We start from the raw sequence: 57671 nt of genomic DNA, 5'->3' as shown, positions 1-57671 counted from the left end.
ACAGTAAAGCGGTCATCATGGACATCGTCAATCGTTACGACATCGACGGTTTGGTGTTTGACGACTACTTCTATCCCTATCCGAACGGACTTTACGCCTTTCCAGATACTTCCAGCTTCGCGCTGTATGGCGGAGGTCTGACTCTGTCGAACTGGCGGCGAAAGAACGTCAACGACTTCGTCTACGACATCTACACAAGCATCAAGGCCGCCAAACCTCAATGCCTGTTCGGGATCGGGCCGTTTGGAATTTGGCAACCGGGGAATCCGGCAGGGGTTACCGGGCTGAACTCCTATGCGGAGCTTTATGCAGACAGCAAACTTTGGCTAAACAACGGTTGGGTGGACTTTCTCGCGCCGCAGCTTTATTGGAAAATTTCATCGACGGGTCAGCCTTATGGCTCGTTGTTGAACTGGTGGGTGTCGCAAAATACGCAAGGGCGGCATGTTTGGGCATCGAACTACACCAGTCAGCTGATTGGCAACACATGGCCCGCGCAGGAGATCATCGACCAGATTTCCGTGACTCGGAACACGCCGGGAGCGACCGGAAACGTGCACTACAGCGCGAAAGTGATTCGTGACGATACACAGAGTCTGAAGACCCTCCTGGCGAACGGTTTATATTCAACGGACGCTTTGATCCCGGCTTCCGCTTGGCTCGACAACGCAGCACCGGCTCGTCCGATTCTGAGCTACAGTAAGTCCAGTTCTCAGCACCTCTTCACATGGAGTTTGCCGGGCGGTAGCGATGCGGCTAGGTGGTACTTGATCAGTACCCTTGTCGGCACTACTTGGAGTCATTCGGTAGTTCCAAGTTCGACACTGAGCACAGTAGTGAATATCAAGTCTGCGAGCGGCTCATTGCGAGCGATTGGAGTCGCCGCCGTCGACAAATCAGGTAACCAATCCGCCTACGCCACACGCGTGTTTGACCCTTCAGTTCTTACGACTCGGGTTCGCTAAGGTTTAACCAAATGGTGAAAGTGCTGCCTTGGTTGAGCGCACTTTGGAGTTCAATCTGCCCACCGTGTGTTTCGACCAAGTGCTTGACGATGCTTAAGCCTAGGCCCGTTCCGCCGGTTTCTTTCGAACGGCTTTTGTCCACTCGGTAGAAGCGCTCGAACACCCGGGGTTGATCTTCGCTTGGAATCCCGATTCCGGAATCCTGGATCGAGAGCTTTGCTAAGTTACTTTCCGTGTTCAGCTCAATCCGAATCGATCCTTCTTTCGTGTAATTGATTGCGTTGTCGACAAGGTTGAAAACGATTTGCGCGAGCTGGCTTGGATTACCGTTGACTTCGATGGCAGGCTGGATCGACTTGCTGATTGTGAGCCCCTTTGATTTCGCTTTGGGCTCTAATTGAGCGACTGTTGCTTCGACAATAGCGGTCAGATCACAAATCTCCGAAGTCAATTTGCCACGCTCGGCAAGGCTCAAGGTCAGCAGGTCTTCCACGATTCGAGTGAGCCGATCGACTTCGCGGATACTGGAGCCGAGGTAACGCTGGAACAGTTCTCGCTCTTCGGGCTCTGATTCAGCAAGAATCTCGTTCATCGCGCGTATGTTAGTGAGCGGCGTCCGCAATTCGTGTGAGACATTGGCGACAAAATCCGAGCGGACGCGTTCAAGCCGCTTGATTTGCGTCATGTCGATCAGCGAGAGAAAGATTTCCTGCGTATTCTCAGGGCGGTGCCAAGCTTTTACCAGGAAGATTCTGTCCTCGTCAGTTCGAATCCCAATCTCTTCCAAAATCGGCTCCTGTTGCCCGATCGCCCGCGAAATGAGTTCCGATATCTCGTGGGATAAGGTGACCTTCAAAATCGGTGAGCCAACCGGATTATCGAAGCGGAAAGTGTCTCTTGCGCGCTTGTTGGCAAACCGCACCGAGGCGTCCGGTTCACAAACGAACAACGCTGCGTCCTGCCCCATCACCAATTCTTCGAGCAGGTTCTTTTGGCTTTGCGCATCTCTAGCTTCAGCGGCGATTCGGACCCTCTCTCTCTCGAACCGAACCAAACCAACCCCGACCAGGACTAATCCAGCGATGCTCGGAATCAAGACCCAGCCGGCATGAGGCATGGCAACTCCCGCGATCGCACCAGAAACCGAAACCAGCGCGCCGATTCGAATCAAATTTTCTGATCTAAGTGCTGTGAACATGGACAAATGATCGAGGAGGTCGGCAGAGATGATTGAACCTTAGTAAACTTCAACAAAAGCGATTATGAAGAAGATCGAAGCCTATCTGCGGAGTAACGCGCTCGAGAGCGTCAAACAAGCACTGGAAGACGCGCAAGTGTATGCGCTCACCGTTGAGACGGTAAAAGGGTACGGCCGTCAGCAAGGTCAGACTGACCTGTATCGTGGAAGTACTTATGCTCAGAATCTGATCCCGAAGCTTAGAATCACAGTTGTGGTTCCGGACGAATTGGTGGATGCTGCGATCGAGGCCATTTGCCAATCGTCGCAAACCGGTGAAATCGGTGACGGGAAAATCTTCATCTCTGATGTTCAGGACGTGATTCGAATTCGTACAGGCGAGAGAGGCGAAGCCGCGATTCAATGAGTCGGTGGCAGAACTTCAAGATTTGGAGAGGGAAGTTGCCCCATTGGCGCGCGGATGACGTGCAGTATTACGCGACATTCCGTCACCGCCGACCCCTGAACGAGACGGAAGTCAACCTTCTCCTACGACAACTTTTGCGTCCGAACGGGCGGCGCTGGAACCTGATCATCTGCTGCGTGCTCCCGGAAGTCACGGAAATGATCTTCACCGTTGAGGCTTCAGCCAAAGGCGAGAACTACGAGCTGAGCGAGATCATCGAACGCGCTAAGACCAAAGCCGGAAAGGAGATCATCAAGAAATCTGGCGAGAGATTCCCGCCATTTTTCACCGAAAGCTACGACCGGATCCTACGAGACGAAGCCGAGGTCGAAGAGTTTTGGACTCGAATATTTGACTCTCCTGTAAACGCAGAGATCGTCGAGGATTCAGAAGAGTATGCGGGGATTTTTATCGCCGACGCGCCTTCCGAAGAGTAGCAAGGCCTATTGCTAGACCAAGCAACGTCATCGGTTCTGGCACTGCTGCAATAGGGTTCGAAGGCGCTGAAGCGTTCCAATTTGGCGCGCTAAAGCTCCAACCGTCAATATTGCCATCAAGCAGTTGTCGGCTCGACATTCCTGTACTCGCGAAGCTCCAATTGAGATTCGTCGTTGGGGAATTCCAATAGCTCCAATATCGCCCGGAGTTGACATCGTATGCGCCTGTACGTGATCCATAAGTTATGGTGTTGACTGCAAATCCAAAAGATCCAAAGTCGTCATAACTCGCAGTGAGAAGCGGGTCGATGTTCACAATTGCCCGCAAAGCATCTTCGCCCGTCGCAGTGCCATTCCAGCGATATCCCCAAGCGAAAGAGCTGGTCGTTTGGCCATCTGCAAAGTCAATGACGATCATCGCGCGGTTTGATCCTGATCCTGCCCAAACTTGAAGATCATCGAAGCTGATGGCATGGCTAGTCGCGGCAAGGACGACAAGGAGAGATAGTGAGAGAGTTTTCATTTAGTCAATTGAAATTTGGGTTTGGACGGGGGTGACTCCGCGAGATACACGCGCGATCGCGTCTACCTCGCCAGAGTTACCAGTGATGCGAATGTATTTGATGCTTCTAAACCCAGAGGGCCGCAGATCGAAAGCCGTGCCGCCACCGCTTCCGAGATATGCCGCGCAAAGCGAGTTCAGGCTCTGGCCGGAATAGGCCGAACGCGATAACGTTGGACGTATGGGTTTGGTGAAATCGGTCGGTGTCCCGTCCGATGGATTGAAGGCGAGCGTTGGCCAGAGGCTGTCGGCGCCGGTCGAATTCGTCACCGGATAGCTGTACCATTGCAGCCCATTCGGACTGACGCTGACTTGCATCGGCTCGAGAAAGTCCGGACCCGATAACACCAACAATTGATCGAAGTTGGAACTAGCGGTGACAGTCTGATTTGTCGCCAAGATGGAATTCCCAAACACGATAAAGTCATATCCGTACCAATTCCCGGGGGTGTCTTGAATCGCAGTGGTGAACGCCAAAGTCAGTTGCCCACCAGGCTTTATCGTCACCACAAGAGGCTCTGAGTTTGGCCCTACGTTCCAAGGTGCGTAGCCTGGGGAGGGGAAAACCTGCTGATTCGCTCCGCCGTTAACTGTATCCCGCACCCACCGGGTTGGTTGCCCCAGTGCTGCAGTCGGATCGCCATAAATCCCCACGCCTAGGTTCGAATAGCTAACAACAGTGCTCGCGTACCAATCGACTCCTTGCGCCGAAGATGGCGCGAGCATCAGAAGTGGCAAAAATCTAGTCCAGGTCATAGAGTTCGTCCCCTTCTGAAATGGATCCAACAACGGACTCATATTCGGCAGTTTTGAAACGCTTGGACCAGCTCGACGCATGACCGTCAACCCAGACGAGATTTGCGAACCCGTTATGACGAAAGTGAACTTTCCCAGCAACGAACAAGGAATCTGAAGGCGACCGGAGATAATTGTTTGCACGAACTGGTTGCCCAAATCCAGCATCTGCGAACAGGACCGTTTCGCTGGGTGAAGAGATTTGCGACCTGATCGCAGGATCGATCCCCGACCAAAAGTCGCCCCCAATATACGAGGCGTTCAGCGCGTATCCGGTGTACTGTCTCGACCACGATTCACCCATGAATGAAGGGCATTTAGCGATCAGGCCCGATTTTGTGTAGGGAAACAGCAGGCCAGGTTGGTTGCCATCCGAAAAGTCCCAGGCGATCTCCATCCCAGTCAGTGGCGAAGGGTAGTAGGAAGGAACGGATTGATCGTCGTAGTCATCCGCATACAGATGCCAGGAGATTCCAAGCTGACGAATCTGTGAGGTGCATTGAGTTTTGAGCGCCGCCGATTTGGCTTTCGCAAAGACAGGGAAGAGGAGCGCCGCGAGTACCAGAATGATGGCGATCACCATCAGTAGCTCGATCAAAGTAAATCCGCGCCCTGCTTGTTTCAAGTTTGCTCCAAATCGATAGGATTCAGGGGGAGCAAAAAGGGCAAAGGAAGTTCGCCAAAAAGGCGATCTCTTGATGCCAGTTCATGCTCGTGAACCGAAAATCCAGTCGTTCATTTGCTTTGAGAGCAGGCATTCGGACTCGCTGGGTTTTCCCAACATTACCGCTGCGGCACAGCGCCGGAATCTCACCGGACTTCCCCTGCCCCGCACCATTGCTGGGCGGTTCAAAGACCGAATCAGTATGCCATAGAAATCAGGGAGAGCATACAGATTCTTGAAAATTGGTTTATGCTATGGCAATGAAGTTTGGATTGTTGGCTTTTGCCGTCACGCTGGCCTGTCTTCCTGGAGCCGCTCATGCGCAGATTGACAAATTTATTGCGGCATCAGATTTCTCGTTCGGTATAGGCGACAATTTGCCCGCGCCAGACACCCAAGTGGACATGGCGATCACTTACCGAGCTTCATCTGGTTTCATCCCGCTCGTGTTCACCGGTAACGCCGGCAGCGACGAAGCGATTTACTCAAAGACCCCTGGTTCGCTCAGCTTTGTGCTGAACGTTCAAAATTTGAATCCAACATTGCCGCCGCTTCTGGTCACCGCGAATGGAACGAGCAGCGGTCAAGTGGCCACCTGGACGTTTGATCAAACTTTCAGCCAGACCGGCGGATATCCGATTCAGACTTCGGTCGATTACAACGGCACTCCGGTTGCCGTGAATCTCGTGGTCAACAACGTCCGCGTGCAGGGAAGCCTTCGTTCGAATTTTGAATACACGAACTCTATCGCGAGGCCATTGCTCCAAGGTCGGACTCGTAATCGTGGCGTTTACACCGGTGGCGATGCCGTCAATTTCGTCAATGTGATCATGGGCACAGTATCTGGCACGATTGGTCCATTTAACATCACTGCTCTTCGAGTGGAGCTCCGATCAATCCAGCACATCGCCAGAGTTCGCGCGATCGATGGAACTTTGAACCTAGAGTGCGATACGTTGCCCATCGCAGGTCAAAGCGTGAACATTAAGATCGTCCCTCTGAGTGGCGGAGCACCGATCGAATCAGGTTCAATGGTCATCCGTCCGAACGGTCAATTCAGTGTCCCAACGAGTCAGCCCGCAGGATCATTCCGGTTGCTTCTGCAAAAGACGACTTGGTTGCAACGCGCTCGAACTTTGGACGTGAGTACTGAAAACTCGGCCGGACCAGTGCAACTTGTGAATGGGGATGTGGATGGCGACCACGAGATCGGTTCTACGGACTTCGATATCGTAGTGGCGAACTTTGGGCAGAGTAGCACCAACGTAAACAATTTGGTCCCTGGCGATATCGACAGGGACCTTGAAGTGGGATCAAGCGACTTTGATTGTATTGTCGCAAACTACGGATTGTCCGATGAGCTCTAACGAGTGATTCGGACTCTCGGGAACGGGATGAAGATGAATTCGCTGCGACCAATCAGGTTGCGGCGATCCACAAGTCCCCAAGCGCGACCATCGAACGAACGGTTTCGATTGTCACCCATCATCAAGAATCTTCCGGCGGGGATTGCTGCAGGCGGCAACGACATCAAATAGCGTTGTCGCTCGGTGTCATCGGGCTCGACGTGATAGTCTTCGCAAGTCATCTCTGAGTTCACCAAACCGGTCATCGGATTGATCAGCAGTGGGATGAAGTTGCCCTTGTCGTTGACAAGCTTGAAGTCGTATTCGGCGTCACCGTTGACCGTATAGACCTCGTTTTGTTTCACGCCATTTCGGAAAAGCTTGCCATTTCGAATTTCGATTACTTGGCCAGGAGTGCCGATCAACCGCTTGATATAGTCGGTTTGGCCGGAGCCCGGGAGCAACCCTCGAGCTGGTGGGCGGAACACAACGATGTCGCCTGATTGTGGCTCAGAGACGCGGTAAATAAATTTGTTGGCGACGATAAAGTCACCGATGAGCAGCGTTTTCTCCATCGACTCCGATGGGATAAAAAACGTCTGGAGGACGAACGGGCGAATCAGCAAGAAGACGATGCCGCCGGCGTATACCAATGCATCCAAACCCTCATTGGCGAACTTGAATGCGCTAAAGAATCCAGTTCGTTTGAACGGTGGAGTCTTCATGATGATCGGGTACAGCAACGAGCGGAGCACGGTGCAGGCCACGATAAAGATCAAAACCTGACTCAGCGGAGTGCGAGCCAGGTTATCAACAAACTGCAAAGCCGAATTTGGCTTTGCAGTTTGCGCTAGGAAAAGGGAAGAATCGAAACCCATTAGCGGCGTTCGGCGATTCGAGCAGCCTTACCCACGCGATCTCGGAGGTAATAGAGCTTGGCGCGGCGAACTTTACCGTGCCGAATCACTTCGAACTTGTCTACGTTTGGCGAGTGGATTGGGAAGCTTCGCTCCACACCCACGCCGTTGCTCATCTTTCGAACAACGATGCTTTCCGAAATGCCGCCGTTGCGCATAGCAATGATCAGACCTTCGAAAACCTGAATTCGGAACTTGTCGCCTTCACGGACTTTTTGGTGGACGCGGACAGTGTCTCCAGGTCGAAACTCTGGCAACTCAGCCTTCATGTGTGGGGCCGCCACACTGTTCAAAATCGCTTGCTTGTTCATGTTCGGTTCTTGCCCTTTCAGATTCAAATCTTGCTCGCGAGGCGGGAATCGCCAGACGCGAACCCAGATTATAGCAGATCAATATCCTTTGGTTCTAGTGCCGCCAACGAGAAAAGATCAGGTCGGTTTTTCCTAGTAATTTCCAGCGCCCACTTTCGGCGCCATGTTTCGATTTTCTTATGATCACCGGACTTCAAGACTTCGGGAGGAGTCAACCCTCGCCACTCGGCCGGACGGGTGTATTGCGGATAGCTGAGCAGTCCTCCAGAGTGGCTATCTGTCTCCAAGCTTTCCTGATCGCCAAGTACTCCGGGCAAGAGCCTGACGATGCTGTCGGTCATCGTGATTGCGGCAGGTTCGCCACCGGTCAAGATGAAATCTCCCAGGCTCAGGACTTCACAGTTGTAATGCTCTGCCACGCGGGCGTCGATCCCTTCATAGTGGCCGCAAAGAAACACCAAGTGATCAGATTTCGAAAGTCTTCTGGCTACCTGCTGAGTGAACCGCTTGCCCCACGGCTCTAGCGCGATGATCGTTGTCTCCGGGGTTGGTGAGAGACTGTCAATCGCTAGCCCGACCACATCCGCCCGAATGACCATTCCCGGACCGCCACCATAAGGGCTGTCATCGACTGTGTGGTGATTATCTGTAGCGAAATCTCGTGGATTGCTCGTTCCGAATTCGACGATGCCTTGCTGTTGCGCCCGAGAGATCATGCTGTGGTCCAACGCACCAAGCACCATCTCCGGGAACAAAGTCACAAAGTCGATTCGCATTTGAACCCAGAGTTTAGAACAAAAGCGAAGGCCGGCAAAGTGCCGGCCCGCTTCTGGCTTTCTTTGGGAGTGGTGAAGTCTTAGCGATAGTCGGTGCCGAATTCCAGCAACTCGTATCCTCTACCGTCCTGGATCAACACAAAGTTGAGATAGGTGGTCTGACGTCGCCGCCATGCATCTTCAAATGTGTGCTGAATCACGACTCTGGCGTATTGTCGATCATATTCGACTCGGCTGAAACGGATTCCAGTTGTTCGCGTCGAGTAAACCAAGTCCGCCATCATGTCGATCATGTCGTTGCGGTGAATCTGATATCTTTCACCATTTGGTGAATCGATCAGAACCCAGTTGGTGTGCTCGAGGAGGTCGCCAAACCTGCGTATATCGCCTCTCAGGAACGTTCGTTCGAGGTCGTAGCATGCGTCCCATAGGCCGTAGTCCCAGTCTCTGGTGTCTGGCTTGTATCGCGAATCGTAGCGATAGGATCGCCAATCATCGACATCGATGCAATTCCCACCGAGCCGGACCCGGCTAATGTTGATGTATGGCGGGAGGTTGGTGTAGCTGTACCAAGGCGAGACGGCGCATCGGTCGCTATTCCAATTGAACGAATAATACGGATAGTAGAAGTTGTCATCGCACCAGCTATTGCCGTATTGGTAATAGCCGCTTCGATAGCGATCTCGAGTGTAGTTGTCGTCTTCGCGTCCCGCTTGGTGCCGGACCGAACCTTGGTACGAACCACCTCGACTATCCCGGTTACCGCTCGGCTGTCGGGATGGCGCCGAAGAAACGATAATCGGATTATCGGTTCGCGAAGTTCGCTGAACGTTGTTGTTTGAACGATAGTTCACGCGGCCGCTTCGGCTGGAATGAACCATCTGTGCTTGGTTCGACGAGTTAGAAGTTTGTCGCGAAGAATCGGACGAGGAAGAACTTGACGAACTTCTTCCTCCGCCGCTGGATTGTCCGCGGCCGCCACCGTTGCTTGAGCCGCTAGAGTGACCTCCGCCACTTCCAGAACCGCTGGAACTCCCTCCACTGGAACTGACCGAAGAGCCGCCTCCCGATCCACCGCCGTTGCCTCCACCTAAGAGACCATCATCTCCAAAACTCGATGCCGAAAGTCCGAGAACCATCGACAGAACCAACAATGTGTTTTTGGTCATTTTCATCTGACTCCTATACAAACTGTAACGAATGTTTGCGTTAACAGTTACGTTTCCCGACAGAAATTTCTAGAAAAGACCAAAATAGAAGGGTATGAGCAAACATCGAATCGCCGTTGTTCCTGGAGATGGCATTGGCCCTGAGATCACCGAAGCCACGATAAATATTCTTGAAGCTGCTGGATTCGACGCCGAATGGGTGTTTTTTGAGGCGGGACTTGGCGCAGTAGAAAAGGGTCTTGGACCGGTTCCAGAAGCCACGATCAACGGGATCCGTGAAATCGGTACCGCGCTGAAGGGCCCAACCACAACTCCAAAGGGTGGTGGTCACGCCAGCGCGAACGTGACGCTGCGCAAGAAGCTTGACCTGTTTGCCAACGTCCGGCCTTGCCGAATGCTCCCGGGCGTCGAGACTCCGTTTAGCAATCGAGACGTGGACATCATCATCGTCCGAGAAAACACCGAGGACCTTTATGCCGGCATCGAGTTCATGCCGCACCCAGACATCGCTCAGGCGATCAAGTTGATCACACGTCAAGGTAGCGAGCGATTGGTTCGATATGGCTTGCAAATGGCCGTTGAACAAGGTCGAAAGCGAGCCACAGCCGTCCACAAAGCGAACATTATGAAGCTCGCCGATGGCCTCTTTTTGGACGTTTTCTACAAGGTCGCGAAGGAATTCCCGCAGATCGAATGCGACGATATCATCGTAGACAACTGCTGCATGCAGTTGGTGACCCGTCCAGAGCAGTTCGATGTGATGATCACCGAAAACCTTTATGGGGACATCATTTCGGACCTATGCGCTGGATTGACCGGTGGGCTCGGCCTCGCTCCTGGGGCGAATATCGGCGTGGATTGCGCGGTGTTTGAAGCCGTTCATGGCTCGGCGCCGGATATCGCTGGAAAGGGCGTCGCGAATCCAACGGCACTCCTGTTGAGCGCGGTGATGATGCTGCGTCACCTCGGCGAGCACGATATCGCGAACAAGATTTCGACGAGCGTGATGCGAGTCTGCGCCGACGGAAAGTGCTTGACCATCGATCTCGGCGGAAAGGCAAGTACCAACGAGTACAAGTCCGAAGTGATTTCAAACGTCGCGAGCTAAATCGCGCAGAGTCACCATCTTTCGACCCGAGCTGACAGCCGCTTGGACTCGTGCAGTCCAGTCTCTCAGTCTCGGGTCGTTTTGCGTTAAATCATGCAAGGTGACTGCGTGGGCAATTTCGGCTCCAACGAGATTGCCATCGAATTGCGTGATCTCTTCGTCAAGTAGGGAGAACTCAGGCTTAATCCCATGCCTCGCAAAGAGTTCATCAGCCTTCGTTTGGCCACTGACCTTCCACCAATCCAGGTGATGCCCTTCGTTTAGGATCGCTTCAGCCGCGGCCGGAAATGCCCGCAAGGTCCGACTTGTGATGAAAAAATGAACCTTGAAACCGTGGTCGCGGCAAACCTGCAATAGCCTCAAAAGAACTGCCGGGTGGTCTGATCCCTCGTACGAAACGAAGTCCAAATCCACCCGTGCCAAGAAGTTCATCGGCGAAGAGAATTAGGCGTCTTGCAAGATTGCGATGCCGGGCAATGTCTTGCCTTCCAAGAACTCGAGCGATGCTCCACCGCCGGTGCTCACGTGTGTGACCTTGTCTGCGCATCCAAATTGTTCGATGGCGGCAGCGCTATCACCACCACCGACGATCGTGACTGCGCCAGACCGTGCGAGGGCTTCTGCGATAGCTTTAGTGCCGATCTCAAACGGCTTCATCTCGAATACACCCATTGGGCCGTTCCAGATCACTGTTCCAGCCTCAGAGATGATCTGTGAGAATTCCAAAACGGATTGAGGGCCGATATCCGCGCCGAGCATGTCCGAAGGGATTGCGTTCACGGCGACATCTTTCGGAGTAGCGGATTCGCTAAGCTCGGCCGTCACGAGGACATCGCTTGGTAGGGCAATTTTGTCGGAGTGGTTTGCCAAAAGGTCCTTGCAGAATTCGAAATTGGACTCATCAAAAAGTGATTTGCCGATTGCGTGGCCCTGAGCTTTAAGGAACGTGAAAGCCATGCCACCACCGATGATGAACTTGTCAACCTTGCCGAGCAGATTCTGGATCACCGGGATCTTGTCCTTCACCTTTGCTCCGCCCAAGATTGCGACAAACGGCCGCTTTGGATTGTCCAGCGCCTTGCCGAGGTATTCAATCTCTTTTTCGATCAGCTTGCCAGCTACACCTGGAATGATGTGAGCAACGCCTTCGGTGCTGGCGTGTGCTCGGTGAGCAGTACCGAACGCATCGTTGACATAGCAGTCTGCAAGGCTGGCGAGGGAAGCCGCGAAAGCCGGATCGTTCGCCTCCTCCTCTGGATGGAACCGTACATTTTCCAAAAGTAAAACGTCGCCATTGTTCATTCCGCCTACCATCGCCGCGACGGAATCGCCAACACAATCAGGCGCAAGCGGAACTGGCTTGCCAAGCAACTCGGTCAGCCGTGCAGCCACGGGTGCCAGGCTAAATTCTGGCGAGACTCCCTTTGGCCTTCCAAGGTGCGAGCACAAAATCACCTTCGCGCCTTTAGCGATGAGGATTTTGATCGTTGGAAGACTCTCGACAATCCGGCGATCATCCGAGATGCTCCCGGCTTCTAGAGGAACGTTAAAGTCGCATCGAACAAGGACTCTTTTGCCGCCTGCATCGAGAGAATCCACACCGAGTTTGTTGAATGACATGGCATGCAAAGTTTACCGGTTTCGGATGGTTGCGCTTTAAGTTGCTTTGAATCCGCACAGTTTGCCCAATTGTTGGATACAATGACGTTGGTGCATTCGTGTGCCACAGCAATATTCAAGGAATTGTTTCTCAATGCATAGTCGAAACATCAATCGCAGAGGATTTACCCTTATTGAATTGCTGGTGGTGATCGCCATCATTGCGATCCTCGCCGCGATTCTTTTCCCTGTGTTCGCTCAGGCGCGAAATGCCGCCAAGAAGACTCAGGATCTCAACAACATGAAGCAGCTCGTTTTGGGCTCGCTGATGTACGTTGGCGACAACGACGAGACCTATCACATGCTCCAGATGGGTCCGCGCGTGACTACGAACGTCAACCAAGCTATCGGCCCAGAAGACGTTTTGCAACCGTACGTCAAGAGTCAAGATGTTTGGCAAGCTCCAAACGACGGATTCAACCGCGAGATTTGCGGCACAACTGCAGCTATCGGTTCGAAGATCAGCTACTCGTTCACCTTCAAAGGAAACGACAATAACCCAGCCGAAACGAGCATGACCCACACGTTTGGTCTGCACGGTCTGACCAACGATACAGGCGTCTTGGTTTCGGAATCGGTTAACACAAGCACCGTCGGTGCTCCAGCAGACACCATCCACGTTTACGGACTCTGGATGACTAGCTCGTCCTGGAACCTTCGAAGCTGGTACCGATACTACAGTGCCAACCTTCGAAGCTGGCCCGTTTATCCAAGCTACATCACTTATGCGTGTGGTTCGGGCAATGGTCGAGGCGCAATCGGTGGTTACATGGGCCAATCGAACTGGGGTTTTGCTGACGGCCACGTCAAGAGCATGGCTCAGAACAGAATCATGGATCCACTCTGGGTGACCAATCCAAGTCTGGCCGTGACCAACAAGGCAAAGAACCTTGTTCACTACAGCGAAGACTTTAAGAACTAATGGACGATAAGAAGAAACTGGTTGTTTATGCCGTGCTGGCAGTAGTTGCCATCGCGGGCGCAATTTTCATGTTCGCGAAGTCAGGTGCTGCTGGCGAAGCTGGACAAGAAAAGGCCGTCGGATCACTTGAGGATAACACCAACAAGGAATCCGGATTGCCATTGAACCCACCTTCAAACGATCCAAACTTCAAAGATCCGAGCTTGCAATAAGCAAAGTGAATTGAAATAAATTGCCCACCTCAATCCGAGGTGGGCAATTTTTCTTTAGAGGGGACTGTTCGGAAGACAGTCCAGATCAAAATCGCTTCGATCGCCTTTCGCCAATCGAGCAGAGCCCGCCAGAGCAATCATTGCCGCGTTGTCTGTACAGAACTGGAAGTCAGGCACAAAGAGCGATGCGCCGATTGAATCGCAGGCGGATTTCATCTTGGTTCGAAGGGATTCGTTGGCGGAGACGCCACCAACCACCCAAATCGAGTGACATCCTACGGACTGTGCGGCTCGAATGGTCTTAGCAACCAATGCCTCGACAATTGCGTGCTGCACACTAGCGGCGGCATCGTTCTTGTTCAGCGATTCTCCCTCGCGTTCGACCAATCGAAGAACCGCCGTCTTCAGGCCGCTGAAGCTAAAATGGGCATCGTCGCCAGGAAGCGCGATCGGCAAGCTGTATCGCTTTGGATTTGCGCCCATCGCCGCGCGTTGGACCTCAATCCCCGAAGCAGAAGGCAAGCCAAGCAGCCGAGCGCTCTTGTCAAACGCTTCGCCTGCAGCATCGTCGAGCGTTTCGACGAGAATCTTGTATTCGCCGATTCCCGAAACAAAGACAACTTCGGTATGCCCGCCAGAAACGATCAATGCAATCGAGGGCAGCTTTGGTGGCACGTCTTGATTGGCGAAAACGCTCAACAAATGTCCTTCCAAGTGGTGAACCCCGATCAATGGAATTTTGTGCGCCCAAGCCAAAGCCTTGGAAGCGCTGACCCCCACCGAAAGTGCGCCGATCAATCCAGGACGATTGGTGACCGCAATCGCACCGATATCGCCAATCGACATGTTTGCCGTTTGCAGCGCTTCCGTAATGACGGGGATCATCGCCTCAACGTGGGCCCGGCTCGCGAGTTCGGGAATCACGCCACCATACTTACGGTGCAAATCGGCTTGGCTCGAAACAACATTAGAAAGAACTTTGCTGCCAACCGTCACGGCAGCGCTGGTCTCGTCGCAACTCGACTCGATCCCAAGTACCGGTGCGTCAAAAAACTGGATCAAATCTTGGCCTCGCTGAGGTCATACAGCCACATGATGTAGGCGTCCTCTTGATTGTCGGGATAGTAGTTCTTTCTGACCGCCGCGCGCGCAAATCCAAGCGAATCGTACAGCCGTATCGCGGGTTCGTTGCTCACTCTTACTTCGAGTGTCATACAATTCGCCTTGCGCTCCATCGATCCTTTGATCAGCTCGTGCATCAACTGCTTGCCGATCCCCTTGCGCCGATGATCTTGGCTCACCGTGATCGTTGTGACGTGGGCTTCGTCTTGAATCAGCCACACACCGCCATAACCGATGACATTCTGCCGCTCAAGCGCGACCAAAAAGTATGAATGTGGATTCTTGAGCTCGTTTGTGAAGGACTTCTCGGACCAAGGCGCCCCTTGCGAAGTCTTTTCGATCTCTAAAATCGCCGGAATGAGCTCAAATGAAAGCGGAACAAACTCCATCAACCGCCTAAATACGCTTCCTTCACCTTTGGACTCGCCAAAAGTTCTTGACCGGTGCCTGTGAGCACGATATTCCCAGTCTCAAGCACATAAGCGCGGTCAGCAATCGAAAGTGCCTTGTGCGCATTTTGCTCCACGACCAAAATGGTCACGCCTTCTTTCTTCAGATCGGTGATGATGTTAAAGATCTCCGCCACCAAGTTCGGAGCGAGGCCCATGCTCGGTTCATCCAACAGCAGCAACTTCGGGCGACTCATCAAAGCGCGGCCAATCGCGAGCATCTGTTGCTCACCTCCGCTCAAAGTGCCCGCGTTTTGCTTGAATCTTTCTCGAAGACGAGGGAATCGGTCCAGCACCTTTTCCATATCACTGGCGATTTCGTTGTCCGTCCGGATCGTGCTGCCGATTTGCAGGTTCTCATGCACGGACATATTGGTAAAAATCTTGCGCCCTTCCGGAGATTGGCTGATTCCCAGCTTGACAATCTCATTAGCGGGGAGTTCATGGATCGGTTGTCCCATGAATTCGATGCTGCCCGCCCGAGGTTTGATCAAACCGCTCAGACTTCGCATCAGCGTGGACTTACCAGCGCCGTTCGAGCCAATGATCGCCACGATCTCGCCCTGATTCACTTCGAGGCTCAGTTCGCGCAGCGCCTGAATCGCGCCATAAAAAACATTGATTCCTTTGACAACCAGCATATCGCGACTTGGATTATGAATGATTTACAGCCCGCGCTCCATATACACGATATCGTCTTCCGGATTATAGTTGTAAGCTTCGATCTCGTTGAACCCAAACCTCGTGTATAGCGCCAAGGCCGGAGTCAATCGCCGCAAAGTATCCAGCCGCACCGAGTGATGCCCCAACTCCTTTGCACGGTTCAACAGTTCTTGCATCAAACCCGTGCCAAAGCCCTGACTTCTAAACGCAGGCCGCAGATACATCCGCTTGATCTCGCACACTCCCGGCGATAACGGGCGGATGGCACCGCATCCAATCCAAGTTGCCCCGTCTTTCAGGAGCAAAATCGCGCCAAGCGGCGGGGAATATGCACCCGGCAGGCCAGCCATCTCCTCCTGGAACCCCTGAAAGCACAGATCAACCCCAAGTTCCAACTGATATTCCTCAACCAGCTCCCGGAATGCCAGAAGCCCAGCCGAATCCGATGGATCCCAAAACAAATCAGGCATAGCGAAGTGCCACCATGCGCCCATCCAGCCCGCAAGCATAGACCACGCCGTCCTTTGCAACGGGAGTCGAGAGCAGATGCCCCGTCCCCACGCGATATTGGTCCACCAACTTTCCCGATGCGGTGTGGATCATCGAGAGAGTGCCGTCCACCGAGCCGATAAACGCGTGGCTCCCATCCACAAACGGGGAAGAGTCGTAGATCGTGGCACCCGTTTCGACCATCCAAAGCTCCTTGCCAGCCAAATCCACGCAGCGGACTTGGCCTTTGTCGCCCAAACATCCGACAACGATGTGGCCTTCGCGGGTCACTGCCGGAGAAGAGTGGCCATATTTCTCACCCGGACTTTCAATTTCCCAATGTTTCCGGCCTGTCGAGCATTCGAACCGGAAAAGCCCGTTGCCATTCGCGGCAACGAACACAGAATCCTGATGCAGGCAAGGGCTCGAGATCGCAGGGCTGAACGCAAAGGTCTTTGGTTGACACAGTTCGCGCCAAACCACGGCGCCCGTCTCGACATCTAGCGCCACCATCGCGCTATCCCAGCACCCCGCATAGAATCGCTCGCCATCGGTACAAGCCACCGACTGGGCAAAGGCAGTATTGCTCTCGGGCATCGGCGTTTTCCAGATCGTTTCGCCGGTTTCTACGTTCAAACAGTAAAACGCTCCGGCACCCGCCAGGAAAAGCCGCGAACCCGCGAGAGTTGCCGAGCTGTAAACAGGGAACCCGAGCTTCTTGCGCCAGACTTGCACCCCGTTCCGGCGGCCAAACCCATACAAATGCCCGTCTGCGCTCCCCACAATCACCAATTTTTCGGTCACCAGCGGGGTCGAGTGGCAATATCCTTCGGTTTTAGAGTGCCAGAGCGTCCGCAGTGTCCGCCGATCGAGCTTCATCACGCTCCCATCCATTTGGCTGACAAACAAACCATCGTCTTCGGCGCGCAAATGCGACATCACGCCTCCCGGCAATGTCCGGTCTGCCAGCGGAACCAACGCAGAGTTGGTCCTCTGCTCGAACATTGGGAATTCGATCTCGGTGCCTAACTCCTTCAGCCGATATTGCAAGGTGTGCGTCCCAGAAATGAGGGAAGGCAGCTTCCAGTCTGCGGAAGGGGTCCAATTACCACGGTCAAGCCGTACATGAGTGAACGACTCTGTGTCAAAAGGCCCCACAAAATCCGGCAGCACGACCGCCGAACGCGGCTTCAGCGACTGCGAAACGATGGTCTTGGTTTGTGGATTTTCGGCGGATCGCCGCTTGACGATCATTGATTCATGCTCTAGATCGAAATCCAGCACCGAATACGAAAGTTGGTACAGCCCCTTGTTCATGAGCGAGGGGATTCCGTCGGTTTTCCATTCGATATCTTGATGCCCGTGGCCGTTCAGCCAGAGCACGACGTTTGAATTTCGGAACAACGCCCGGAGCGTCATCTCGTTGTCCACCATCAGCGAATCGCGCCCGACCCAATGATGCGTACACACGACCACCGGCGCAAGAGGCCCGATGCTGGCGAGCTTTTCGCTCAACCAATCCAGCTGAACCGCCTCATAATGCCCCCAATGGCTGAGCGGCACTGTGCTGTCCAGCAACACAAACCAAACTCCTTCGCGCTCGAACACGGAAAACGGCTGGTCCACAAACTCTTTATAGATTTGCGGGCCAAAAGGCGACCACCGCACATCATGATTGCCCGGGACGTGGTGGATTTTGAACGGCAACCCCTGCGTTATGGCGCGATAATTGGTGTATTCGCCGCGCCACCCGTAATCGGTGACGTCGCCGCCGTTGATTACGAGGTCCGGTTTTAGCTCGACGATCTCACCGAGCATTTTTGCGCACTCATTGACGTTGCGATTGAGCGCAACATGGGTGTCCGAAAAGAACACCACGCGCATTGTTTTGGATTTCGGCTGGGCAAAGATCTTTGTTGGAGCGAGAGTGAGCGCCGACGCTCCGACAATGAACTGGCGGCGGGTGAGTGCCATGCCCTAGTTTAGCCGGATGCTGGATGAGTGGGTCTCGGGTCGCATAACTGTTCGGTTCACGCCCTCGTTGGAAAATGATCATCTCCTGGCTAATGGGTACGCGCAGGTATTAATTTTCATGCTGTTTTGCATTTCGGCACAAAATTTGTTGCGTGACTGGCAGTTTCGTCTTATACTGAGAACTGAGGTTATGTAATGAATTCGTTCAAGTCACTCTCACTTTTGGCATCAGCCATGTTCTTCAGTTCGTTGGCGTCTGTTTCGTATGGGCAAGGGAGCCCTCCTGAAAATCCAGGTGAAACAGAATACGACGAGACCTACACCGACCCATTGCCAGTGCATTTGCGTCATGGTATTAACCTGGACGGCATTTACCAAGCCGACTGGGAATATAAAATGGGTAGGCCGTGTTACGACATGCGACGCCTTAGCAGCATGCTACTAGGTTTTGACTTCGAATACATCGCGCAACAAGGGTTCGATCATGTGCGGATTCCAATTTCTCCCATTGCATTTGGTGCAAAAGATCAAACTGGCCAAGTCGATCCAAATTATGAGTTTATCCGCGGTGCAACCGATACTGGCTTCTCAATATTATGGCCAGTTGGTTACAAAATCAAGGCACAGGACAGTTTTAATGCGCTAGCAACTGACATCATCGATGCGCAAGTTCAGGGACTGGATGTCATTATCGACTGCCATCCATGGGCCGTATCTGAGGTCCATTGGAACGATGCATGGGTGGGCGAATCGGGTACAACACCTTCACCTACTGGAACGTATTTGGAGAACTTTTGCACATCTAATTCCATTCCCAGTCTGATAACCTCGAACCATCCGTTACCAAAGTTTTGGGACTCGTTCTTAGCTGAACTTAAAACCCATCTCGAAATTTCGAGCAACCCTAAATATGTCGCTGGTCAAAATGTTTTCAAGGGGATTCATTTCGAGATTTTGAATGAACCAATGGTCAACTTTTGGGGGCAATTCAAAGATTCTCACTATGGACCAAAGTATTCAGTCGGCGTAACTTTTGCGCATGACAATCCTACCTACAAGACTTGGCTGTTCGATCAACTGGCGAATTGGAAGGCCATCCAAGCACAAACCATCAAGGCAATCTATTCAAGGGTCAACCCGGCAGATTCCAGGGTTATCGTTTCGACCTTGACTAACCTTGTTGATAGTTATGGCCTCCAACGCCGCGGTACGGCACAGTCTGATCCAACTTTCCAATTTTCACCTTTTGTCGCAGCGGACATGACAGGAATCGGAGGGCAAGTGGGTTGGAGCCGCAGGCTGATTTACGCATACCATCCTTATCTTCCTTTTAGATACACTCATGAACCTGGAAAGGAATACCTTAAGCGCAGGGACTATTATGATGATCTCGTTTTCCATTCGAGTTTCTTCTACCTAGATAACATCTGGGAGACGGGAGACCAGATTACGAGGATTAGAGCCTTGCCATACATGACAACTTGGCAGGCACAGTATGAAGGGACCGCAATGCTCGCAACCGAAGTCGGTGCCATCCATCCAACTGGTCTCGGGTTTGAATATGAGGACACCGAAATTACTGCACAATTACGGGGAATTCCTGAAGAAATGCGAGATAAATGGCTCTATGACATTCGTACAAGTCTAGAGAGCATGAATTCCGGATGGACGATCTTTGGCTACACCGGAACTTGGGGCATGACAAAGAGGGGTGTTCACCTGGAGAATTTCTGGCTACCCAACTATCCGACGCAACCCATCTATAGCCGGAGTGAGACGAGGAATGACCCGGAGCTGTTTTCAGAGCAAAATATCAGTGCACTTTTTGGTGATAGTCGCCCCGGAGGTCCAAATGATGAAGACTAAGATTGTGTCAGTTTTTTTTGCTCTGAGCCTTTTAAGTTCGCACTCTTCTGCACTCACATGGTCAATGCGGGAAGTGACAGCACCAGGCGAATCAGAACTCCGCTTTACTGGGATAAACAATGCAGGTCAGATTTCTGCCGACGGTAGAAATACCCAAAGCCTTTTCAGGATTAATACTAACGGACAGATTGTAACTGCAACACCTTCAGTTCACCAGCACACGAATTTCACGTCAGGTGGCATTAATGAAGCTGGCGATGTGGTTGTTTATGGAAATCCGATTCCTGGTTCTGGCCGTACTAAAGTTGGTTATTGGACTCCAGGCGTGGGAATGACCGACCTGATGGTGCAGGACAATGGACAGAACTATTGGTTCGAGTCATTTGCCATGAACAATGCCCATACCGCAGTAGGTTGGGCGGAGTGGTTTGGAAATGGCGGGTCTGGCGGAACTGGAAACGCCATCCGATATTCACCGACGAGTAGCTCACTCCTTGATCCGGGGTACTGGGACGGTTATAACCTTGCCAGGGACATTGATGAAGCTGGAACGATTGTAGGTTGTGTAAATTTCAATCCGATTCGGTGGAATCCCGATGGAAGCTATACGGGCCTTGCTTTGGCTGGTCACTTTGGCGTCGCCAGCAGCATCAATTCCAGCGGAATGATCAGCGGAGTCATCAGCAATTCCACCCGAAGATTCTTGGCAATCTGGAACGCTTCTGGACAGTTAATTCAGAAAATCGATATCGGAACTCGTGATCCAATTCCGTCTCCACTTGGTGAGACTAGCTTTATCAATGACAATGGTGAAGTAGTCGTGACCGGTTATGAAAATGGGGTCATTCGCCAGTACTTCTGGTCACAATCGACCGGAATGGTCGATTTTTCGAATTCCATTACAAATATTCAAAATGGACGAATCGCAATTACTGGGTTCAACAACAGAAGAGAGATCATTGCAACCGGTTACTTTGGAAACGTCTACAAGCAGAATCTACTCCTCACCCCAGTGCCGGAGCCATCTGAACTGATCGTTCTTGGAGTTGGGTTGGTGGGCGTCGCACTCCGGCGACGAAAGCGAACCCAATCGTAGGAAAATCGATCTTCCCGCCATTTGTTCAGCGCCAATGAACCTGTGGCGGGAGGATGTCTGGCACGCGCCTCGCCCGGTACCATGGAGCCATGAAGATGCGCGCGCTCGGGAAGTCGGGCCTTGAAGTTTCGGAAATCAGCCTCGGTTGCTGGACCATGGGGGGACTGAACTTTGTCAACGGCGTTCCAAACGGATGGGCGAATGTCGATGAAGCCGAGGTTCAGCAAGCCATCAAACTCGGCATTGACGCCGGAGTCAACCACTTTGACAACGCGGACGTTTATGGCAACGGACGCGCCGAGCGCATGCTCGCCCGATGTCTAGCGAACCTGGGAATCGACAACAAGTCGCTGATCATCGCCACCAAGATTGGGCACTTTGCCGGAACCGCTGAACACGCTTATGAGCCCGCACACATCCGACATCAGTGCGAGCAATCACTGATCAATCTGAAGCGTGAGTACATCGACCTGTATTACTTCCACCACGGGAACTTCGGCGAGAATGGGAAGTATCTCGAAGCCGCTGCCGAAACCATGCATCGCTTGATCGAAGAAGGGAAGGTCCGATTTGCGGGGCAGTCCGCGTATTCGGTCGAGGATTTCGCCCGAGCTGTGCCTGTGGTCAAACCGGTTGTCTTGCAAAGCTGGGGACACGCCTTGGCCGACGAGTTCATCAAAGAAGACTCGCCGCTGCAGAAGCTGATGACCGAACACGAGCTGAGCTTTGTCGCCTTTAGCCCATTGGCTCAGGGATTGTTGCTCGACAAGTTCGATCCTGAGAATCCTCCTGCGTTCGAAGATGGCGATTATCGCAAAAACAAGGAGACCTTTGGCACCGAGAACTTGCGAAAGCTCAAGCCGAAGCTCGCAACGTTAAAAGAGCGGTTTGGTTCGTCGATCGAAGACTTGGCCTCGATGGCGATCAACTATGTTTTGGCGATGCCGAATGTCTGCTGCGCCATCCCTGGATTCAGAAATGCCAACCAAGTTCGGTGCAATCTCGCCGCTGATGGTCGTACGCTCTCCTCGGAGGACGTGGCGTTCATTCGGCAGGTTCTGAACGGCTAAAGCTGGCTTTGAGATTCTGAAGACCTTCTGCTCGCAGCGACTGGATCGCCTGCATCCCTGCTGCGAGCTTTGCGGAAATGGCGTCTCGATCCCGGAGGACTTGATTGAGCGTGGACCGAATCGCCCCGAGATCGTCAAACGTGCACGACGGTACCGCGTTGCCGAGAATCTCCAGTAACCCATCGGTCTTGTGGCTGCCTGATGGCAAGGAGATAAACGGCGTGTGGACCGCCGCCGCGAAAATGTTCATGTGGTATCGACCGCTGATGAGGAGCTTTGCGCCTTCGATGACGGCTGCGACTTCGCTTGGGGTGGCTTCTGTCTGGATCCGGGTCACTCCTGGCTTCTCTCCGAAGCACTTTTGGTCGGCAGGGCCAGAAAGCAGCGTGACGACCGCAATTCCATTGGAAGATGCCCATTCTATGACGGCATCAAAGAACGCCTCGTAGTTCACATTGCGCAGAATCGCTGAGCCAGATAGACAGATGTATGGATCGCAGGGCGCATGCTCACTGGTCGAAGGCCGGACATCGAAAGCTGAATCTGGCAAGCACGACGCGTTGACTCCAATTTTGTTGAGATACTCCTTGGATACTGGCTCCCTTGCCGCGACGTACCGGAACTGCTGGAACACATGGCGAATCGCGGATTCAAACTCGGGGACGATTGGCTCGACCGAACCATTAATCGCCAACACTGGCTTGTCCAGGACCGTCGCCGCCAAATAGGGAAGCAATAGCAGCCGATCGCCAGTTGAGAACTTCTGGCCGTTCATGGTGCCTTCGCTCTGAAACACGACGATGTCTGCTTTCTGAACCTGATCCAGGTGCGCGCCGTAGATGACTCGCGCCGCTGACTTGAGCCAATCGCCCGGCAATCGGGTTCCTCGGAGTGCGGCGTGAATCCGCTTGCCCCAAATCAGTTCGACCGCACGGTCCTTCCATCCGGAGCTCAGTAGTGGCACCAAATGGAACTCTGCATCGCTCCCGAATACAGACCTTAGGTCTTCGAGCAGATTTTCGCTGGTCGCCCGTGATCCCCAATTCGCGCGATGCCCGGTGTAGTTCAAAACTGAAATCTTCAAAGCTTCTGTGTGCAGAGTACCTTTGACCCTGCGGCTTGACAACTGCGCTAGGTCTGAGTTAATCTTGATGTCCGCGTATCGATAAGTTTCATTTTGCCTGCCCGCACAAACCGCCACCACAAATCACCGTGGGCAAGCATTGACTCATTCGGCCAACTGTGGCCAAGGACTCTTCTCGCGCTGACGTCGCCAACGTTTGCGCCCAGACCTTTCCAAATTTTTACTCATCATGAATGCTATTGAACCGGCGAGTCCGGACCCCTTAATACGTCTTCAGACCGATTTGCTGGAAAACGGCAATTACGGTCATCAACTGCTCGAAGTCACCAAGGATGAACTGAAGATCATTGATCGATCGGGTGTTCCGGTCGAGACAATCCCGATTGCAGACATCTTTCATGCGAGAAATGAACCCGTCGTTGGTGGTGGAAGGCTTGAGATCACCACCAAGACCGGCGAAAAGCTCGCGGTCGCGAGGTACACGCACACCCTTGCCGCCAGGTTCAGCGAAGCTGCTCGGGGGATCGAGCAACTCGCTAAGGGTGACGAGTTTTCAATCAACCTCAAGCCGGTCAAGACCCATTGCGATAAGTGCCAACGGCTCTTGCCGGAGGTCGATGGGCTTTGTCCCGTCTGTATCAATCGTAGTCAGACGCTGCTTCGAATCGCGCGGTACATGGTGCCGTATCGGTTCCGAGCAGTTGCGCTGGCGTTGCTTGCGCTGACCACGACCTTGCTCAGCTTGGTGCCACCGATGCTCCAAGGCAAGATCGTTGACGAAGTCCTAAACCCTGCCAAGAATTACGACCTGCTGATTCAATGCATGATCGGCTGGCTGTGCATCGTCATCTGTTCTTCGACGGTCAACGTGATTCGAGATCGGCAAGTGGCGTATCTCGCAGCTCACGTCGCTGCGGACTTGCGAAGCAGCGTCTATCGTGCGGTTGAGTTCTTGCAGCTCAACTACTTCGATAAGAAGCAAGTTGGGGCCATCAGTGCGCGCGTGACTACGGACACCGACCGCGTTTGGAACTTCCTGATCGAAGGCATCCCGTACTTCATGATGAACGGCCTAATGCTGATCGGTGTGAGCGCGTTTTTGTTCTACACCAATTGGTTCTTGGCGCTCTGTATCCTTGCTCCGATTCCGATCATTGTTGGCATCGGTGTGAAGTTCTGGAAGCCGATGGTGCAGATGTTCTATCGCACCGGTCAGAAGTGGGCAAGGTTCCACATTCACCTCAACGAATCGCTAAACGGAATTCGAGTCGTCAAGGCGTTTGCGAAGGAAGATCACGAGTTTGCGAAGTTCCAGCAACGCAATACAGAGTTGAGGCAGAGCGGCCTCGATGCCGATTCGCGCTGGTACACGATCTTCGGCGCGATGATGTTCTTCACCTCGATGGGGAACCTGATTCTCTGGCTCGTAGGCGGTTCGATGGTGTTTCGGCGCGAGCTGACTCTGGGAGAATTCTTGCGAATCCAGGCTTATCTCGCGCTGGTGTACGGTCCCCTCCAATGGTTTGCGGCAATCAATAACTGGTTTAGCCGAGCGATGGCGGGCGCAGATCGAATCTTCGAAATCATCGACATGGAGAAGGAGAAATACGCTTCGAAGGCTGACTACAAGCCGACGATCAAGGGAGAAGTGACCTTCAACAACGTTCGGTTTGGATACGACAAGTCGAACCCTGTCCTTAAGGACATCTGCTTCACCGCCAAACCGGGTGAGATGATCGGATTGGTGGGTAAGAGTGGTGCCGGCAAGAGCACGACGATCAACCTCATTGCGCGGTTTTATGAGCCGGACTCAGGTTCGATTGCGATCGATGGCGTGGATTATCGCGACATCGACCTGCAGTGTCTTCGCGAGCAAATTGGGATTGTTCTTCAGGAACCATTCCTCTTTAATGGGACGATTGCGGAGAACATCGCTTACGGTAAGGCGGATGCGAGCATTGAGGAGATCATTGCTGCTTCAAGGGCGGCCAACGCACACAACTTCATCATGCAGAAGCCGGACGGCTATGACACGATGGTGGGCGAGCGCGGCTCGAAGCTGAGTGGTGGCGAGCGTCAGCGGGTGAGTATTGCCCGTGCGATTCTTCATGATCCTCGGATTCTGATTCTGGATGAAGCGACTTCGAGCGTTGATGTCGAAACAGAGAAGCAGATTCAAGAAGCGATTCAACATCTCGTCAATGGCCGAACGACATTTGCGATTGCGCACCGACTGTCGACCTTGCGAAATGCAGACCGCTTGATTGTGCTGGATCGAGGAAAAATCGTCGAGATTGGCACCCATGAAGAGCTGATGGAAAAGAAAGGCGAATTCTATAACCTTGTGCAGACCCAAAGCAAGGTTCAAGAAATCGTCGGCTACGCATATGCGGAGGAGGCATAAACAACGTGAGCAAAACTATTGATCCAAAGTCCGTGAAGCTATTTCACGCGCCGCGTGACCAGTTCCGGATGACTGTTGATCAGGAATATAGTGTGGTGATGGTAGAGCCCAAATGGGCTGCGCCATTGAGCCATCCAGGCAAGAACCTCGGATTATTGAACGCAAAGGGCGAAGAGCTTATTATGTTCCAGAGTCTGGAGGACGTTGAAGGAGATTCGAGGCTCGCACTCGAAGCGGAGCTTAGCCGACGGTATCTCACTTCGACGATCCACAAGATTCTGCATGCGAAAGTTGAGTACGGATCCACCTATTGGACGGTGATCACCGAACGCGGAGAACGAGACTTCGTCGCTCAGAGCCTCCAGGAGAACGCCCAATGGATGGGACCAAGTCATCTCTTGTTGGTCGATATCGATGGAAATCGATTCGAAATTCCTGATGTGAATGCCCTCGATCTGAAGAGTCGGGAGTACATCGAGACGATTGTTTAAAGAGTTGCCAGTGACGTGTGTTGAACTCACCCAGGTTCGAAATCGTCACTGGTAATTTTACGAGAGTTTCAATATTTGTGGGTTGCCCTTTGTTTTGGCGCAAAGTCTGCACTAAAATACAGACAGACCTTACAGACCTCTTTGATTTGGGGGTAAGTACGTCTTAAAATTAGAGGAGTGGATTCTTATGACTAAGAGAACTATGTACAGCGCGCTCGGCGTGCTTTTGGTTGGCGTTTCGGCTGTGGCCAACGCTCAATCGACCTTCAACTTTGCAGGTCCAGTCAACACCATCGACACGGTTGGTGACGTTGACAACTACATCGCTTCTGGAGTTTCGCCAGTGGCTACCGGATATATTCTTGGCGGCACCGTAACTTACAACACCTGTGACATGACTTCGGTGATGTCTGGCACTTATCAGTCGGAAGCTCGAATGCGAATTCGAAACTCGGCTGCACCAACGTTGTACATTGATGCACAGCCACACACCGTTGCTGCTGTTTACACAACTGTATCTCTTGCAGCACCGGTAACTCGAAATGCATACGCAAGCACATTGGGCAATGCTGCCATCGCAGCGGCGACCACTTGGAGCGTCGAATTCTACGAAGGCGTTAATGACGGAACTGCTGGTTTGCCAGAGAGTGAAATCACTAACTTGAACTTCACATTGAACGCAGTCCCACCTGCAGTCGAAACATTGACTATCGCGGGTTCGCAGAACGTTGCCGGTATCGTTGGTGATGCAGGTAACTCCAGCGGTACTTTGAGCACAGTTGCAACGAGCTATGTGATGGGTAACACGATCCAAGTGATTGGCGGTACTTTGAGCTCCGCTGGTGGAACCGCAGTGTTGCAGTCGGATGTCCGCGTTCGATTGAAGAACAGTGCGTACCCAACTTACAACGCTGACGTTCAGCTCTCGACTTCGGGTACTAACTGGACTGCTCCTGTTACGCTTGCATTTGCAACTCGAACTGCATACGGTATGGCTCCACAGCAAGTCACCTTGCCAACTGCAATCCCTGCCGTTCTTGGTAGCCTCGGATCGACCTTCAATGGTTTGACGATTCCTGCCGGTTCGCAATGGAGCTACGAAGTCTATACTTCGAACGATCGACTTGCAGCCGCTAACGACGCTGTCATCAGCGACATCGTTCTCGGTACGACTACTGGCACAGCTTACGCTGGTGCAACTGCTCCAACTGCAACTGACCTCGGCGATATCAACGCGACAACTGCTCCAGAAGCAACTCCGTTGACTGTTTCGATGGGCGCATTTGCAGCAAGCGAAGCTAAGTGGTACAAGTTCTCGATTCCTTCGGCTGCAACTTCTGCTGGTAGCTACATCGATATCTGGGCTGACTATGCTGATGGCGACACCACATACGAAGACCTCGAATTCGTACTCTTCCGAAATGATGGCTACATCATGATCGCAGACGACGACAGCGGACCTGGCTTCTTCCCATTCATCTCGATTGGTGACACCGCCAACCCACGAGCAGCAGTACCTTTCGCTGGTACCGACTCTGCTAGCCACATCCGACGAGGATGGCACCGTGCTGGCTTGCCTGCAGGTACTTACTACCTCGCAGTCGGTTCGTACAACATCACAGCTTCTGACGGATTTAACTTCGTTGGTAGCACCACTGTTCGAAACGATGCAAAGTTGAAGTTCAGCTCGAACATCGTTGGCGGCTACAGCGTTGCTGGTAACTTGGAACTCCAAGACACCCTCAACGGTCTCGGCAACGAAACCATCGCATGGACTGCAACTAACGGCGTTGATAACGCAAGCGGTTCGGTAACTGTCGACGGCGACATGGGTGGAGCATACAGCATCAACCTTCCAAGCTCGATGACTGGTTCGGTTACTCTGAAGTTCAAGGGCGGCACGTTCTTGGCCAAGACTATCTCCTTCACCGGTGGTAGCAACTTGACCGGACAAGATGCAAGCTGCATGAACGGCGACATCGATCAAGATGGCGAAGTTGGATCGACAGACTTCGACGCAGTGGTTGCCGCATTCGGTAACACTGGTCCAGAAGACTGCGACAACGACGGTGAAGTAGGCGCAAGCGACTTCGACATCGTAGTTGGCAACTTCGGCGAAGGCGACAACTAAGAACTAACTTAGTCAAGCAGAATTCTAGCCCGGCTCAATTCGAGCCGGGCTAGGTTCGTTTTATAGCGGTCCGAGGTACCCTTAAGCATATGATTGAACTCTCGGGGCAACCACTGACGCTTGCCGAAATAGAGTCTGTTGCGGTTGATCTTGAGCCGGTTTCGCTGAGCCCAAAGGCGCGGGAAGCGATGCATCGATCACGTAGGGTCGTCGACGATATCATCGCACAAGGGAAGGTCGCCTACGGGGTCAATACCGGATTCGGACGACTCTCTGACGTTGCCATCCCCCACGAAAAGCTGGGAGAGCTCCAGCTCAATCTGGTGCGAAGTCACGCTTGTGGTTTCGGCGAGCCAATGTCGGTTGCACAATCCCGAGCTCTGACGTTGCTTCGCGCGAATGTTCTCGCTAAGGGATTCTCTGGCGCGAGGCCGGAGTGCGCTGACATCTTGATCGAGATGCTCAATAGGCAGGTCACAGCCTATGTACCACTTCGAGGTTCGGTTGGAGCATCGGGTGACCTCGCCCCCCTGGCGCATCTTGCGTTGGTTGCGATCGGAGAGGGCAGCGCAAAAGTCGGCTCCGGCGCGTGGGTAGGCGGGAATGATGCGCTCTCGCAAGTTGGTCTCGCTCCACTTCAACTTGAAGCGAAGGAAGGACTTTCTCTGCTCAATGGGACGCAAGCGATTGGCGCAGTTGGCAACTTGGCCCTAAGCAAAGCACATAGAGTGTTTGGAGCAATGCTGGTGTCGACCGCGACAAGCATCGAAGCTCTAATGGGCACACCAGTCGCGTTCGATGAGCGCGTGCATACCATTCGTCAGCATCAAGGTCAGGTTCAAATTGCAGAAATTCTTAGGGACCTTCTGGCGGATTCCCAAATTCGAGAGTCGCACAAAGAAAACGACCCCCGGGTGCAAGACGCCTACTCTCTCCGGTGCACCCCTCAAGTCTATGGGCCGGTCCTAACGGCACTTCGTTCTACCGAAGAAGTGCTAAGCAACGAGTCAGGAGCAGCGACCGATAATCCGTTGGTTTTTGCCGATGAAGCCGAATTGATCTCTGGCGGGAATTTCCACGGTGCGCCACTGGCGCTCGCGCTAGACCAGCTTGCCATCGCTATCGTTATGGCGATGAGCATCACAGAACGACGGATGGATCGATTGGTGAATGCCGACGCCAGCGACGGACTTCCACCATTTTTGGCACCCAATGCTGGCCTCGAATCCGGTTACATGATCGCACACGTCGCCGCTGTGGCCGCGCTCAACGAAGCCAGAGTTCTGGCACACCCGGCTTGCATCGACAACAGCCCGACCAGCGCTGGCAAAGAGGATCACGTGAGCATGGGTATGACGAGCGCAATCAAGTTCGATAAGATCGTCGAATTGTTCGCTCAAGTGGTGGCCTGTGAACTCGTGATGGCGTGTCAAGGGCTCGAATTCCGCAAGCCGCTGCTGCCCGCAAAACAAGTTCAAACCGCCTACAACCGAGTCCGCCACATCGTGCCGCCGACAGAAACCGATCGCGCATTTGGGCACGATATCGAAATGGTTCGACAAGCCTTGTTGAATGGAGACCTTTACTTTAACGACCTGATCGCTGAATTTGGCGTATAAACTTACGAGAATCGCATGAATACCTTCACCCCAATCCGAGCTCCCAGAGGCTCGAAGTTAAACTGCAAAGGTTGGCAACAAGAAGCGGCCTTGCGCATGCTGATGAACAATCTTGACCCAGAGGTGGCCGAGCGCCCTCAAGACCTTGTGGTCTATGGCGGAACTGGCAAAGCTGCGCGCAACTGGGAATCTTTCGAACGTATCGTCAAGGCGCTCAAAGAGCTTGAAGACGACGAAACCCTTCTGATCCAATCTGGAAAACCGGTTGCCGTTTTCAAAACCCATAAGTACTCGCCTCGGGTGTTGCTCGCAAACTCAAACCTAGTTGGGAAGTGGTCGAATTGGGATGTCTTTAGGGACCTCGAAAAGAAGGGACTGATGATGTACGGCCAAATGACCGCCGGATCATGGATCTACATCGGCTCGCAAGGCATCGTCCAAGGCACCTTCGAGACGTTTATGGCCTGTGCCGAACGGCATTTTGGCGGCTCGCTTGAGGGCAAGCTCGCGGTTTCGGGCGGAATGGGAGGCATGGGCGGCGCACAACCACTTGCCGCTTGCCTTGCTGGCGCATCGTTCATCGGAATCGATGTGGACGAATCTCGAATTCTGAAACGCCTCGAAACTCGGTATTGCGACAAGATTGCGTATTCGCTCGACGAAGCCTTGGAAATGGTGAAAGATCGCCAGCCGATCAGTGTGGGTTTGGTCGGTAATTGCGCCGAAATCCTGCCGGAGATGGTCAAGCGAGGGATTGTCCCTGACGTCCTCACGGACCAGACCAGCGCACACGACCCGCTCAATGGTTATGTGCCTGCAGGCATGAGCCTTGCCGAGGCCGAACGCCTGCGCCAATCGGACCCTGAAACTTATGTGAAGAAGTCCGTTGAGTCGATGGGCATCCACGTTCAGGCGATGCTCGATCTGCAGAAAATGGGAAGCATCGCGTTTGACTATGGCAACAATATTCGTGCGAACGCTGTCGATGCCGGGGTCTCCAACGCTTTCGATATTCCGGGATTCGTGCCGGAGTACATCCGCCCGCTCTTCTGTGAAGGGAAGGGTCCGTTCCGATGGGTGGCTCTGAGCGGCGATCCGGCAGACATAGCCAGAACCGATGCCCTCGCGCTGGAGATGTTCCCGGATAACCAAAGGCTCCACCGGTGGCTGAACTTCGCCAAAGATCGGATTCAGTTCCAGGGGTTGCCCGCTCGAATTTGCTGGTTAGGCTATGGCGAAAGAGCGAAGTTTGGCCTCGCACTCAACAAATTGGTACGCGATGGCGAGGTGTCTGCGCCGATCGTCATTGGCCGCGACCACCTTGACTGCGGTTCCGTCGCCTCACCAAACCGAGAAACTGAGGCGATGCGCGATGGTTCGGACTGTGTGGCGGACTGGCCTTTGCTAAACGCGATGGTGAACGTTGCCGCAGGCGCGTCATGGGTCTCACTGCACAATGGCGGTGGAGTGGGCATCGGATACTCGCAGCATTCAGGGATGGTTGTCGTTGCCGATGGCACGCCTGAAATGGACGACCGACTACAAAGGGTGCTCACCACCGATCCTGGCATGGGTGTCGCACGCCACTTCGATGCTGGTTATCAAGAAGCGGCTGACTTCGCGGCTGGCTCCGATATCCAGATTCCATAAGCAGAGAAGCTATGGCAAAGTTGTTTGATGATCCGCACTGGCCCAGAGCGTCGACGCTTTTGCGCTCAGATAAGGATTCGAATGAGTTCGATGTGGGCGTCGTCGGAATACCGTGCAATGCCTCTATTACTCCTGGGAATTGCCACCTGTCACCGGCAGCTATTCGAGAGTCTCTCGCGCTGTTTAGCCCATACGATCTTGCCCATGAGCAAGACCTTTCAGAACTATCAATCCAGGATTTTGGTGACCTTGAGGTCAAAGATCGTACCCTTGACGAAGTTAGAGAGGAACTCACCAAATGGTTAAACAGCCTTGCCAAGCCGAATGCTGCCTTGGTGCTCCTTGGTGGCGATAACAGCATCACGAGGCCAGGAGTTCATGCGCTCGGCGAACCTCTTGAGGGCATCGGATTACTCACTTTTGATGCTCACTTCGACTTGCGGGATCTTGGGCATGGTTACCATAACGGGAATCCTGTGCGCGCGCTCTTAGAAGACGGACTTCCAGGTCAGAACATCTTGCAAGTCGGAATCCAGAGCTTTGCAAATTCTAAGGATTACGCGAAAATTGCACGGCAAGAAGGGATGAAGATGATCCTTGCGGACCAGATTCATGAACAGCCTTTCGCGCAGACGATCGACGAGATTGATCGGTTTTTTGGGCCAGACATCCACACCATTTATGTCGATTTTGATATTGATGTTCTCGATCGTGGATGGTGTCCAGGAGCACCTGGAGCGCGGCCCGGAGGGATTCTGCCTTGGCAAGCAAAGAAGTTCGCATTTGAAGTAGGTCGCAACCCACGTGTTCGAGCACTTGATCTCGTCGAACTCGATCCTAGCTTGGATCAAAATCGGGTCACTCAGCTCGCTGCCGCATCGATATTGCTTAGTTTCTTATCAGGTGTCAGTTGCCGGTGATGCCCTCCCGTTATTCCGTGGTGAATTGTCGCCAGTTGGTGACCCTTTCTGGGGCGAAGGGGCCGCGAACTGGTGGCGCACTTAGCGAAGTTCATACGATCAGCAACGGGGCATTTGTCGTCGAAGATGGCCAGATCGTTTGGGTGGGGAAGTCTGAAGATGTCCCACAGTGCGTAGACTCTATTGATGCTGGTGGGCGACTTGTCACGCCTGGATTGGTCGATTGCCACACACATTGTGTCTTCGGCGGAGACCGAATCGATGAGTTTGGGTGGCGATGCGAAGGGAAGAGCTATCAGGAAATTGCAGCATCTGGCGGTGGGATCAAGTCCACCATTCGTTGCACTAGAGAACTTAGCGAATCCGAACTGACTGAAGTTGCTAGAAAGAATATTCAGCGATTGATCAACCACGGCACGACAACCATCGAAATCAAGTCTGGCTATGGACAATGCGCCGATTCCGAGGCGCGGAGTCTACGAGCAGCCAGAGCTGCTGCTGCCCAATTTGGTAGCGAGAACTTCAAATTCACCTTGCTAGGCGCCCATGCTTGCCCGGAAGAGTGGTCCAGTCCCGAGCAGTATGTTAACCATTTGGTGAGTGTGATTTTGCCGGAGTGCGCGCCACTTGCAGACTATGCAGATGCGTTCGTCGAAGAGAAGTACTTCTCGAAGCGAGAGTTGATGCCATACCTTGAAGCGGCCAAGGACGCTGGACTAATGCTTAGGTTGCATGTCGATCAACTCACCGATGGAGATGGTGCCGGGTTTGCTGCGGAAGTCGGCGCGGTTTCAGCGGATCATTTGGAGCAAACGAATCTTGCTGGAATTCAAGCCATGAAGCAAGCAGGAGTCTTCCCGGTCTTGCTTCCAGGATCAGTGCTCGGACTTGGATTGGAAAAGTACCCTGACGCAAGGGCGATGGTTGCGCACGAACTTCCGATCTGCTTGGCGACGGACTTCAACCCGGGAAGTTCACCCGTGACAAGTATGGCGTTTGTGATGGCACTTTCTTGTCGCCGGATGGGGATTTCACCTGCACAAGCCCTCGTCGCTTCCACAATCAACCCTGCCGTGTCCCTCGATCTCGCTGATCGCAAGGGAAGTATCGAAGTCGGAAAGGACGCAGATTTTGTGATCTGGGATGCCACTCGGTATGAAGAACTCGCGTACACTATGCCGGGGCCTGATGTGGTCGCCACCTTTATCCAAGGCAATTTGGTGTCAACGATGCCATTCTTGGCGTAAGAAGAACAGGTCTGCATGACGCAAAACATGGAAACGAAAACCCATTGCCCCAAGCGTCGTGCACGGCACAATGCCCTTCGGAAAAAGGTCGCAAGACTTCGAATTAGCCGCTACCTATCGCCTAAGTATCACGTTCGCAAACTCGTCGAGGACCTTAAAAGCGCTAAGGCCGGGTTGAAGATGTGGCAGTTGGACCGGGCGAGCGATGAAGCCAGCCTGCGCCATGCGATCCGGGGCAAGTTCTTTGCAACATACGTAGTCGGAGCGTTGTTCGCGAGCATCGGGCCATATATTGGCTATGCGGTGCAGGTGTCCAGCGGCAACGTGATTCTGGGAATTTACACCGGTGTTGGGCTTGCCAACATCCTCGGTTTGGTGGCCTTCCAAGCCGTTTGGTATGTCACAAACAAGTCTTTCTACGCCAAGCGATACCACGGCTTTGTCAAGATGTGGAACGGGATGCTCCACGACCTATTGCCTATGCAGTGGAAGTCGATCCAGATCGCAGTCGTGATGAATATCTTGCTATTCCCGATTGCGAAGGGTGTGGAATGGATGGGCCACATGTGGTTTCCACAAGTGCTCCGCTATGTACCGGTTAGCTTGATTGTGAGTATTACCGAGGCGCTCTTGATCCAGTCCACCAGTTTGAGGTTGATGGGCGATCTCTTTGAAAAGCACTCCAGGTTGTTGGCTAAGCGTTACGCTCCCAGTTTGGACCGAGTTCAATCAGCTTTTCAATGATGTCGTTCGCTGCGGCCGGTTTTCCGAAAGACTTTGCCTTTGCGTGCATGTCGGCGAGCTTGGCCGGATCGGCTAGCAGCTGGCGCACAGTCTGAACAAGTTCAAGTGGCGTGCTCGCTTCGACGCCAGCCCCTTCTTGAACCAAGAACTCTGCATTTCCTTCTTCTTGCCCGGGAATCAAAAATGGATGGTACACCAGCATCGGGCAACCCACGGCGAGGCACTCACTAGTGGTCAACCCACCTGGTTTAGTGATTAAGAACTCGCTGGCTTGCATTCGAATCGCCATCTCTTCTTGCGTGATGTGACCCCGCACCTTCGCCACAATTTTGCTCGTGTAGGGAAGCTTGTGCAGCATTTTGGCGATATCTTTTCGCCGAGCTTCGTTTCGGCCACAGATCACTTCCAGGTGCACGGGCATGTCGAGCGAGAGCAACGAACGTAGTGCGGTGCCGAATGGCCCGCCGCCAATACCGCCGCTGGTGATCGTGATCATCGGTACGCCAGGCTGACGTTGTGTGGAGGCGACAATTTCTTCTTCAGTGAACTGCTTCGAAAACACTGGATGGATCGGAATCCCTGTGACGGTGGTGATTCCCCTGCTCTCTGACTTGCGTTCGTTGAGAATCTGCATTGACCATTCGCTGGGGACGAAGTAGTAGTCCGGCTCGCCACGCAACCACATCAGGTGTGGATAGAGGTCGGTGACGACGATCGCCATCTTAAAGCCAAACTCTTCCCGCAGTTGAGCCAGCCGGGGCTGCGGTAACGAGTGAGTGCAAATCACCCAATCCGGTTGAAATTCCGCAAACAGCTTCTTCAGCCTCGCCAAAAAGCCGTAGTCCATTTTGGTCTGGACTTTGTACGGCATATTGGGTTCATCACTAACCTTGTACAGCATGCCCCAGCTCTGCGGAGATCGGCGAACCACCATCTCGTATCCTCCGCCGTACCAGAGCTGGAACGCACGCGGTGTGTATTTCAGCGCGTCTACGGTCATCACTTCGATGCCCTTGGATTTGCAAACCGCGTCGAGAGCTTTTGCCGCACTGATGTGCCCGTTGCCTGTACTGGCCGAAAGAATGAGTACCTTCATGATTTTGGTGTTCGTTGCGCCCGCTTCATGAGAATCTTAAAGACTCGCAATCGATGCTGTCGCTGTAATAGGATGCTGAAAATGTTGAGGTAGGCCATGCCCGCGAAATAGAGCAGGCCAAACCAGAAATGGGTGTACACGAAGACGATGAGGTACGGCAGGTGCTGGAGAATTCCGATCAGGTGGACGGTTTCGCTCGTCCGTGTTTTCTTCTCGAAAGCATCCAGTGCCAGGATTGAGCCGCCCGTCAGTCGATGCGGTTCATGCTTCTTGGTCTCCTCGTCCGCGACAACCCCGCCAAGATTGGTCAACCAAAAGACGAAGTGCCGGAACCAATTTACGCCGAGTGCGGCAAAAAGCTTGTCAGATTCGAATGGCTTGGGTTGGAAGTAAAAGTGTCGAAGCTCTTTCTCGGTTCTTGGATAGGCAACTTCAACTTCAAGTTCTGGTGCAGTCAGCGCTTCCGGATGTTCGAGCCACTCGAGGATTAATAGCCGCTTGTACCTCTCGATTAACACGACGATGAAGTGTGTGCTGCCAATTGCGATCGACCACCAAGCCAAAAATTGATATCCAGTGACAAAGCAGATGATCGCCATCCCCAAATAAATGAGGTTGCACATCATGTTATTGATCTCGGCATACAGCCCACCAAAGAGCTTTGTCCGAAGGCTCGCTTCGTTCGCTTCTAGGTTTGGGGCGTAGGGCTCGACGGGTGCCTCACCAAATGCTCTGGCTAAAACGCGGTCCACTGCCGGGATCCCGATGGCGCGATAGAACGCGCCCGAGCGCTCAAACCCTCTAAATGTGAGATACCACTTAATAAAAGCAACCAGCATGATTGACGATCTAGAGTAACTCGCGACCCGCAGAAGTTAGAGACGTTGAGGCTCGTTGGAGCGACTCAGAAGCGGGACACCATTTGAGCATTTCGAGTCGGCCGTCCTGGTGTTCGACCATTGCCGTGCAGTGATCCATCCAGTCGCCGGTGTTGATGTACATGATTCCGGCTTCGTCGTTGATTTCGAACGCAGGTCGGTGGATATGTCCGCAAACCACTCCGTCAAACCCGCCATTCTTTGCATCGACACAGATTCGATCCTCAAAGTTGGTGAAGTATCGAATGAAGGACTTCACGCGCTTTTTTGCGTTCGAACTAAAGTCACTGGGCTTCTTGCCGAGCTTGGTGCGGATTTTGTTGGTGACTATGTTGACGTTCGACATCCCCTCGTGGAGCCATGCGCCCATGACCGCCAGAGGCTTCAACGTGGTGACACTTCGATCCAGATAATCTCCGTGGATGATCAGGAGCTTTTTATCCTGCAATGTCGTGTGCGTGAACTGGTGGTCGATGAAGATGTTTCCAAAATCGAGGCCGTTCATTCGTCGAAATTCAGCGTCGTGGTTCCCAGGGGTCAGATAAACCTTCGTTCCGTACTTGGCTTTCCCCAAAATCGACCGGACAACGTTTGAGTGGGATTGCTGCCATTTCCCTTTGCGCCGGCTCACCCACATGTCGATGATGTCGCCCACGAGATAGAGATATTCGCAGTCGCACTGCTGCATGAACTTCTGGATCGCTTCGGATTTGCAAGAAACCGATCCCAGATGAATATCTGAGACAAATACGGCTCGGTATCGGGCTTTTCCTTCTGACATTAGCGATGACGCGGAACTGCAATCAGGGTACCTAAATCCCCGCAAGTACACCGGAGTAAACGGTGATTCGCCTGATCGGGATACAATTTGCTTGGGACTTCCAACAATGGCGTTCGGTCGTACATTTATTCTCAAAGCATCTGCGCTCAAGCCGGTCGAAAAGCTGGTTCGCAAGTCATTTCTATTCCGACCCGTTGTGCGGCGGTTTATCGCAGGTGATACGCTCGCCGAGGCCATGCAGGTTGCAGAAGGGCTCGCCGCACGTGGTTTGGGCGTCTCGCTGGACTATCTGGGCGAGAACACCAAAACCCGGGAAGAGGCCGTTCATGCCTGCGAGATGTATCGCGAGATCATCTCTGCGATCGCCGGAAGCAAGCACCGTGACAGGATCAATATCTCGATCAAGTTGACGCAATGCGGTCTGGACATTGATCCCACATGGGCTGAGGAGAATTACCGCGAGGTGCTAAAGCTCGGCGAGAAGTCGGATACCTTTGTCCGTGTGGACATGGAAGCGAGCGAGTACACCGAGCGCACGATCGCAATGGTCTCTCGAGTGTTCGCGGATCATAAAAACACCGGCACCGTTCTACAGAGCTATCTGAAGCGCTCAATCGACGACACGAAGTTCATGATTGACGAGGGAATTCGCATCCGCGTTGTCAAAGGTGCCTACTTAGAGCCAGAATCGGTTGCATTCCCAGAAAAATCCACCGTTGACGCAAAGTATGTTGAGATGGCCAAGATGCTCCTTGAGAAAGGAAATTATCCCGCTATCGCGACTCACGACGAATCCATTATCAATGCCGTGAAGGAATTTGCAAGCGCCAACAACATTGGAAAGGAGCGGTTTGAATTCCAGATGCTGTACGGCATCCGGCGAGATCTTCAAGACGGGCTATTGGCCGAAGGGTACAACGTCCGCGTCTACGTGCCGTACGGCGACATGTGGTACCCCTACTTCTCGCGCAGGTTGGCTGAACGACCGGCGAATATGTGGTTCATCGCGAAGGCGATGTTCAAGAAGTAATCAATCGATTTCGAGCGATTTGAACCGTCTCTCGGTGATCGAGAACTCCTCGCTCAGAATCTTGTACGCTTGGTGAATGCTCCGCTGGATTCGTCTCGCGCGAATGAATTCTTGAGTTCCAGAACCAAACTGAGCAGGATCGCTCAATTCGCACAGTTTCTTGTAGGCAGTTTGCACATCGTCGAATGTGGCGGATTCGCTTACATCAAGCACTCGTCGGGCGTGAGCAGCGTCACGAACCACGTTTTGCGGCAGCAAGGTGTCTTCCTCCCTGCCTCGAACTTGCGCGGGAATATCTAGCTCCTGGATTGCATCCTCTCGCTCGACCGCAGTTATTCGCTCCCATTCTTTCGAAATGTAGCCCTGCGCAATATTGAATGCTCGCTTGAATTCGCCGCTCATCTAAAACCTTATGTGTGTGCCAAATTGTACCGTTGGCCGGCCTTTGTCCCATCGGGAGCTAAATGTGATCGAGGACTTTTCGTTGATCGGGCTTTCGATCTCAAATCGAAAGTGATTGGTCTGCGCGCCAAAAGCTCGAGCAAATCCGACCCTTAGCAAGCTGCCCTTAAACTCCATTCCATTGGTGAACTCCAAATCCACGACATCTTCGTCGTGGTCATTTGAGGTTTGACCACGCCGCAATCCGGCATACTCGGCAGAAATGTGCCATGGGCCAGCGCTCGCTGATGCGTCTGCTCCTAAAATCAGCTGGTAGCCTCGACCGATCCCTGTGCCATCTTCTGGCAGCCGAATTGGGCAGAGCGACGAACTGCCGGCTCCAAAATGATTCCCTGAGGCGAAGCTCACTCCCAGCTTTCCTCCTAGCCGGCCGATGACACCCCTGGCACGTCGTTCGCCGTTGTCGATTGCCGCGATCTCGATCGGCAAATTGTCAAGGAGAAGGTTTGTCGTCACCGCGCCACCCATTCCATATTCTCGGATCAATCGACGCTTGCCAAATGTTACGTCCACCCAGCCAACCCTCCAGAAGTAGGGAAGTTCTAACGTGGCAAACTCGAGTTGGTTTTCCGTTGATTGACCACGGATTCGCTGGAATCTCTCGCAGATTCGGATCAGAAATCCTGCTTCGGTTTCGAGTTGCAAAGTAACGGTGCTGTGCCGACCGAGGGTGTCGTACAAGAGCGCTCGGCTTGTCCCTCCGCCCAGCACAGCTTGCCACCGAATATCCGTGACGATGCTGACATCTGGCGCCTGGGCAAGTCCCATCGCCGCGCAGCCAAGAGTTGCAATCGAAAGTAACGATTTCATGATCGCAAGAAATTAACCAATTGGTCAAAGGTAAGCGATTGTTGAGAACTATCGGATAGGGTTCGAAGAGTGATTGTGCTAGCCGCAATCTCGTCTGCGCCAAGAATCGCCGCGTACTTCGCTCCTGATTTGTCAGCTTGCTTCATTTGGCCCTTCAAACTCTTGCTAGCCAAATCAACCTCGGTTCTAATGCCCTCTGATCGGAGTTTTCGTGCGAGGGCACGCGCGTTCGGTTGAAACTCGCTACTTGCGGCGACGACATAGACATCGAGACCCTTGATCTCGGGAACCTTGGCGTTTGATTCGAGGATATGAATCAGCCGTTCGATTCCCATGCCGAATCCGACTGCAGGAGTCGGCGGCCCGCCCAACAGACCAATCAGGCCATCGTATCTGCCCCCGCCGCACATGGCTGTTTGGGCTCCAAGGTCCGAAGACTCGATCTCAAAAACTGTATCCGAGTAGTAATCCAATCCGCGCACGATCGTCGGCTTGAGTTCAAAAGGAATGCCCGCTTCGGTCAAACCTGCTTGCACCATCTCAAAATGCGCCTTTGAATCGTCTTCCAGCGAATCCAGAATGCTCGGCACGTTTTGGAATACTTCGACTGCTTTCGGGTCTTTGCTGTCCAACAACCGGAGAGGATTCTTTAGCGCACGCTGCTGGGATTCATCGTCGAGGTCTGCAAGATAGGACGCGCCGTGGCTGAGGACGACTTCACGGTATCGCTCTCGAGTTTCCGCACGTCCGATCGAATTCAGTTGGACCTTGAGGTGTGTCAACCCAAGATCGCGCAAGAACATGATCGCAAGTTCGATTACTTCAACATCGGCGTCGGGCAGTGCGCTGCCAATACACTCAATGCCGAATTGGTGGTGCTGCCGATAGCGCAAGAACTGTGGGCGTTCATGCCGGAAAACCGGGGTGCAATACCACAGCTTGGTCACGGCACCTGTTTCACCAAGGTGGTGCTCAAGGTAGCTTCTGACAACTGGTGCGGTGCCTTCTGCCTTCAGCGCAATGTCGCGCCCACCTTTATCGGTGAACTGGAACATCTGCTTCGTGACGACTTCACTGGTATCGCCGCTCGTTCGCTTAAAAAGCTCGGTGTCTTCAAACACCGGAGTTCGAATCTCGTTGTAGCCATAGCGCGCAGCGACCTCAGAAAATCGAGACTCAACATGCCTCCATAGCCCTGATTGAGTAGGGAGGACGTCATGAGTACCGCGCTGAGCCTTGAATTTCATCGGAATGAATATTATGGCGCGACGAGCCTAACCCAATTTACCGCTGAGGGAATTTTCGAGAAGCGCCTGGAAGTCTCTTTGTGGCAGCGACACCGGGTTGCCAATCAAATGAGAGTTGTATACGACAGTCGCCACTCGTTCGAGCGTTTCCATCCGGGCAAATGCATCGTAGATGTCAGTCCCGAGCACCAGCGCTCCATGGTTGGCAAGCAAGAAGGTCTTATGGTCATCTAGCAAAGGCCTAATGGCGTCCCTAGTGGCATCGGTGCCGGGCATTGCAAACGGAACCAAAGCGACCGAGCCCAGGAATACCGCAGCTTCAGGAAGCAAATTGTCCGGGATCGTTTCGTGTGCCAGCGCAAAGCCCGTTGCAATCGGAGGATGGGCGTGAATGGCTGCGCTGCAGTCGGGCCGCTGTGCATAGACTTCAAGGTGCAACTTGACTTCAGAACTCGGAGTACCGCCTCCAAGAGCTTTGCCTTCTAGGTCGATCACCACCATGTCATTCGGCTTCAGGGTTCCTTTATGCTTTCCCTTTGGCGTTATCAACAGACGGTCCGCGTCCAATCGTGCAGTGAGGTTGCCCTCCACGGAACCGATGAGGCCCCTTTGCCACATCCATCGGCAGACTTCGCAAAAGCTCGCCCGCAAAACCAGTTCATCCGTTGCCATTACGTCCCGATTATGGTCAAAAACAATGCTTACTTATTGCAATAAATATGCAATACTGAATGTATGCGGCTAGCTCGACAGATCAATTGGGATGCGATTGGAGCCGCTTCGAGCCTGCTGTGCGCTGTTCACTGCGTGCTCACTGGAATGGCGTTTGGTCTCATTTCCGCACTCGGTGCGACCTACCTAGCCAACCCCACGACCGAGTTCGCATTCTTTAGTTTGACTCTGCTCGCTGGGCTCTTTGCGATTTATCAGGGAATCCGCAAGCATCGACAATGGTGGCCTTCGGCCTTTTTCGCGATCGGTTTCGCATGTTTGGTGTGCCGGCACTTATTCTTCCATCAAAGCCATGTTCATCATCATGGTGAGACTCACGCAGAACCGGTCCAAGGTGTGATTTTGTCGGTGATTGGCGCGACCCTCCTGGTCACGTTTCACATCATCAATTCGGTCAAGATGCACCGCGTAGGGAAGTGCGATCACGCTGTGGTTGGCGTCCACTCCAGCACCGCCGCTGAATCCAGAGACTCGGCGTCGTCCATATAGTCCTCGATCACAGCAGAGAGTCTTAGGCCGTATCGTAGCAACGGACTCAGCGTACGATCAACAGTCTCGCCTCGTTCAACTGCGGCCACATAACCCTGAATATCTCCTCCATGCTGCTCTACAAACTTGCTCGCGTCCGGCAACCGGCAGGCAGTGCCGTACCGGGCTAATCCGAGTTGAGTAACGAGATCAAACCGCGCTTGATAGAGCCTCCTTCCTAGTCCCAATCGCCGGTAGTCCGGCTGAACGCTGATATCAGCGCCGTACAAAGTCGTACCAGATGGGTCATGGTTGGCGAACATAAATCCTCCGACTGTTTCTTCCCAAGGCAAATGCGCGGTCCAGTTGGATTCGCTGATGATCAACGAACTGCTGCTTGCCACGACCAACCCCGAGGATTCAATGACAAACTGACCCTCTGGAAACCGTGAGAGATGCGCATGCAAGTGGGACTCTTGCCAAAGAAGATCTTCCGGGAACGGTTCTGGGAAGCACGCGCGCTGTAACCCCACAACGGCTGGGATGTCCGCCTCTTCCATCTGTCGCAGGACGATTGAGCTCAAATCTGAATGCCGAGGATTTCTAAAATTCTCTCGAGATCATCTTCGGAGAAGTATTCGATATGAAGCTTGCCGCCTTTGGCTCCGCGTTCAATCTTCGTTGGCGCGCCAAAATAGGTGCTGATCGCTTCTTCTAGCACGACGTAGTTTGGATCCATCTGGACGACGGCCTTTGCTTTTGGCTTGGCAACTGCCGGCTTTTCAGCCTGAGTCGCTCTAGCCCGCCGCTCCGATTCGCGGACGGATAGTCCTTCATCCACGATCTTGTAGAACAAGTCCTGAAGTGCCTTTTCGCTTTCGCACATCAAGAGTGCGCGCGCGTGCCCCTCTGTGATCAGATTCCCAAGGATTGCTTCTTGAACTTCTGTCGGAAGGCGCAAGAGGCGTAGGGTGTTCGAAACGGAGACTCGCGATTTTCCGACCTTTTGCGCCACCTGATCCTGCGTCATTTCAAAGTCGTCAATCAGCTTCTTGTAAGCAATTGCAGCTTCAATCGAAGAAATGTCTTCACGCTGAACGTTCTCGATCAACGCGAGCTGAAGCGTGAGGTCGTCCTGAGTTGCTCGGACCAACACGGGGACAGTTTCGAGGCCAGCAATTCGTGATGCTCGCCAACGCCGCTCACCGGCGATGATCTGATATTTATCTTCGCCGATCGGTCGGACGACGATCGGCTGCAACAATCCGACGAGCTTGATCGAGTCCGCGAGCTCCTGCAAAGCGTCTTCATCGAACACCTTTCGTGGCTGATCTGGGTTCGGGAAAATGACGCTAAGTTCCAGCTCGTTTGGCTGGTTGTCGGTTTGCTCGCCGAGCAGTTGGGCTAGTCCTTTTCCTAATGCACGTCTCATCCAATCACTTCCTCAATAAATTTCATATAGGCCTCGGCACCCTTAGAATCAGGGAACAGTTCGACCGCTGGAGTGCCAAAACCTGGGGCTTCGCTCAATCTTACATTGCGCGGAATCTTCACGCTTGAAACTTTGTCACCAAAGAACTGCTTCACTTCCTCTTCTACTTGCTGGGTGAGCTTGTTTCGAGGGTCATACATGGTCATGACAACTTTGGCAATGCCGAGCTTCGGGTTGATGCGTCGCTTCACAACGTCGATTGTCTTAATGAGCTGACTCAGACCTTCAAGCGCGTAGAATTCGCACTGCATCGGGACCAACACAGCGTCGCATGCAGCGAGAATGTTGACGGTCAAAATCCCGAGGCTCGGCGGCGCGTCCAGAATAATCCAGTCATATTCGCCTTCGACTTTTGCCAAAGCGTCACGGAGAATGAGCTCCTTTCCGACTGCGTTGAGCAAAATCGGCTCGGCACCAGCAAGGTCTAGAGTGGCCGGAATCAGGTGAAGATTCTCCTTCACTTTGATGATCGATTCGTCGGGGAGCGGGGTGCCCTCTGGATCATCGATCACGCGCTCAAATACATCGAATAAGGTGAGCTTGATGGTCGATTTCTCGACTCCGAGACCTGACGTTGCGTTGCCTTGTGGATCGGCGTCAACCAGCAAGGTCCGAAGGCCTCGAGCAGCCAATCCAGCAGCAAAATTTACCGCCGTGGTTGTTTTGCCCACGCCTCCTTTTTGATTGACAACGCCCCAAATGGTCACAGCGAATTGGATTATGGCGGCAAAGTCGATCGGCTCGCCAAAAAAAAAGCGGAGCAGCCGAAGCTACTCCGCGAATTTTGATACTATCGAGTCTATCGTTGTAACAGTGAAAGGACGCTCTGTGGTGCCTGATTAGCTTGCGCCAGCATCGACATGCCGCTTTGCTGGAGAATCTGCAGCCGAGTGTAGTTGGTCATTTCTTGAGCCATGTCCACATCTCTAATCTGGGATTCAGAAGCCTGGATATTTTCTTTGGCCACGCCAAGCGATCGGACAGTCGATTCCAAGAAGTTGACTTGGAAGGCGCCGATGTCGCCGCGCCATTGAGCCAACTGGACCACTGCTTGATCAATGATCTTGATCGCATCTTGTGCGCCTTGTTGACTGGTGACGTCGATATTATCGAGTGCCTTGCCAGAAACAACACCTGTTCCAAGTCGGTTCGAATACACGTTTGGCATCGAGAAGGCGACCGATTGGTTACTTCCTGCACCGATGTGGAATTGGACCGAGCCTGCGGTCATGACACCGACCTGAGTAGCAGAAGCGAGGCCGCTGTTACCCTGTTCGGTAACGCTGATAGTGTTGCCCCAACTATCGGAAAGTTGCAGTCCACTGACGCCAGGACCTTGACCACCGGTGAATTGGACGGTTGCGATACCATTCGTGGTTGGAATCGTGACGTTGTACACGCCGTTGAGACCTGTATCCTGGGCAGAAGATGCGTTGTGGAGCACTCGGCCCGGATCAAAGTAGTTGATTGCCGAGTTCAATCCGAATGTTGTCGAGCTGAGAGCAATGCTGACAGGTCCCGAACCGGTGACTTGCGCGGTAACACCAGTGGTGTTCGACATCGCATTGATCTTGGATACCAAGCTCTGGACCGACTCTGTTCCGTCGGTAGAGAAGCTGTAGCCGTTGATCACAAAATTGCCGGAAGTGGTAATGATCGTGGATGAGTTCGTGAAAGTACCGCCAAGAGTGACGATTGCTCGCTCTGCGGCAGTCACCTTTTGCATCGTGATCGCACCAGTTGCCACCGAGTCGCCGTTGAAAGTGCCGCCAACGTAGATGCTTCCAATATCGGAAGCGCGAGTCACGTTGGCTTGTGCACCAGCGGTTCCATCAAGAAGTTTCTTGGTGCCCCAGCTCGTTTGCTCTGCAATTCGGTTAATCGATTGGAGTGCGTTTCGAATCTGCGATTGATTGGCTTGCAACATCGTGGCGTCAACAACGGCAGTGTTTGCCGAGTGGACAGCGATCGACCGCATGTTTCGGATCAGGGTCTGAACTTCGCCGAGTGCAGCTTCAGCGGTTTTCGTCATGTTGACCGCGTCTTGTGCATTTCGCGTCGCTTGATCAATGCCGAGAACCTGCGTTCGCAGACTTTCGCTAATGATCAGTCCAGCTGGGTCATCACCCGCGCTGTTGATTCGTAGGCCAGTGCTCAGCTTCTGAATAGAAAGCTGATATTGATCCATGGTGTTGCCCAAACTCCTGAGAGCACCCAATGCGTGAATATTTGTGTTGATTCGCAGACTCATGCGAGGTTTTCCATCCTTAGTGCAGAGATTTTTTACAAATCTCGCAATTACCTGTGAGGAATTTTCGGAGATATGTGGAAGAACTTTAGGTTTCTTGCAAAAAGAATCTCATGGGCAGGTGAGAGTCGCACCATAGGACGGCGGGTTGCGTAGGTACAATTTGGGGCATAGGAGTCCAAATTTAACGTGAACGTTCCAACCGATCTCAAGTACACAAAATCGCACGAATGGGTGCGCGTCGATGGCGATATCGCCACCATTGGCATCACTGATCACGCTCAGAGCGAACTCGGCGACATCGTTTTCCTTGATCTTCCTGAAGCCGGCCGCGTGCTCGCTACCGGCGATTCATTTGGCACGATCGAGAGTGTCAAAACCGTTAGCGATGTCTATGCTCCAGTAGCTGGCGAAGTGGTCGAAAAGAACGAAGCACTCGGAAGTCAGAGCGAACTCGTCAACAACGATCCATACAATGGTGGATGGTTGGTCAAGATCAAATTTGACGGCAACACCGACGGTTTGCTGAGCCCAGCAGATTACGAAGCGACTCTATAACTTTTTTCAATCTCCATGCCATACATCCCGCACTCAGAAGTCGACGTCCAGGAAATGCTGGCGACAATCGGCGCGAAGTCGATTGACGAACTCTTTGGTGATATCCCTGAAGCTTTGAAGTTCAAGGGTGAGCTCAAAGTGCCGAGCGCGATGGATGAATATGCGCTCGCAAAGCATCTGGGCAACCTCGCTTCGCAGAATCAAGACGCAACAAAGCTCGACTGGTACCTTGGCGCGGGGCTGTACGAGCGGTTTATCCCAGCAAGCGTGGGCGCGATCATCAGTCGTGGCGAATTCTTAACGGCTTACACGCCTTACCAGCCCGAAATGAGCCAGGGCTACCTCCAGACGATCTATGAATTCCAGACGATGGTCGCAGAGTTGTACGGCATGGACCTGGCAAACGCATCGATGTACGACGGTTCGACCGCTATGGCAGAAGCCGCTCTGCTATGCCACGGAATCAAGAATCGCAACAAGATCGTGGTTTCGGATGCGGTGCATCCAAACTATCGAATGGTTCTGCGGACCTACTGCTGGGCGCAGGGTCTAGATGTGGTGGAGATTTCCAACACCAACGGATTGACGACGGATTACTCCAATTTGGAAGACGCCGCATGCGTGATCGTGCAGACGCCGAACTTCTTTGGCAGCGTGGAAGATCTCGCTAAGTTGCGCGCTGCTTGCGATGAGTCAGGCGCGATGATGGTGGTGGTCAGTGATCCGGTCGCCTGCGCGCTGATGAAGCCGCCAGGAGACTTCGGCGCTGATATCGTGGTTGGCGAAGGTCAACCGCTCGGAGTCGCAATGGGTTTTGGCGGACCACTCGTTGGGTTCTTCGCCACGAAGACGGAGCACGTGCGCAGAATTCCCGGCAGAATCGTCGGCCGAACGAATGATCACGACGGCAATCCAGGTTTTGTCATGACTCTTCGGACCCGAGAGCAAGATATCCGGCGCGAAAAGGCGACCAGCAACATCTGCACCAATGAAGCATTGATGGCCCTCGCCAGCACAGTCTATATGTGCGCGCTGGGTAAGAACGGTCTGACCTCAATCGCTGAAACGAGCGTGCGCAACACTCAATACGCGATCAAGAAGTTGACGGAAGCCGGTGCAAAACTCAAATTTGCCAACAAGTCCTTCTGTGAATTCGTGCTTGATCTTGGCAAGAACGCCGAAATGGTCCAATCGAAGCTGATTGAGGCGGGAATCATGGCTGGATATCCGCTTGGTAAGGATTATCACGGGATGGAAAATTGCATCCTGGTTTGTTGCACCGAGACCCGAACCGCTGCACAGATCGACCGATTCGCCGCCGAACTCAAAAAGGTTCTTGCATAACGGCATTTCCTCGGTTGGAATCTGCGTAAAAATGGCGTAAGATACCCCTGATATGTTCGCGCGCGGCATTTTGGGAGTTGTCTTTGGTGGGCTTGTGGCAGTGGCCGCATTTGGGTTATTGCAAAAGCCCGTTCCATCCATACAACTACAATTTATCGACTCCCAAACCGGCTATGGCGTCCGGCCATCGTGGATTTTGGTCGAGCCGGATCTCGGCGAGCCTTATCAAATTTCGACAGACTATGTCGACTCTGCAGGCAGAATCAAAGTCAATGTTCCGGAAGGCACCGCGCGGCTTTCTGTAGGGTCAGAATCCTATGACTCATCAGCGACTTCTATCTTTGTCACTGATTCAAAGGTTGTTCCGATTCGGTTCCTTTTAGAGCCCAAAGAAGGTGCACCAGAAGTAGATCTCGCCTTCGTACGTGGGCTAACTCGCGAGGATAAGCATCTGGTCTACGGATTTGTAACGGACGACGAGAGCGGACTCCCGATCAAAGATGCGGTGGTTTCTACTAGCTTTGGCGAAGTTCGCACCAATGCGCGCGGCTTCTATTCTATCTATATGCCGGTCAGCGGCGATCCTGCCAAAGTCGGCCTGGATGTCAAGGCGGATGGACTCGCGTCTCAGCACTATTCAAACTTTGAGACCTGGCCCAGCGGCGATATTCGAGTCAACATTTCGCTGACAAAGAATTTCGAATCGGTGGATATGGCATCGCTTCGGCGACGATCTGAGACCCAACTCATGGATCGCTCCGATTGCGATTCCTGCGGACAAGTGCCAAACGTACCCATTGCGAGTTCTCGGTCAACCGTTGGACCGGCGTTGCCAAAGAACATCCGTGTAGGCCGAAATTGCCCCACCCGAACGACATGCACTAGCGTTGATGTTGTAGCACTAGATACCTACGTCGGCAGCGTCGTTGGTTCGGAATGGTATTCGTGTTGGGGGAATGTCGCCGGCGGAATGAACGCGTTGCGCGCTGGAACGGTATCTGTGCGAAGTTATGGAATCAGCTTTGTCTATTCGCCCGCCACCAGCACCTACGACATTTGTGACACGACTTCTTGCCAAGTCTACGCTGGAACGACCACGGCGAACGGAACACAAGCCGCTCTCGATACGACTGCTTATGTGTTGACCACGACGACCGGCGCGGTGGCGCGGTCCGAGTATTCCGCGGAGAACAACAATGCAGGATGTGGCGATGGTTTCACCGGCACGGGATCTACTTGGCCCTGTATTGCCGATCCGGTTTGTGCAGGATTTTCGACGAACGGTCACGGCCGCGGGCTTTGCCAGTGGGGAAGTGCGCGCTGGGCAACCGGTAAGCGACTATCCAGCTCACAAGCTTGTACCAGCGCTGCACCGAGTAGCGGTCAGGCGACCAAAGACTGGGTTCAGATTCTAAGCCTTTATTACCCGACATACACATTGATCCAAGGCGGAAAGGCAACGATCAACAGCCTCACAGCGAACCCAAGCAGCACTGCGCCCGGAGCGACAACGACCCTCAACTACGACGTGACGATGGTGAACGGAGTGAATGGTGTCATGCTCGGAGCGGCGATCTACTTCAACGGCACCGGTACTGCGATCACAAATTCGGCGAATGACCTAAAGGTCAATTTGGTTAACGGCAATCAGGTGACCTCCCGACCATTCCTCGTGCCGACCACAGCCGCTCTCGGAACATACAGCATCGTCGGGAACCTCTGGTACGACCGAAATGCGAACAATCTGATTGATTCAAGCGATTTCGTCATGGCGGACAAAACCAACGCCACTGGATTATCGCTGGCGCAGGCGACGATCATGACGCTGCCAAATGCGAGCGGGCGTGTTGGATTCCCAGCCGTCATCACAGCGAATCTGAAGCGCTCCGATACTAATGCGCCATTGGTTGGCAAGATCATCAGCTTCACAGTCTCCGGTAACGCGCTTGGTAGTGCCACCACAGACAGCACCGGAACCGCGACTTTGAACTGGACTGTCACTGCTGGAGCACTCGGTGCCTACCCGCTGAACGCCAGTTTTTCTGGAGATGCGAGCAATCCTGCGACGGCGGCATCCTCGAACTTCTACCGGTCAACCAATACTGGTGCACAAGCTCTAAATGCCTCTGGTCGTGCGGGAGCGGCAGTGACTTTGATCGCAAGAGTTTTGACTGAGGACGGTAGCTTTGTACCAGGGAAGTCCGTAGCGTTCACCGTGAATGGGGTTTCGGCCGGAAGCGCAACTACTGATGCTCGTGGATGGGCAAGATTAAGCTACACCATTCCGTCCGGAACGGCGACGGGCATCTATCCAGTGGTCGCCAGTTTTGCCGAACAGCTTCCGTACTACTCCAGCTCAGCTTCAGGAAAATTGACCGTCTCTAGGCGTACAAACTGATCGCTGGCAGGGAAGTATTGAAACCGTACACAATAGTATTGATATGGCACTAGCTATTGGAACACCTGCTCCGAACATCGTCCTCAAGGGGATGATCGATGGCGAACTGAAAGAAGTAAATTTGGCGGACCACAAAGGGAAGGATAACGTCGTCCTGCTGTTTTTCCCTGGCGCATTCACAGGAGTCTGCACAACCGAATTCTGCGATGTGTCAAGCGGTCTCGCTGGTCTGCCGACCGATGGCGCAGCCGTCTATGGAATCAGTGGCGATACGGCGTTTGCTCAAGCGGCTTGGGCCAAGGCGAACAATATCACGGTCAAGCTGTTGGCAGACTACACCCACAAAACTATTGAAGCCTATGATGTCGTGCTTCCTGACCTCGCAGGAATGGGACCAAGCAGTCTTCGCGCCGCATACATCATCGATAAAGAGGGCGTGATTCGGTATGTACAGGTCACTCCAACTCCCGGTGATCTTCCAGATTTCGGCGCCATCAACGAAGCACTAGCTTCACTCTAATCAAAAGCAAAAAATCCCCGGACCACATACGGTCCGGGGATTTTCTATTTGTCTGATAACTTACTTAGGTAGGTTCGCGATGAACTTGTCGAACGCATCCTTGTCCGCTGGAGCGACGATGTCTCCGCTTGCGAGCTTCGCCTTGATCGCTTCCACCTTGTCGATTCGCTCGGAGCCGATAATGTCCTTCGTGTGTGGGAATTCGCTGAGCGCGACTCCGCTTGAAGCCACGTCATAGAGCTTTTCGCCACTAGTGAACTTGTCATCCAAGACGTCTTTAATCGTGGAATACACGGCCATGTCAACACGCTTGATCATCGAAGTGAGGATCGTCTTTGGCTCGAGGTCATCTTGTTGGCTATCCACACCAATCGCAAACCTCTTCGCATCCTTGGCGGCGGCAAAGACGCCTAATCCTGCCCGGCCAGCTGCGTGGTACACGATATCCGCGCCAGCAGAGAACAAAGTTGCGGCCGCGGCTTTACCCTTGTCGCTGTTATTCCAGTCTCCGGTGTACTTCGAAGGCAGGAGTTCGATCTTCGGGTTCGCCATCTTCGCGCCGGCGTAGTATCCATATTCAAACTTCTTGATGAGCGGAATTTCCATGCCGCCGACAAAGCCGATCTTGTTCGTCGTGGTCATCAAACCAGCGAGATAGCCAGCCAGGAAGCTGCCTTGTTCTTCTCGGAACTTGAGCATTCGGACGTTGTCCTGCTTGGCGTCACCATCCACGATCGCGAATTTGACGTTCTTGAACTTCTGAGATACGTTGTTGACCGCGTCTTGCATTGTCAAACCAACCGCAAAAACGATGTCCGGATTCTGGCTTGCGAGTTGGGTCAAGCTCACTTCGTTGTCGGCTTGGCTCTTGCTTTGAAGCTGGATTTCTTCGATTTTGAATTCAGCCTTCGCGCGCTCGATGCCTTCCCATGCGCTGTCATTGAAGGATTTATCGCCGCGTCCTCCGCTATCAAAAAGAATCCCTACCTTGAGGGTTTTCTTTGGAGCTTCGCCGCCCGCAGTTGCGCCGGCACCTTTGTCGTCGGTCGATGTGTTTGTCGAAGTTGAACTTGAGTTGCAACCAGCCAGCAAGGCGGCCACAGTCAACGGGATTAGTGCTTTAAATATGTTCACAATGGTTCTCCCAGGTATACTGCCTGATTATGTCGCATTCTACGATGCGGCGAAAAACCCCACCCCACAAGGAAAATCGATTTGATCGTCTGTAACCTTACCAAACCCGAAGCGACACAGGAGCAAGTTCGCAAAGCCTATCCAAAGCTCCAGCAAACCGACGCGGCACAGATTTCGATCGCATTGGTTTTGACCGGCAAATACGCTACCGCGCATTACGACGGACAAGATTTTAAGTATCCAACCGATATCGAGCGGTTCACAAAGGCACTCTCGGTTGAACTCAATCAGATTCAGCAAGAACAAGACACCGGAAAGAAGCTGACGAAGGCTGCACTCGCAGCTCAGGAAGAAGAACCGGTTGAAATCAAAGTTGGACTGAGCTGCAACCTTGAAGAAGGCGAGAAGGTTCTCGGCGCAAACGAATCGCTAAAGACCCTACTTGGCGAAATCGTCAAGGGCGGCGTTGAGTTTCAATACGCGGCTACAGACATTCTCTGGCAATGGGCTCTCGACCGCGCGAACTGGAGCACGGTCAGCGGTGGTGATTTGAATCGACGCGTGAAGCTCAAGGCTAACTTTATGGACTCTGCAACTGGCACCGAACTCGGAGTTGGCGGCAAAACCAAGCGAGTTGCCAAACCAAAGACGAAGGAAGTCGCTGAGATCGTCGAAGTCGAAGAAGCACCCGCTGAAGTCGAACTAGAAGAAGCTATTCCTGAATAAATTGATGGTATTAACGCTCGGGGACAACAAACATTCCCCGAGCTTCCATCCAATAAGCAAACGCGCCCATTAACTGCAACAGAATAATCAGCTCGGCTAGCCCCACCACGACGGTGATCAGGGTGAGGCCGTTTTTTCTTGCCCAACGTTCTTGCTCCCGGAAATGTGTCCAGGCACCCTCCCGCTTTCGTTCTGGGAGCCAATCGACAAAATGAAATCTCAAATGCTTGACCGGCCCGCGCCGCATGAACCAGAGCATCGAACCCCAAATCCATCTTGCTGGTTGCCGGACGATCCACATTTCAGATCAATCTTCCATCGGGAGAGACTCAATCGGGTGAGCGATTTGCCCATCTGGCCCGATGAAGTAGACCGTACAGCAAGGGACAGTGACCAAATCCCGCATGACTTTGATGATGACTTCTACGGTGCCGTCCGCGCGAAACTCCGCGACATATGGTGGACGGGGCCTCGCTACCGGCTGATGCGTATCGAGATACTTGATGACGATGTTGCGATTCACTCGGACCACCGTTCCAGGACTGGAGGCGACGACAATCTTGTGGACTCCGGGCTGGGCGAATCGGAACTTTCCATAGAGGTAGGCCACGCCAGGACCGCCTAGGAACAGTGGCTCGACATTGACAGCGTTACTCTGACCGGTGAACCGCTTCCAGCGGACGCCTTGGTCTCCTCGCCCCGCAAAGGTCTCCGATAGTCGCTGAACATCTTCACATCGAAACACCTTCTCGAAGCTAGTACCATCGTAGTTCGGCATCGGGCCGCAGGAATACCAATCTAAACAAGACAGCAGCTTGATCGGAATCTTGAGCCCTCCGATTTGGACCGTCACTAAGTCTTGGTTTGGCGGCCCCGAAACGACCATCGGGAATTGGTGCTTTGAACCTGGCTTGATCAAAACCGACATGAATCGGTGTGCGAGTTCAACTCCGGGTGCCACGTCCCAGATCGGCGCGATGATTCTCGGATATGGCGATAGATTTTGCACCGTGAGCAATATCTGATTGGACTTCCCTTGAACAGAGACTGGAGAATCAACGAATTCGGTGGTGACGCGAAGGTCATCGTTGAAATATGTTGAGCTGTTCGGCGCGATCATTGGCATTGACCGCATCGGCGTTGGAGTTGCCTCCTCTACAATCTCTGGAGGCTCAGTTGGGAAGATCGCATCGACGTAACTTTCCCAACTGGCAGGAGGATCAATCTTCTTCAGACTAGCAGTGGCGACGTAATCGCCAGACAGCGGCTCAGTCCACGCAAGCGGAACAGATCCCGCCCATAGCGCACAAAGCGCGCCGACAATCGCGCAGTTCGTGTCGGCAGCCCCGCCGCAAGAGGCGCAGGCAAGCAGGGAAGCGTCAAACTCACCCTTGCCCTCGCACAAACTCGCGACAATCACCGCCAAATTGAACTTCAGACCGAATTCGTCCGGGTCATCCACGGTTCTGGCAAGCGATTTTGCAAACGTATCAAATGGAACGCCGGTAGTCACCCCGTTCATGGCGATCTGCACCACCGATCTCAATGATTGATCGTTGCCAAGAGCGTCAATCAAAGCTCGAAGCCAAGGCATGAGGCCGATAGACGAGCATGCTCGTGCCATCGCGAAGGCGACCTTGGCTACATCTCGGCCCTGATCGCAAGAGGCGTCAAACCAAGCATAATCGCCAGCCTCCTCCGGCGGCAATGCGAGTCCCCAGAAGAGACATCTGGCCAAAGCACTGCCCGACGATCCCAATGGGTTGTCAAACTGCCCAGAAATGGGTGGTCGCAACCCAGCGCTGAGGTTGGACTCACCAAATATCGCTTCTGTCCGACAAGATTGCCAATGCTCCAACCGAGTATCACCGATACATTCCGGGGGAAGCGATTCGCTTAAGTGATTCCGCCAGACAAGCCAGGCATCCAGAAAATCGGCGGGCGCCATGCGGGAGGGAATCGGTTCATAGAAGCTGATCGCCCTAAACTCACGTTCACCGCGGCGAGGTGCGCCAAGTGTTGCTCCGATCCTTGCGCCTAGAGCCGCCGCTCTCAATTGAGTCAGGTTCACGGTATTCTCAATTCCTCCATGCGCGCCATTGACCATGCCATTTTTTACGCGATAAATCGATGGCCCGATGCGTTATCGACGTTCTTTGTAGGTCTTAGCGAGTGTACCAAGTGGCTCCCGATGCGGATATTCTTGGTCCTACTGTTTTTGGGCCTGGTCTGGCAAAAGTCGACGCGTCGAACGGCGATTTTGACGATCATTGCCTTTCCCCTGGCAAACGAAACCACGGATATCTTCAAGGCATCGCTTCGAGTGCTTCGGCCATGTGTCGAACTTCCAGATGTGATCCTGCGCGTCGAGAAGCTCACCAGCTTTGGAACTGCCTCGGCGCACAGTGCAAACATGGCAGCGGTGGCAACTGTATTTTGGTGGACAATGGGCTGGCGATGGGGCTTGCCTTGGGCGATCATCGCGTTCTTGACCGGGATCAGCCGAGTCTTTGTCGGGGTGCACTATCCAACGCAAGTCGTATTCGGTTGGACATGTGGAATAGCAATAGCCTCGGCAGTCATTGCTGTTGCCGAGGCTATCAAGAAGAGAAGAACGCCTACCGCAGAACCGTCTGTGGAGTCGTGAGGTCGATGTTTCCGAGCGTCTCCATCGGTTCGCCGCCAATCGTGAACTGTACTTTCTCGATCTCGGCAAACTGCCCAACGGTGTGAAGGATCCCGTCCACCAGAACTCGCTCGTCTTCTGTACCGTAGGTCCGGTCGAAAGCGGCGTTGAACTTAAGAGTCGCGATCTTATCCTTGACTTCGACCGAATCCAGTTTTGCGCCCGCGGGGACGATCTTCGATTCTTCCAAGAAGCGGTTGACCGCGAATACGACCTTATCCTGACCTTCTGGAATCGCTTCGTGCGACTTGTCGTAGGTCAGTTCTTCACCCTTGTCATCGAGCTTCGGCTTGATCACTTCAACCTTGCCATCGCGTCGATCGGTCGTCGCTGCGGGTTTGCCGTCCAGTGCATCCTTCACCGATTTTCGATCCTCATCGGTTCGCATTTCGCTAGGAGGGATGGACGCCGAAGGGTTGGACTTGAGATACGCCCCTACTCCAGCGGTTGCCGCCAGACCCAGGGCGAACAAGAACCACATGCCAGTGTTCGGGGACTTACGGGTTTGCTGTTTCTTTGACATTTCCTAAATAGACCTTGATTCCTTTGACAATCGCTTCAGCGATATTTTCTTGCCAATCTTGTTTGACCATCATGCCGCGATCTCGCTCATGATTGATGAATCCGAGCTCAATCAGCACGGCTGGCATTTCTGTATTACGTAGAACGCTGAACCCCGATGCATAGATTCGTGAATCGCTCCAAGTACCTAGGTTTGGAAGCTTGCTAACGGCAGCGATCTGATCTTGGATGCACTTTGCCAGCAACATTCCTTCTGGAGCCTTCATGTGGTAGAAAGTCATTCCGCCGGAAGTCTTGTTATTGACCGCACTCGAGTTGATGTGAATGCTCACAAAAAGCGTCGCTCGGCTGCGGTTCGCGATATCTGCACGTTCGGTCAGGGCGATGCGAACATCCGACTTGCGAGTCATGATCACGCTCAAACCAGCATCTGTGAGTTTCTCTGTCACCTGGAGCCCGATGCTGAGCGTCAGTGCCTTCTCATAAACGTTGCCAGAAGTCGCGCCGCTGTCATTGCCGCCGTGGCCCGGGTCAATTACGATCGTCTTGCCGATCAAGGACCCATCCTGGTTCTTTGGCCTCTTCAGCCGCATGACGACCGCATTGGCAGAACTGCTGACCTCAAACACCATCGGCGATGCGGTCCGGACCTTGATGATCGCAGCACCTGATGGGAGCGTGGTCATCTCGGCGCTGGTCATCAGCTTGCCTTTGAGAGAGGCGAAATCAAATCCGGTAGTGATCTTCGACTTGAAGGTCAAATTGATGGTGGTTGCGGTTTCGTAGCTGACCGCAGGGGTTCCGCCGCCCAAGCTCGAAAAGTCGAACCGAACGACTTCTTCGCGGTCACTCACGCCATTCAAGGTGGAGGACTGCAGAATACTGGTCGGCAGAACCGGAGCGGGAATCGGCGAAGTCCCAGTGTTGGTCGTGGTTTGATCTGCCGGAGTCAATGGCGGGGGATTTGTTTGACTCGTGCGGATCGGATTGTTGAATGTAGGCTCAACCACCCTGTCTTCGACAAACTTGAACGGAGCCAAGCTCAGATCCAGCCAGCGCATGGTTCCTGGGCGGGAAGTCTTTGGCAGAGTCACGCGGGGATCTTCGATCACCAATCGGAAAACTCCGGGCTTGAACATCCCAACTCGGACACCAGGAGGAAAGTTGAAGTTGCCGTGGGGACTGAGCCGAACGCCATAAAAATCGATCGCGAGCCGATTCGGAGAAGGAATCAAGTCCATCTTGAGCCGGAACGACATACTCGCGTTGACGCGCAGCGAGCTTCCGACAAAATCGAGGGACCGGATTTCGCCGAGGATTCGGTAAGAATCTTCTTGCCATTCGGCGATTGCGCCCAATTGGCGAGAAGCCTCAGTGGCGTTTAGATAGACTTTGCCGTCCAGTGTTTGCATCGGAACGCGCAGAGTGCGCCCTTCTGCAGAGATCGTCGCATCGCGGCCAACGGCCGAGAGCTTCCATCCCCATTGAGTAACAGATTCGCGCTGAACCCAGCAGTCGTCTCCAATGCGCCTCGCATCCGTGACGGCGGTCTCCGAAAAAGTGTAATTGACGGTGACTGGACTGCCTGATTCTGCCCAAACTGCGGTGGCGACCATCCATGTCGCAATGCCGAGCAGGAGCTTCTTCATTACTGTGTAGTTTAACAGGGTCATGGCGATTCGTCAAGCATTTCTGGCCGAAGGGCAAGAAATTTCTGTACTCCTTGAGTAAAATAATCGGAACTACCGGGCGGTTAGCTCAGCTGGTAGAGCGCCTCGCTTACAACGAGGATGTCGCGGGTTCGAGTCCCTCACTGCCCACCACTCCCCTTTTCAGACGGCGGTTCCGGCCCTGCGTTTTGGGAGCTTTACGGGCATCAGCCCTTCTTTCTTCTTCGGGCCAGGAGCAGACCGACGATCCCAACACCCATCACCGCGAACTCGGAAGGTTCTGGGACTGGGGTGTAGAGAGTGTTGTAATACGTAGTGGAACCGAGCCTGTATCCGCCCACGATCTCTCGGTTATCGTTGATCT

59 protein-coding genes, 1 tRNA gene and 1 riboswitch (1 of these 61 running past the window's edge) are annotated in these 57671 nt (G+C 53.3%); of the genes, 27 read left to right on the top strand and 33 right to left on the bottom strand.

What is annotated here, in order from left to right; genetic code table 11:
* On the top strand, positions 1-965 hold the 3' portion of the coding sequence (locus tag J0L72_09415) for a family 10 glycosylhydrolase (protein ID MBN8690990.1). It extends 625 nt beyond the left edge of the window; 965 of the gene's 1590 nt are visible here — the last part of the coding sequence; its start codon lies beyond the left edge, outside the window; the stop codon is at positions 963-965.
* Here the strand turns inward: J0L72_09415 and J0L72_09410 are convergent.
* A complete protein-coding gene (locus J0L72_09410) occupies positions 946-2136 on the bottom strand; it encodes a GHKL domain-containing protein (GenBank protein MBN8690989.1) in 1191 nt (396 codons plus the stop codon). The genes J0L72_09415 and J0L72_09410 overlap by 20 nt on opposite strands.
* A gap of 91 nt (positions 2137-2227) precedes the next feature.
* On the opposite strand from J0L72_09410, the gene J0L72_09405 reads away from it, so the two are divergent.
* Together J0L72_09405 and J0L72_09400 are read left to right on the top strand one after the other, a co-directional pair.
* A complete protein-coding gene (locus J0L72_09405) occupies positions 2228-2569 on the top strand; it encodes a P-II family nitrogen regulator (GenBank protein ID MBN8690988.1) in 342 nt (113 codons plus the stop codon).
* Positions 2566-3045, top strand: a complete 480-nt coding sequence (locus J0L72_09400) for a hypothetical protein (GenBank protein ID MBN8690987.1) — start codon at positions 2566-2568, stop codon at positions 3043-3045. Before J0L72_09405 ends, J0L72_09400 begins: the two co-directional genes overlap by 4 nt.
* Here the strand turns inward: J0L72_09400 and J0L72_09395 are convergent.
* From J0L72_09395 to J0L72_09385, 3 genes are read right to left on the bottom strand one after another with little or no spacing between them, the layout of a single operon-like run.
* Positions 3017-3568, bottom strand: coding sequence for a PEP-CTERM sorting domain-containing protein (locus J0L72_09395; protein MBN8690986.1), 552 nt, complete (start codon positions 3566-3568; stop codon positions 3017-3019). The genes J0L72_09400 and J0L72_09395 overlap by 29 nt on opposite strands.
* Positions 3569-4363: a hypothetical protein gene (locus tag J0L72_09390; GenBank protein MBN8690985.1), complete on the bottom strand. Its 795-nt coding sequence runs from the start codon at positions 4361-4363 to the stop codon at positions 3569-3571.
* Positions 4350-5027 carry a prepilin-type N-terminal cleavage/methylation domain-containing protein gene (locus J0L72_09385; protein ID MBN8690984.1) on the bottom strand — a complete coding sequence of 226 codons (678 nt, stop codon included), beginning with the start codon at positions 5025-5027 and terminating at the stop codon, positions 4350-4352. The genes J0L72_09390 and J0L72_09385 overlap by 14 nt, the downstream gene beginning before the upstream one ends.
* Before the next feature lie 106 nt (positions 5028-5133).
* Positions 5134-5270, bottom strand: a riboswitch (cobalamin riboswitch).
* Positions 5271-5326: 56 nt separating this feature from the next.
* On the opposite strand from J0L72_09385, the gene J0L72_09380 reads away from it, so the two are divergent.
* Positions 5327-6433 (top strand): hypothetical protein, encoded by a 1107-nt coding sequence (locus J0L72_09380; protein MBN8690983.1) that lies wholly within the window; start codon positions 5327-5329, stop codon positions 6431-6433.
* Here J0L72_09380 and lepB read toward each other — a convergent pair.
* The 4 genes from lepB to J0L72_09360 form a co-directional block, all read right to left on the bottom strand.
* Positions 6430-7236: a signal peptidase I gene (gene lepB, locus J0L72_09375; GenBank protein MBN8690982.1), complete on the bottom strand. Its 807-nt coding sequence runs from the start codon at positions 7234-7236 to the stop codon at positions 6430-6432. The genes J0L72_09380 and lepB overlap by 4 nt on opposite strands.
* 53 nt (positions 7237-7289) lie before the next feature.
* Entirely contained in the window at positions 7290-7640 is a 351-nt protein-coding gene (gene rplS / locus J0L72_09370) for a 50S ribosomal protein L19 (protein MBN8690981.1), read from the bottom strand.
* Between the two features lie 68 nt (positions 7641-7708).
* On the bottom strand, positions 7709-8416 hold the full coding sequence (trmD, locus tag J0L72_09365; protein ID MBN8690980.1) for a tRNA (guanosine(37)-N1)-methyltransferase TrmD: 708 nt from the start codon (positions 8414-8416) through the stop codon (positions 7709-7711).
* An 80-nt stretch (positions 8417-8496) separates the two neighbouring features.
* On the bottom strand, positions 8497-9585 hold the full coding sequence (locus J0L72_09360; GenBank protein MBN8690979.1) for a hypothetical protein: 1089 nt from the start codon (positions 9583-9585) through the stop codon (positions 8497-8499).
* A 94-nt stretch (positions 9586-9679) separates the two neighbouring features.
* Between J0L72_09360 and J0L72_09355 the strand changes: the two genes are divergently transcribed.
* The gene (locus tag J0L72_09355) at positions 9680-10693 is read left to right on the top strand and encodes an isocitrate/isopropylmalate dehydrogenase family protein (GenBank protein ID MBN8690978.1); all 1014 of its coding nucleotides are present in this window, start codon (positions 9680-9682) and stop codon (positions 10691-10693) included.
* Here J0L72_09355 and J0L72_09350 read toward each other — a convergent pair.
* Both J0L72_09350 and J0L72_09345 read right to left on the bottom strand, forming a co-directional pair.
* The gene (locus tag J0L72_09350) at positions 10676-11125 is read right to left on the bottom strand and encodes a hypothetical protein (GenBank protein MBN8690977.1); all 450 of its coding nucleotides are present in this window, start codon (positions 11123-11125) and stop codon (positions 10676-10678) included. The two genes, J0L72_09355 and J0L72_09350, sit on opposite strands and share 18 nt — an antisense overlap.
* A gap of 12 nt (positions 11126-11137) precedes the next feature.
* Positions 11138-12313: a phosphoglycerate kinase gene (locus J0L72_09345; protein ID MBN8690976.1), complete on the bottom strand. Its 1176-nt coding sequence runs from the start codon at positions 12311-12313 to the stop codon at positions 11138-11140.
* A gap of 133 nt (positions 12314-12446) precedes the next feature.
* Here J0L72_09345 and J0L72_09340 point away from each other — a divergent pair, with 133 nt between their 5' ends.
* On the top strand, positions 12447-13274 hold the full coding sequence (locus J0L72_09340; protein MBN8690975.1) for a prepilin-type N-terminal cleavage/methylation domain-containing protein: 828 nt from the start codon (positions 12447-12449) through the stop codon (positions 13272-13274).
* Positions 13274-13486: a hypothetical protein gene (locus tag J0L72_09335; protein MBN8690974.1), complete on the top strand. Its 213-nt coding sequence runs from the start codon at positions 13274-13276 to the stop codon at positions 13484-13486. Before J0L72_09340 ends, J0L72_09335 begins: the two co-directional genes overlap by 1 nt.
* A 54-nt stretch (positions 13487-13540) precedes the next feature.
* On the opposite strand, the gene tsaD is transcribed toward J0L72_09335, so the two are convergent.
* The 5 genes from tsaD to J0L72_09310 are packed head-to-tail and all read right to left on the bottom strand — an operon-like array spanning position 13541 to position 18183.
* The gene (gene tsaD, locus J0L72_09330; protein MBN8690973.1) at positions 13541-14548 is read right to left on the bottom strand and encodes a tRNA (adenosine(37)-N6)-threonylcarbamoyltransferase complex transferase subunit TsaD; all 1008 of its coding nucleotides are present in this window, start codon (positions 14546-14548) and stop codon (positions 13541-13543) included.
* On the bottom strand, positions 14545-14997 hold the full coding sequence (rimI, locus tag J0L72_09325; protein MBN8690972.1) for a ribosomal protein S18-alanine N-acetyltransferase: 453 nt from the start codon (positions 14995-14997) through the stop codon (positions 14545-14547). The genes tsaD and rimI overlap by 4 nt, the downstream gene beginning before the upstream one ends.
* Positions 14997-15698 (bottom strand): ABC transporter ATP-binding protein, encoded by a 702-nt coding sequence (locus J0L72_09320; protein ID MBN8690971.1) that lies wholly within the window; start codon positions 15696-15698, stop codon positions 14997-14999. The genes rimI and J0L72_09320 overlap by 1 nt, the downstream gene beginning before the upstream one ends.
* Before the next feature lie 24 nt (positions 15699-15722).
* Positions 15723-16190, bottom strand: coding sequence for a GNAT family N-acetyltransferase (locus J0L72_09315; protein MBN8690970.1), 468 nt, complete (start codon positions 16188-16190; stop codon positions 15723-15725).
* The gene (locus J0L72_09310; GenBank protein MBN8690969.1) at positions 16183-18183 is read right to left on the bottom strand and encodes a PQQ-binding-like beta-propeller repeat protein; all 2001 of its coding nucleotides are present in this window, start codon (positions 18181-18183) and stop codon (positions 16183-16185) included. The genes J0L72_09315 and J0L72_09310 overlap by 8 nt, the downstream gene beginning before the upstream one ends.
* Positions 18184-18405: 222 nt before the next feature.
* Between J0L72_09310 and J0L72_09305 the strand changes: the two genes are divergently transcribed.
* The 3 genes from J0L72_09305 to J0L72_09295 all read left to right on the top strand — a co-directional run bounded on the left by J0L72_09305 (position 18406) and on the right by J0L72_09295 (position 22215).
* Positions 18406-20049, top strand: a complete 1644-nt coding sequence (locus J0L72_09305) for a cellulase family glycosylhydrolase (GenBank protein MBN8690968.1) — start codon at positions 18406-18408, stop codon at positions 20047-20049.
* A 4-nt stretch (positions 20050-20053) separates the two neighbouring features.
* Entirely contained in the window at positions 20054-21145 is a 1092-nt protein-coding gene (locus J0L72_09300) for a PEP-CTERM sorting domain-containing protein (protein ID MBN8690967.1), read from the top strand.
* Positions 21146-21234: 89 nt separating this feature from the next.
* On the top strand, positions 21235-22215 hold the full coding sequence (locus J0L72_09295; protein ID MBN8690966.1) for an aldo/keto reductase: 981 nt from the start codon (positions 21235-21237) through the stop codon (positions 22213-22215).
* On the opposite strand, the gene J0L72_09290 is transcribed toward J0L72_09295, so the two are convergent.
* Entirely contained in the window at positions 22190-23299 is a 1110-nt protein-coding gene (locus J0L72_09290) for a polysaccharide pyruvyl transferase family protein (GenBank protein MBN8690965.1), read from the bottom strand. The two genes, J0L72_09295 and J0L72_09290, sit on opposite strands and share 26 nt — an antisense overlap.
* Positions 23300-23528: 229 nt before the next feature.
* On the opposite strand from J0L72_09290, the gene J0L72_09285 reads away from it, so the two are divergent.
* The 8 genes from J0L72_09285 to J0L72_09250 all read left to right on the top strand — a co-directional run bounded on the left by J0L72_09285 (position 23529) and on the right by J0L72_09250 (position 34505).
* Positions 23529-25703: an ATP-binding cassette domain-containing protein gene (locus J0L72_09285; protein ID MBN8690964.1), complete on the top strand. Its 2175-nt coding sequence runs from the start codon at positions 23529-23531 to the stop codon at positions 25701-25703.
* Between the two features lie 5 nt (positions 25704-25708).
* Positions 25709-26194, top strand: coding sequence for a DUF1854 domain-containing protein (locus tag J0L72_09280; protein MBN8690963.1), 486 nt, complete (start codon positions 25709-25711; stop codon positions 26192-26194).
* A 187-nt stretch (positions 26195-26381) separates the two neighbouring features.
* On the top strand, positions 26382-28325 hold the full coding sequence (locus J0L72_09275; protein MBN8690962.1) for a hypothetical protein: 1944 nt from the start codon (positions 26382-26384) through the stop codon (positions 28323-28325).
* An 89-nt stretch (positions 28326-28414) separates the two neighbouring features.
* Positions 28415-29944: a histidine ammonia-lyase gene (gene hutH / locus J0L72_09270; GenBank protein MBN8690961.1), complete on the top strand. Its 1530-nt coding sequence runs from the start codon at positions 28415-28417 to the stop codon at positions 29942-29944.
* Between the two features lie 15 nt (positions 29945-29959).
* On the top strand, positions 29960-31594 hold the full coding sequence (hutU, locus tag J0L72_09265; protein ID MBN8690960.1) for a urocanate hydratase: 1635 nt from the start codon (positions 29960-29962) through the stop codon (positions 31592-31594).
* A gap of 11 nt (positions 31595-31605) precedes the next feature.
* On the top strand, positions 31606-32514 hold the full coding sequence (locus J0L72_09260; GenBank protein ID MBN8690959.1) for an agmatinase family protein: 909 nt from the start codon (positions 31606-31608) through the stop codon (positions 32512-32514).
* A 20-nt stretch (positions 32515-32534) separates the two neighbouring features.
* A complete protein-coding gene (locus J0L72_09255) occupies positions 32535-33761 on the top strand; it encodes an imidazolonepropionase (protein ID MBN8690958.1) in 1227 nt (408 codons plus the stop codon).
* Positions 33762-33788: 27 nt separating this feature from the next.
* Positions 33789-34505, top strand: coding sequence for a hypothetical protein (locus J0L72_09250; protein MBN8690957.1), 717 nt, complete (start codon positions 33789-33791; stop codon positions 34503-34505).
* On the opposite strand, the gene J0L72_09245 is transcribed toward J0L72_09250, so the two are convergent.
* From J0L72_09245 to J0L72_09235, 3 genes are read right to left on the bottom strand one after another with little or no spacing between them, the layout of a single operon-like run.
* Entirely contained in the window at positions 34456-35601 is a 1146-nt protein-coding gene (locus tag J0L72_09245) for a hypothetical protein (protein MBN8690956.1), read from the bottom strand. The two genes, J0L72_09250 and J0L72_09245, sit on opposite strands and share 50 nt — an antisense overlap.
* A complete protein-coding gene (locus tag J0L72_09240; protein MBN8690955.1) occupies positions 35598-36440 on the bottom strand; it encodes a hypothetical protein in 843 nt (280 codons plus the stop codon). Before J0L72_09240 ends, J0L72_09245 begins: the two co-directional genes overlap by 4 nt.
* 10 nt (positions 36441-36450) lie before the next feature.
* Positions 36451-37260, bottom strand: a complete 810-nt coding sequence (locus J0L72_09235; protein ID MBN8690954.1) for a UDP-2,3-diacylglucosamine diphosphatase — start codon at positions 37258-37260, stop codon at positions 36451-36453.
* A 106-nt stretch (positions 37261-37366) separates the two neighbouring features.
* Here J0L72_09235 and J0L72_09230 point away from each other — a divergent pair, with 106 nt between their 5' ends.
* Positions 37367-38290, top strand: coding sequence for a proline dehydrogenase family protein (locus J0L72_09230; protein MBN8690953.1), 924 nt, complete (start codon positions 37367-37369; stop codon positions 38288-38290).
* Here J0L72_09230 and J0L72_09225 read toward each other — a convergent pair whose 3' ends face one another.
* The 4 genes from J0L72_09225 to J0L72_09210 are packed head-to-tail and all read right to left on the bottom strand — an operon-like array spanning position 38291 to position 41481.
* Entirely contained in the window at positions 38291-38692 is a 402-nt protein-coding gene (locus J0L72_09225) for a J domain-containing protein (protein MBN8690952.1), read from the bottom strand.
* Positions 38693-39562: a hypothetical protein gene (locus J0L72_09220; GenBank protein MBN8690951.1), complete on the bottom strand. Its 870-nt coding sequence runs from the start codon at positions 39560-39562 to the stop codon at positions 38693-38695.
* The gene (locus J0L72_09215) at positions 39559-40809 is read right to left on the bottom strand and encodes a histidine--tRNA ligase (GenBank protein MBN8690950.1); all 1251 of its coding nucleotides are present in this window, start codon (positions 40807-40809) and stop codon (positions 39559-39561) included. Before J0L72_09215 ends, J0L72_09220 begins: the two co-directional genes overlap by 4 nt.
* A gap of 27 nt (positions 40810-40836) precedes the next feature.
* Entirely contained in the window at positions 40837-41481 is a 645-nt protein-coding gene (locus J0L72_09210; GenBank protein MBN8690949.1) for a class II aldolase/adducin family protein, read from the bottom strand.
* A 63-nt stretch (positions 41482-41544) separates the two neighbouring features.
* On the opposite strand from J0L72_09210, the gene J0L72_09205 reads away from it, so the two are divergent.
* Positions 41545-42030, top strand: coding sequence for a MerC domain-containing protein (locus J0L72_09205; GenBank protein ID MBN8690948.1), 486 nt, complete (start codon positions 41545-41547; stop codon positions 42028-42030).
* Here J0L72_09205 and J0L72_09200 read toward each other — a convergent pair.
* The 4 genes from J0L72_09200 to J0L72_09185 all read right to left on the bottom strand — a co-directional run bounded on the left by J0L72_09200 (position 41964) and on the right by J0L72_09185 (position 45752).
* On the bottom strand, positions 41964-42593 hold the full coding sequence (locus J0L72_09200) for a GNAT family N-acetyltransferase (protein ID MBN8690947.1): 630 nt from the start codon (positions 42591-42593) through the stop codon (positions 41964-41966). The genes J0L72_09205 and J0L72_09200 overlap by 67 nt on opposite strands.
* The gene (locus J0L72_09195; protein MBN8690946.1) at positions 42590-43441 is read right to left on the bottom strand and encodes a ParB/RepB/Spo0J family partition protein; all 852 of its coding nucleotides are present in this window, start codon (positions 43439-43441) and stop codon (positions 42590-42592) included. Before J0L72_09195 ends, J0L72_09200 begins: the two co-directional genes overlap by 4 nt.
* Positions 43438-44208: a ParA family protein gene (locus J0L72_09190; protein ID MBN8690945.1), complete on the bottom strand. Its 771-nt coding sequence runs from the start codon at positions 44206-44208 to the stop codon at positions 43438-43440. The genes J0L72_09195 and J0L72_09190 overlap by 4 nt, the downstream gene beginning before the upstream one ends.
* 92 nt (positions 44209-44300) lie before the next feature.
* Positions 44301-45752, bottom strand: coding sequence for a hypothetical protein (locus tag J0L72_09185; protein MBN8690944.1), 1452 nt, complete (start codon positions 45750-45752; stop codon positions 44301-44303).
* A gap of 186 nt (positions 45753-45938) precedes the next feature.
* Here J0L72_09185 and gcvH point away from each other — a divergent pair, with 186 nt between their 5' ends.
* Genes gcvH through J0L72_09165 form a run of 4 tightly spaced genes read left to right on the top strand, consistent with a single transcriptional unit; the run spans position 45939 to position 50569 of the window.
* Positions 45939-46307: a glycine cleavage system protein GcvH gene (gene gcvH / locus J0L72_09180; protein ID MBN8690943.1), complete on the top strand. Its 369-nt coding sequence runs from the start codon at positions 45939-45941 to the stop codon at positions 46305-46307.
* Positions 46308-46316: 9 nt separating this feature from the next.
* Complete coding sequence (gene gcvPA, locus J0L72_09175; protein MBN8690942.1) at positions 46317-47651, top strand: aminomethyl-transferring glycine dehydrogenase subunit GcvPA; 1335 nt, start codon at positions 46317-46319, stop codon at positions 47649-47651.
* Between the two features lie 52 nt (positions 47652-47703).
* The gene (locus J0L72_09170; protein ID MBN8690941.1) at positions 47704-50049 is read left to right on the top strand and encodes a hypothetical protein; all 2346 of its coding nucleotides are present in this window, start codon (positions 47704-47706) and stop codon (positions 50047-50049) included.
* A 43-nt stretch (positions 50050-50092) separates the two neighbouring features.
* On the top strand, positions 50093-50569 hold the full coding sequence (locus J0L72_09165; protein ID MBN8690940.1) for a redoxin domain-containing protein: 477 nt from the start codon (positions 50093-50095) through the stop codon (positions 50567-50569).
* Between the two features lie 60 nt (positions 50570-50629).
* Here the strand turns inward: J0L72_09165 and J0L72_09160 are convergent, their stop codons facing one another.
* Positions 50630-51703 (bottom strand): BMP family ABC transporter substrate-binding protein, encoded by a 1074-nt coding sequence (locus J0L72_09160; GenBank protein MBN8690939.1) that lies wholly within the window; start codon positions 51701-51703, stop codon positions 50630-50632.
* Between the two features lie 81 nt (positions 51704-51784).
* Between J0L72_09160 and J0L72_09155 the strand changes: the two genes are divergently transcribed.
* Positions 51785-52429, top strand: a complete 645-nt coding sequence (locus J0L72_09155; GenBank protein MBN8690938.1) for a hypothetical protein — start codon at positions 51785-51787, stop codon at positions 52427-52429.
* Between the two features lie 10 nt (positions 52430-52439).
* On the opposite strand, the gene J0L72_09150 is transcribed toward J0L72_09155, so the two are convergent.
* Complete coding sequence (locus tag J0L72_09150) at positions 52440-52730, bottom strand: hypothetical protein (protein MBN8690937.1); 291 nt, start codon at positions 52728-52730, stop codon at positions 52440-52442.
* Between the two features lie 6 nt (positions 52731-52736).
* Positions 52737-54500, bottom strand: a complete 1764-nt coding sequence (locus J0L72_09145; GenBank protein MBN8690936.1) for an ADP-ribosylglycohydrolase family protein — start codon at positions 54498-54500, stop codon at positions 52737-52739.
* A gap of 18 nt (positions 54501-54518) precedes the next feature.
* Between J0L72_09145 and J0L72_09140 the strand changes: the two genes are divergently transcribed.
* Positions 54519-55076 (top strand): phosphatase PAP2 family protein, encoded by a 558-nt coding sequence (locus tag J0L72_09140; GenBank protein MBN8690935.1) that lies wholly within the window; start codon positions 54519-54521, stop codon positions 55074-55076.
* Here J0L72_09140 and J0L72_09135 read toward each other — a convergent pair.
* Together J0L72_09135 and J0L72_09130 are read right to left on the bottom strand one after the other, a co-directional pair.
* The gene (locus tag J0L72_09135; protein ID MBN8690934.1) at positions 55048-55638 is read right to left on the bottom strand and encodes a GerMN domain-containing protein; all 591 of its coding nucleotides are present in this window, start codon (positions 55636-55638) and stop codon (positions 55048-55050) included. The two genes, J0L72_09140 and J0L72_09135, sit on opposite strands and share 29 nt — an antisense overlap.
* Positions 55613-57286 carry an N-acetylmuramoyl-L-alanine amidase gene (locus J0L72_09130; GenBank protein MBN8690933.1) on the bottom strand — a complete coding sequence of 558 codons (1674 nt, stop codon included), beginning with the start codon at positions 57284-57286 and terminating at the stop codon, positions 55613-55615. Before J0L72_09130 ends, J0L72_09135 begins: the two co-directional genes overlap by 26 nt.
* A 98-nt stretch (positions 57287-57384) precedes the next feature.
* Here J0L72_09130 and J0L72_09125 point away from each other — a divergent pair.
* A tRNA-Val gene (locus J0L72_09125) sits at positions 57385-57460 on the top strand.
* A 53-nt stretch (positions 57461-57513) separates the two neighbouring features.
* On the opposite strand, the gene J0L72_09120 is transcribed toward J0L72_09125, so the two are convergent.
* Entirely contained in the window at positions 57514-57669 is a 156-nt protein-coding gene (locus J0L72_09120; protein ID MBN8690932.1) for a PEP-CTERM sorting domain-containing protein, read from the bottom strand.
* Positions 57670-57671 lie beyond the last annotated feature (2 nt).

Source organism: Armatimonadota bacterium (assembly GCA_017303935.1).
Taxonomy (GTDB): Bacteria; Armatimonadota; Fimbriimonadia; order Fimbriimonadales; family Fimbriimonadaceae; genus JAFLBD01.
Note: the sequence above shows the minus strand (reverse complement) of the source record. Positions and strands in the feature narration are given on the sequence as shown.

Coding starts and splice junctions, on each gene's coding strand:
- J0L72_09315 (MBN8690970.1), bottom strand. CDS start 16,190: ATGCCTGATTTGTTTTGGGATCCATCGGATTCGGCTGGGCTTCTGGCA.
- J0L72_09350 (MBN8690977.1), bottom strand. CDS start 11,125: ATGAACTTCTTGGCACGGGTGGATTTGGACTTCGTTTCGTACGAGGGA.
- J0L72_09130 (MBN8690933.1), bottom strand. CDS start 57,286: ATGAAGAAGCTCCTGCTCGGCATTGCGACATGGATGGTCGCCACCGCA.
- J0L72_09405 (MBN8690988.1), top strand. CDS start 2,228: ATGAAGAAGATCGAAGCCTATCTGCGGAGTAACGCGCTCGAGAGCGTC.
- J0L72_09400 (MBN8690987.1), top strand. CDS start 2,566: ATGAGTCGGTGGCAGAACTTCAAGATTTGGAGAGGGAAGTTGCCCCAT.
- J0L72_09285 (MBN8690964.1), top strand. CDS start 23,529: ATGAATGCTATTGAACCGGCGAGTCCGGACCCCTTAATACGTCTTCAG.
- J0L72_09220 (MBN8690951.1), bottom strand. CDS start 39,562: ATGAAATCGTTACTTTCGATTGCAACTCTTGGCTGCGCGGCGATGGGA.
- rplS (MBN8690981.1), bottom strand. CDS start 7,640: ATGAACAAGCAAGCGATTTTGAACAGTGTGGCGGCCCCACACATGAAG.
- J0L72_09295 (MBN8690966.1), top strand. CDS start 21,235: ATGAAGATGCGCGCGCTCGGGAAGTCGGGCCTTGAAGTTTCGGAAATC.
- hutU (MBN8690960.1), top strand. CDS start 29,960: ATGAATACCTTCACCCCAATCCGAGCTCCCAGAGGCTCGAAGTTAAAC.
- J0L72_09235 (MBN8690954.1), bottom strand. CDS start 37,260: ATGTCAGAAGGAAAAGCCCGATACCGAGCCGTATTTGTCTCAGATATT.
- J0L72_09165 (MBN8690940.1), top strand. CDS start 50,093: ATGGCACTAGCTATTGGAACACCTGCTCCGAACATCGTCCTCAAGGGG.
- rimI (MBN8690972.1), bottom strand. CDS start 14,997: ATGGAGTTTGTTCCGCTTTCATTTGAGCTCATTCCGGCGATTTTAGAG.
- J0L72_09150 (MBN8690937.1), bottom strand. CDS start 52,730: ATGTGGATCGTCCGGCAACCAGCAAGATGGATTTGGGGTTCGATGCTC.
- J0L72_09395 (MBN8690986.1), bottom strand. CDS start 3,568: ATGAAAACTCTCTCACTATCTCTCCTTGTCGTCCTTGCCGCGACTAGC.
- J0L72_09275 (MBN8690962.1), top strand. CDS start 26,382: ATGACTAAGAGAACTATGTACAGCGCGCTCGGCGTGCTTTTGGTTGGC.
- J0L72_09240 (MBN8690955.1), bottom strand. CDS start 36,440: ATGCTGGTTGCTTTTATTAAGTGGTATCTCACATTTAGAGGGTTTGAG.
- J0L72_09230 (MBN8690953.1), top strand. CDS start 37,367: ATGGCGTTCGGTCGTACATTTATTCTCAAAGCATCTGCGCTCAAGCCG.
- J0L72_09205 (MBN8690948.1), top strand. CDS start 41,545: ATGCGGCTAGCTCGACAGATCAATTGGGATGCGATTGGAGCCGCTTCG.
- J0L72_09135 (MBN8690934.1), bottom strand. CDS start 55,638: ATGTCAAAGAAACAGCAAACCCGTAAGTCCCCGAACACTGGCATGTGG.
- J0L72_09355 (MBN8690978.1), top strand. CDS start 9,680: ATGAGCAAACATCGAATCGCCGTTGTTCCTGGAGATGGCATTGGCCCT.
- J0L72_09140 (MBN8690935.1), top strand. CDS start 54,519: ATGCGCGCCATTGACCATGCCATTTTTTACGCGATAAATCGATGGCCC.
- J0L72_09380 (MBN8690983.1), top strand. CDS start 5,327: ATGAAGTTTGGATTGTTGGCTTTTGCCGTCACGCTGGCCTGTCTTCCT.
- J0L72_09340 (MBN8690975.1), top strand. CDS start 12,447: ATGCATAGTCGAAACATCAATCGCAGAGGATTTACCCTTATTGAATTG.
- J0L72_09210 (MBN8690949.1), bottom strand. CDS start 41,481: ATGGCAACGGATGAACTGGTTTTGCGGGCGAGCTTTTGCGAAGTCTGC.
- J0L72_09310 (MBN8690969.1), bottom strand. CDS start 18,183: ATGGCACTCACCCGCCGCCAGTTCATTGTCGGAGCGTCGGCGCTCACT.
- J0L72_09185 (MBN8690944.1), bottom strand. CDS start 45,752: ATGAGTCTGCGAATCAACACAAATATTCACGCATTGGGTGCTCTCAGG.
- J0L72_09260 (MBN8690959.1), top strand. CDS start 31,606: ATGGCAAAGTTGTTTGATGATCCGCACTGGCCCAGAGCGTCGACGCTT.
- J0L72_09195 (MBN8690946.1), bottom strand. CDS start 43,441: ATGAGACGTGCATTAGGAAAAGGACTAGCCCAACTGCTCGGCGAGCAA.
- J0L72_09335 (MBN8690974.1), top strand. CDS start 13,274: ATGGACGATAAGAAGAAACTGGTTGTTTATGCCGTGCTGGCAGTAGTT.
- J0L72_09225 (MBN8690952.1), bottom strand. CDS start 38,692: ATGAGCGGCGAATTCAAGCGAGCATTCAATATTGCGCAGGGCTACATT.
- J0L72_09320 (MBN8690971.1), bottom strand. CDS start 15,698: ATGCTGGTTGTCAAAGGAATCAATGTTTTTTATGGCGCGATTCAGGCG.
- hutH (MBN8690961.1), top strand. CDS start 28,415: ATGATTGAACTCTCGGGGCAACCACTGACGCTTGCCGAAATAGAGTCT.
- J0L72_09215 (MBN8690950.1), bottom strand. CDS start 40,809: ATGAAATTCAAGGCTCAGCGCGGTACTCATGACGTCCTCCCTACTCAA.
- J0L72_09170 (MBN8690941.1), top strand. CDS start 47,704: ATGTTCGCGCGCGGCATTTTGGGAGTTGTCTTTGGTGGGCTTGTGGCA.
- J0L72_09345 (MBN8690976.1), bottom strand. CDS start 12,313: ATGTCATTCAACAAACTCGGTGTGGATTCTCTCGATGCAGGCGGCAAA.
- J0L72_09250 (MBN8690957.1), top strand. CDS start 33,789: ATGGAAACGAAAACCCATTGCCCCAAGCGTCGTGCACGGCACAATGCC.
- J0L72_09390 (MBN8690985.1), bottom strand. CDS start 4,363: ATGACCTGGACTAGATTTTTGCCACTTCTGATGCTCGCGCCATCTTCG.
- J0L72_09245 (MBN8690956.1), bottom strand. CDS start 35,601: ATGAAGGTACTCATTCTTTCGGCCAGTACAGGCAACGGGCACATCAGT.
- J0L72_09360 (MBN8690979.1), bottom strand. CDS start 9,585: ATGACCAAAAACACATTGTTGGTTCTGTCGATGGTTCTCGGACTTTCG.
- trmD (MBN8690980.1), bottom strand. CDS start 8,416: ATGCGAATCGACTTTGTGACTTTGTTCCCGGAGATGGTGCTTGGTGCG.